This window comes from Ensifer sp. M14 (genome assembly GCF_003355565.1).
GTDB lineage: Bacteria > Pseudomonadota > Alphaproteobacteria > Rhizobiales > Rhizobiaceae > Ensifer.
In genome coordinates, this window is the sequence record NZ_QJNR01000018.1 from 357,240 (window position 1) to 414,498 (window position 57,259).

The window sequence follows — 57,259 nt, forward strand, 5'->3', positions numbered from 1 at the left end:
TCCTGCAACCTGAAGGTTGGGCAAAGCCGATCGGTTACGCCAACGGCGTCGCTGCCAGAGGCCGCACGGTTTTCGTCGGCGGCCAGATCGGCTGGAATGCACAATCCGAGTTCGAAACGGACGATTTCGTGGAGCAGGTGCGCCAGACGCTGAAGAATGTCGTCGCCGTGCTCGCGGCCGGAGGCGCCGGGCCGCAGCATATTACCACGATGACGTGGTATTTCACCGACAAGCAAGAATATGTCGGCAACCTGCGCGGCATCGGCCAGGCCTATCGCGACATCATTGGCAGGCATTTCCCGGCCATGGCGGCGATGCAGGTGGTCTCGCTGGTCGAAGACCGCGCCAAGATCGAGATCCAGGTCACCGCCGTCGTCCCCGATTGAGGTTTGCCGACATGGCCGACATCCCATTTTCAAAGAGCGTTTCCGCTCGCCTTCGAGACGGTGTTTTCGTCGTCGTCATCGACAACCCGCCCGTCAACGCCCTCTCCGCAGATGTGCGCTCCGGCTTGATGGCGGCACTCGATCATGTTGCCTCTCTCGACGCGGCAACGGCCATCGTCCTGACGGGTGCCGGCAGCACCTTCATCGGCGGGGCCGATATCAAGGAGTTTGGCAAACCACCGGTCGAACCGATGCTTCCCGAGGTAATCGAGCGCATCGAGGCGTTTGGCAAGCCGGTCGTGGCTGCGGTAAACGGCGCCGCCCTTGGCGGAGGTTGCGAGGTGGCCCTTGCCTGCCATGGCCGCATCGTCGGCGAGAAGGCATCGTTCGGGCTTCCCGAAGTGAAGCTCGGGATCGTGCCCGGTGCCGGCGGGACACAACGTCTGCCGCGCTTGATCGGCTTGGTCGCAGCCATCGACCTCATCGGCTCAGGTCGTGCCGTCAAGACGGGTGAAGCCGTGGCGCTTGGGCTTGCTGATGGTATCGCTACCGATCCTGTTGGCGCGGCCATCGCGCTCGCGCACGAATTTACCGGAAAGCCTCTGCGCCGCACTGGCGTGATTTGCGTTCCACCCGCGGAAGACCCCGCAGCGGTCAGCGCGGCGGAAGCGAAAGTGCTGGCGAAATCGCGCGGCCAGTCCGCCCCCGCGGAGGCCATTCGTCTCGTCAAGGCAACAGGCGAACTCGACCTCAGACAGGGATTGGCAGAGGAACGCGCCACTTTCCTGCGTTTGCGCGATTCCAGCGAGTCCGCTGCCTTGCGGCACGTCTTCTTCGCCGAGCGCGCCGCGGGAAAGGTCGAGGGGCTCGACAAAGCCTCGTCGCGCAAGATCGAGACCGTCGCCGTCGTCGGCACCGGGCTCATGGGATCCGGCATTGCGGTCTCCGCCTTGACCTCCGGCCACCGCGTGATCGCACTCGAGCAAACCCCGGAAGCAGCCGCCAGCGGCAAGGCACGCATCGCCGAGACCCTGGACAAATCGGTGCGCTCTGGACGGTTGACCGCGGGTGGACGCGACGACTGCCTCGCCCGATTGCAGACGACGGCTGAGGCCGAGGACCTTGTGAAGGCCGACCTTGTCATCGAAGCGGTCTTCGACGACCTCACGGTCAAGACCGACCTGTTTCGCAGGCTTGACGGCATCGTCAGAGCCGACGCCATTCTTGCTACCAATACGAGCTACTTAAATCCCGATGCGATTGCCGCCGCCACAGTCGATCCGTCACGCGTGGTCGGGCTCCATTTCTTCTCGCCGGCCAACGTCATGCGACTTGTCGAAGTCGTCGACTGCGCCAAGACAGCGCCAGAGGTCCTGGCCAGCGCCCTCGCTTTCGTCAAAGGCCTCGGCAAGCTGCCGGTGGTCTGCGGCGTCACCGAAGGCTTCATCGGCAACAGTATCTTCTCGGCCTATCGGCGCGAGGCGGAATTCATGTTGGAGGATGGGGCGCTGCCCCAGGAGATCGATGCCGCGCTCGAAGCCTATGGCTTTCCGATGGGTATCTTCGCCGTCAACGACATGGCCGGGCTGGAGATTGCCTGGGCACGCCGCAAACGCCAGGCGGCGACGCGGGACCCTGCCGCACGTTACGTCGAAATCGCCGACCGGCTTTGCGAGGCGGGTCGCCTCGGCCACAAGAGCGGTCGCGGCTGGTATGCCTATCCCGATGGCAAGCGGACCATTGATCCCGAGGTGACCGCGGTGATCGAGGCGGTCCGGGCAGCCAAGAACATTGCGCCGCGCAGTTTCACCCCCGCGGAGATCATGAGCCGGCTCTTGAAGGCGATGGTCGATGAAGGAACGGCACTGCTTGCCGACGGCGTCGCCGCGCGTCCCGGCGACATCGACGTAGTGATGATCAACGGCTACGGATTCCCGGCGCACCGAGGTGGGCCGATGTTCGCCGCAGAGCAAAACAAGGACCAGCCCCATGCGTGAAGCCTATCTCATCGGCGGCGTACGCACGCCGATCGGTCGCTACGGCGGCGCCCTGTCGAGCGCGCGGGCCGACGATCTCGCCGCCCACGTGATCCGCGAGGCGCTGGCGCGTTTTGCAAGTGTTCCGGCCGACGCGATCGACGAGGTTGTCTTCGGCTGCGCCAACCAGGCGGGAGAGGACAATCGCAACGTCGCCCGCATGGCGGCCTTGCTTGCCGGACTGCCGGATACGGTGGCGGGAACGACGATCAACAGGCTTTGCGGTTCGGGCCTCGATGCCGTCGGCTACGGCGCACGCGCGATCCGGCTGGGTGAGGCGGAGGTTGTTATCGCCGGCGGTGTCGAGAGCATGTCACGCGCGCCGTTCGTCATGCCGAAGGCCGAAAGCCCGTTTCAACGCAGCACCGAGATCCACGACACGACCATCGGCTGGCGCTTCGTCAATCCGCTGATGAAAGAGCGATACGGGATAGACCCCATGCCGGACACGGCTGAAAACGTCGCGACAGAGTTTTCGATCACGCGTGAAGATCAGGACGCCTTTGCGTTGCGCAGCCAGGCGCGCGCAGCGACCGCGCAAAAGAACGGGCGGTTCGCTCGCGAAATCGCTCCCTATCCGATGAGGGGGCGAAGGGGCGACACGACGTACATCGAAAAGGACGAACACCCACGTGAGACCACCCTCGAAAAGCTTGCCAGCCTGCCGACGCCCTTTCGCGCCAATGGCACGGTAACCGCCGGCAATGCGTCCGGCGTCAACGACGGGGCGGCCGCACTCGTGCTCGCCTCCGATCGCGCTGTCGAACGCTACGGTCTTGAGCCCCTCGCCCGGATCGACGGAATGGCAACGGCAGGTGTTGCGCCACGCATCATGGGCATCGGCCCCGTCAATTCCACCCGAAAGCTGCTTGAACGTCTCGGCCTTGGCATCGGCGACATCGATATCGTCGAGCTCAACGAGGCTTTCGCGGCGCAGGCTCTCGCCTGCATGCGGCAATTGGGGCTTGCCGACGACGCGTCCCACGTCAATCCCAATGGCGGCGCCATCGCACTCGGCCATCCGCTGGGCATGTCGGGTGCGCGCCTGGCGCTTACCGCCGCACTGGAGCTTGAGGCCCAAGGTGCGAAGCACGCGGTTGCGGCCATGTGTATCGGCGTCGGACAGGGTATCTCGATGCTTCTGACGCGGCGGTGACGCCGGCCTCGCGGAAGTATTGACCTTCGAAGTCGGGGCCCGATCCGCAGCTACTGGGGACTTTGAGGATGCCTGCAGGAGAATCGGGCAGGAAGCCTAAATCTTGCTTTGCTCTCTCATGGCGTGGCCATCATCTCGCTAACTGCAATGTCCGAGACGTCCTTGCCACTCACATTCTGAAGCAAACCAGGTCCTACGAGCAGGCAAGTTGCGCATTCCAAAACACGCCAGAGATGGTTGCCAACCAATACGGCGGCTTCTTGCCACAAGACACAGCATAGCCCTTTTCAGCCCACCATTTGAGAATTCCTGTTCAAGGCGAGTTTCTGGCGCGGATCGCAACACTCTCAGAAGCCAGCTTCTTTCTGATGGCGCACGGCGAGGATTGGCAAAGTGTCTTCATCAATACGGTAGGGCATGACCCATCCGCTGCCCCCAAAATCAATGAGCCACTCTCGATGTTGATCAGGTAGATCGTCAATGAGGCGCCCTACACTGGGATGTGCACCAAGAGCTTGCACACCCTTGAGAATGGCTTCACCCGCTCGCTTGGCGGCCGATGGACTTTTAGGCAGCAAGAACTCCCGCAGGCGTTCAAGGTCACGAACAGCTGCTGAAGCGAAGACTATTTGTGGCATTCAGGTGCGGCGCTCTCGTCGTCCATTCCCCACGTCGACAGCCATTTTCCGACCTCGTCCGCCGTGGCATGAAGGCCGGTTGCCTGAAACTCCTCCCACGCGTTGACCGTGTCTTGCCGTAAAGCCTTTCGTTTCTCTTCACGCTCCACATATTGCGCAATAGCTTCGCGCATGATCAAGTGAGACGAGCGCCGGCGGCCTTCGGCCAAATTTTGAACGCGACCTTTCAACTCATCATCGAGCTTGAGGGGCGTTGGGGATGTCATGGCAGCTCCATAGTTAAAGGCAATACCTGGCGCTAATATAGATGGCACCATTTCTCTTGCCTATTATTCAGTCCAACCTTCGCACATGACAACCGACAAATTCCCTCGCCTTGAACGGACTTGACCCGCGGATATGCTGCTCGCCCTGGGTTCATTGGGGCGCAGGACGGCTGCCCAGAACCGGAAATGTAGCCCTTCCGACGAGCACAGTTGGGTTATGCCCATACAATGGCGCTCGCCCCGCCGGCCTCGATTGGCTCGGCTTCGACGAGGTCTTGCGCGCCCTTCGATCCTAGTCGAGGACGGCTGCGAGCAGAGCTAAATCAAGGCGCCGACCGAGCGCGGCGTTCTATTTTCTGGATCTTCTATCGTCGCAACATAGGCACTGCGGTGGCTGTGGCCGATGCATGCGGAAGTCACCAGTCGATCGTTTTACTCTGGACCAGCGGATGGTAGAGTTTTCCGGTCTATCTCAGGGAAGCGGGCTGGTAGTGCTTCCCTGATTCATCAGCGAGATCGGTACCTTGTTGCCGATCGCACCATGGGTGCCGAAACTCATTGTAGTCGCTGCGCCAATCCTCCATCGTTTCGCGGGCGTCCGCAAGGGTCAGGAACCAATGCTGGTTCAGGCACTCCGCTCGGAAGCGGACGTTGAAGGCTTCGGTAAAAGCATTGTCCGTGGGTTTACCCGGCCGTGAGAAATCCAGGATCACGCCCTTGGCATAGGCCCACAGGTCGAGATCGCGGGACACAAATTCCGTCCCTTGATCGGCACGGATCGTCTTCGGATAGCCAACCTGGCGGCACACCCGTTCCAGCGTGTGCACGACGTCTTCACCGCGATAGCTGTGACGCGGATCAAGCACCCGCACGTAGCGTGAGAAGGTGTCGATCACCGCAGCGCAAACGCAACGCGTTTGTCGCGAGAACCCGCAGTTTCTTTCCGGTCGCGAGCTGATCGTGCACGAAGTCCATCACCCACACGTCGTTCGGACCGATTGATCGTTGACGGATAGACGGTTCCGATCTTGATCTTGATCTTGCGTCTTGCCTTGCCGGCAGCCGAGCGCACCACCTCAGTACGGCAATGCCGTCCGCCGCCAACGTCCGGATGAGTGCGAACACATTCTGGACAAGCTTTGGGGAACGCGCCGCGGAGGGCTCATCCGTAACGACCAGCTTCGGCCGAAGCACCAGTGCCCGTGCGATCGCGGCGGCTCGCCCGGAAGAGGGTGCGGGTATAGTCGTGCTGCATGTCGCCGGTGCGCAATTGCGCGCGCGTCAGCATTTCGACTGCGCGGGCGTTCTGCATCACCATCAATCGATCGCACATATAGGAGATGACCGCGAGGTCGTGGCTGACAATGACAAAGGTCAGGTTAAGCTCACGACGAAGGCGGTTGAGGAGGTTGAGGATTTCGGCTTGTACCGAAACGTCGAGCGCCGAGGTCGGCTCGTCGAGCAGCAGCACCGTTGGTGATAGCGACAGTGCGCGAGCGATCGCCACGCGCTGGCGTTGGCCGCCGGACAGTTCGTGCGGGAAGCGGAACCGGTGTGCCTCCGTCAGCCCGATCATCTCCAGCAACTCGACTGTGCGGGCATCCACATCCGACATGCGGTTGATCAGCATCGGCTCGGCGATGGCCTGGCCGATCGTGTAGCGGGGATGCAGCGAGGCATAGGGGTCCTGGAACACCATCTGCGCCACACGCACGAGGTCGCGCCGCCTTCCCTTGCGCAGATCTATATCGCCGATGCGGATATCACCGGTCCAATGGCGATTGAGACCCATGACTGTACGCAAGACGGTCGATTTTCCCGAGCCGCTTTCGCCGACGAGACCGAAGCTCTCGCCGCTCTCCACTGAGAGGCTGACGTTCTGCACCGCGACGGCGCTGCCGAAATGGACGCTGAGATTGTCGATGCGGATCATGGGCGGGCCTCTCCCCAGCTTGCGTCGCGCGCAAGGGTTGGCAGTGGTGTCAGCGGCCCGTCGATAGCGGGCAGGCAGGCGAGCAGGCCCCGCGTATAGGGATGTACCGCCTCGTGCATGCGTCGCGCATCCAGCGTCTCGACGATCCGACCGGCATACATGACAAGTACCCGGTCGCAGAAACGCGAGACGAGGTTGAGGTCGTGGCTGATGAAGACAAGGCCCATGCCGCGGCGCCTGACCAGTTCGTCCATGATCTCGAGCACCTGCACCTGCACGGTGACGTCGAGGGCGGAGGTGGGTTCGTCAGCGATCAGCAGTTCCGGCTCGCGCACCACCATCATGGCGATCATCACCCGCTGGCCCATGCCGCCAGAGAGTTCGTGTGGATAGAGGTCGTAGACGCGCTCCGGCGCGCGAATATGCACGGCTTCCAACACGTCGAGTACCATCCGCCGCACCTTTGCTCCCGACAGAGATCGGTCACCAAGCCGGATCGCCTCGGCGATCTGCCTGCCAACGCGCATGACCGGGTTGAGCGAAAATTTCGGGTCTTGGAGGATCATGCCCATGCGATTGCCGCGCAGTTGCCGACGTACCCGCGGAGGGGCCTTAAGCAGGTCGATGCCGGCAAAGGACATGACATCAGCCGAGACGCGCGCATGCTCCGGCAGAACGCCCATCAGGGCGCGGCTGGAGAGACTCTTTCCCGAGCCGCTTTCGCCGACGATGCCGAGCTTTTCCCGGCCGACCTCGAAGGAGACGCCCTTGACCGCCTCGATCATTGTGCCGCCCTCGCCGGCAAAGGCGATGCGCAAGTTTTCCACGGTGACAAGCGTCTCGCTCATGCGCGCCTCCTTAAGTGCGGGTCGAGCAGGTCGCGCATGGCATCGCCCAGAAGGTTGAAGCCGAGGCTAACGATGAAGATCGCGAGACCAGGCATCGTTGCCACCCACCATTGATCGAAGATGAACTTGCGGCCGGTCGAGATCATTGCGCCCCATTCCGGCAGCGGCGGCTGCGCGCCAAGTCCGATGAAGCCGAGGCCAGCGGCCGTCAGGATAATGCCGGCCATGTCGAGCGTCATGCGCACGATAACCGAGGAGAGGCACATCGGCATGATATGGCGGAAGACGATGCGGAACTCTGAGCCGCCGGCCAGCCTGACGGCGTTGACATAGTCACTGTCGCGCACGATCAGCGCTTCGGCCCGCGCCAGCCGCGCATAGGGCGGCCAGGCGGTGAGCGTGATCGCCAGCGCCGCATTGACGATGCCAGGCCCGAGCGCGGCAACAAAAGCAAGCGCCAGTAGCAGTTTCGGAACGGCAAGGAACACGTCGGTGATGCGCATGAACACCGCATCGACCCAACCGCCCGACGTTCCCGCCACCGCGCCGATGATGAGGCCGATCGGCGCAGATGTCGCCACGACCAGCCCCACGATGAGCAGGGTCAGCCGGGCGCCGTAGAGGATGCGGGAGAAGATATCACGACCCAGTTCGTCCGTGCCAAGCCAGTTCTCAAAGCTCGGCGGCGAAAGGCGATGCACGAGATCGGGCAGGTAGGGATCATGGGTCGCGAGAAGCGGCGCGAAGACTGCGCTCGCCAGCAGCACGCCGAGGATGGCAAGGCCAATCATGCCGAGCGGATTACCGGCAAAACGGCGGGCGAATTTGGTGAATTCACTGAGACGCGCGCGCCGGAGCTGGCGGCGGGTCTCGGCATGGGTGAGGTTGACGGCGGTCATGGCGGCCTCCTACCGGCGGCGAAGGTTGGAGCGCGGATCGAGCATCTGGTAGACGACGTCCGAGACCATGTTGAGCAGAATGAACACGGCGCCGACCAGCACCGTGCCGCCGAGCACGGCATTGATGTCGGCCCTAAAGAGCGATGAGGCTATGTAGTTGCCGATGCCCGGCCAAGCGAAGACGGTCTCGACAAGCACGGAGCCTTCCAGCAGGCCGCCATAGGAAAGTGCGATCACCGTGACGAGCGGGATGGCGGCATTGCGCAGCGCATGCAGCATCACCGCGCGATATTCGGTCGCCCCCTTGAGGCGGGCCGTCAGCACATATTCCCGCGACAACTGGTCGAGCATCATCGAGCGCGTCATGCGCGAGATGTAGGCGAGGCTGTAATAGCCAAGCAGCGCTGCCGGCAGCACAATATGGCTCAAGGCATTGCCGAAGACTTCCCACTCGCCTGATAGAAGCGAGTCGATCAACAGCGAACCGGTGACCGGTTTGACGATGCCCTGATAGAAGACGTCGATCTGGCCAGGACCAGACACCCAGTCGAGCCGGGAATAAAAGACGAAGAGACCGACCAGTCCGAGCCAGAAGATCGGCACGGAATAGCCGATGAGGCCGACAAAGCGGATCACGTAGTCGGGCCATTTGTCGTGCCAATAGGCAGCGGCCACGCCCGCCGGCACGCCGATGAGCGTGCCGGCCAGAAGGCCGAGCGTCGCAAGTTCCAACGTCGCGGGAAAGAAGCCGGAAAGGTCCGAGAGCACGGGCCGGTTGGTGACGAAAGACGTGCCAAAATCGCCCCGAACGAGCTTTCCGGCATAGGCGAGGAACTGCTGCCAGAGCGGCTTGTCGAGGCCCATTTCGAGGAAGACGCGCTGGTAGACCTCCTCGCTCGCCTTCTGTCCGACCACCGACAGGACCGGATCAATCGGCACAACGCGGCCGATACAAAAGGTGAGTGCCACCAGGCCAATGAGCGTGATGCCCACGGTGAGGAGAAGCGTGAGGATCCGGCCGGTGACACCGAGAACCCGGTTGATGAGAACTGCCGGCACGAACCACTCCGTTTGCTTGACTGGGATTGACCTCGGACGCGACCGGTGCCGGAGCCCCGTTCGCGGCCGAAACATGGGTTCGGACGGCTACTTGGTTACGTTCCAGTAGCGGTCGTCGGCGAAGGTCTGCCCGAGGACGACCCCCTTGACCGAACTGCGCACGCCGACCTTTCGGACCTGCTGGAACATGTAGAGGAAGGGCGAGGTGTCGGTGTGGGCCTTCTGGAGGGTTTCATACATCGCCCGGCGCTTGTCCGTATCCTGCTCGCGCACGGCCGCCATCGTATCCTGCGACAGGCTTCCAGCGTTCCAGCCAAATCGATCGGCAAGGCCGGTGGAACCGTCCGGCGCGTCCTGCTTGTTCACGGCAAAGGCCTTGGCGTTGGAGTGCGGGTCGGGATAGTCCGGCCCCCACAGGCCGAGCCAGATGTCGAGGTCTGACGAGCGGTAGCGTTCCAGCCACTGCTGACCGTCGACCACTTCAAGGTTCAACTTGACGCCGGCCTGCGCCATGGTCGCCTGGATCGCCTGGCTGAAATCCGTGTAGGGCGGCGTGTTCCAGACAACGGTATCCAGCGTGAACTCACCCGAAATTCCAGCCTCGCCCAACAGCGCTTTCGCCTTCTCGATATCGAGCTTGTACGGATTGTAGTCGATTTCGCCGAGGAAACCCTTCGGCACCAGCGTCTGGTGGACTTCCACCGTGCCGCGCGAGATCGTGTCGGCGATGCCCTGGTAGTCGACCAGATACTTCAGCGCCTGCACGACCTTGGGCTTGGCCAGGTGCTCGTTCCTGACGTTTAGGCCCATGTAGTAGATGGTTCCGGAACGACCGTCGACGAAGCCGACGTCCGGGTTCTCCTCGATTGCGCCGAAATCATCCGGGCCGAGTTTGTTGGCGATGTCGATGTCGCCCTTTTCGAGCAACAGGCGCTGCGCGGCGCTTTCGGGAATGTGCTGGAGGAAGATCCGCTCCAGGCCTCCGGTCTCGCCGGTATAGTTGGGGTTGCGGGTCAACATGATCGACTGCTTGGGCTCCCAGCGCGTGAGCACATACGGGCCGGAACCGGCGGAGTTCTCAGCCTTCAGCCAAGCGTTGCCGAAGTCGCCATTGACCTCGTGCTCCTGCACCAGCTTGGAGTCGACGATGCCGCCGACATAGGAAGACAGACAGTAATAGAGGAACGACGGCGCATAGGTGTCACCGATCTCGATGGCCAGCGTCATGTCGTCAGTCGCCTTGATGCGATCCTTGACGTTCTCAGGCGTGAAGCCGAACTGGGTGAGGATGAAGGCAGAGCGCGACTTCATCTGCACGACGCGGCGCAGCGAATATTCCGCATCCCTCGCCGTCACCGGGTTGCCGGAGGCGAACTTCAGGCCCGGACGCATCTTGAAGGTATGGGTCTTGCCGTCCGGCGACGCCGTCCAGCTTTCGGCGAGCACGCCGATGATCTTGCTGGAATCGTCGGTCGCTGCAGTCAGAAGCGGCTGGTAGATCTGATTTGCCGCAAGCACGCCGCCAACCTCCGAAACCTCGCCCGGATCAAGCGTGATGATATCGTCGATGGCATCGGCCACGACGAGCGTGTTCTTCGGCGTTTCGGCCAGGGCTTGGCCAGTCGCCAGTGCCAGCACGAGCGCAGCCCCGTTGATCAGTTTTTTCACGCGCATTTTTCCTCCTTCAGGCGTGAAGGGTTTCACCTTTCGCCGCCTGCCCCCGCGTTACGTTGTTTGAAATGCCTGTCCGCTTTCCGGCCCGGTCCTGTGACGCAGATACCGCACCGACGAAGCGGCCTCCCCTGGGAGCGACCTCCATCACTCCATCCTGAAACTTTAGTCAGGCTAAAGTTTATAGGGGGCACTTGTCAATCGGTCTCGTGACAATTTCTGGGAGAACTGAAGTGGCTGCTCCGCCCCCCTCACCGCTCCGGTATGATCCGCGTCGTGCCAACCCAAAGTTCCCGCGCCTCGCCGGAACCGACATTGCGTGCACGGTGTGGCAGCGATGCGGGAAAGTGTAGTGTATCTCCTGCCGTGAGCAGATACTCGCGATCGCCGACCTCGTAGTGCATCTCACCCTCGATGACATAGAGGAAGTCTTCGCCCTCGTGGCGTGTCACATCCGAGACGTATCCGGGAGGCATGTGCGTGATACAGCTATTGAGAAGCGCCCCGGGAAAACCGCGCTGCAACAGTTGGTACACCCGCTCTTCCGCCTCGAGACTGTAGTTGTGGCGCTCGCTAGCGTGCGAGACCACGGAGTGGGTACGCTGCGGCGCTTGCGGCAGAAAGGCCTCAACACTGGCCTCCAAACTGGAGGCGAGGTTGCAAAGCGAGATCAAAGAGGGCGTCGAAAGGCCGCGCTCTACTTGACTGACAAAGCCCTCACTGAGGCCGGCCTCGCGCGCAACCTGCCTCATCGTCTTGCCGATCTCCTTGCGTCGCTGTCGAAGCGCACGCCCGAGTGAAACGGCAGGTGGAAAAAGAGGGGATCGCTCAGGGGCCTTCTGCGGCGCCTCCCGATCGTTGAAGCTCATGTTGTCTTTCCGCATTTGCTGGCCTGAGAAAACTTTAGCTTCACTAAAGTGATTCATGCAAGTTAAAATAGAGGCTGGGTTGTTGATTTGCGCTGAAGGCCGACCTGGGATTGGCGCGGAGAAGTGCCTCTCCTTAGGGATGTTTCGGGTGGATTTGCCGCCAACGGAGTGATCCAGCAGCGTCAGCACATGGGTCTTGGTCGGAAGGCCGGACTTCAGCACCATGCCTGCAGCACGGCTTCTTCGTGGTGCTGACGAACAAGCGATGAGGGGCGCGCGCCTCATGATGTGCTCGGGCGAGCTCTGTTCGGCCGCCGGGTGGAAATCGATGGATTCTGGACGATCTACCACGTCTTCAACGGCAAACCTGCCGAGGAGGAACGTAGCGGTCCAGCACCTCTTCGGCTCACCTGCCCGCCCTGACCAGCGACCGCGCGATATCGATGATGTCGTCACGAGCGGCTGTCGGGTCATCCTTGGACCAGGCGACCCCAAGCCCGATCCGGAAATCAACACCCCTGACCCGACTGCGAAAAACAGACGTTCCGATCGATACGTTATGCGATTTTTCGGCACAAACAGTGAAGAAATCGACATTTGAGGCGCGAGCTTAATTATGGAACAAGCCTGCACGGTCGTTCCGTGAACTGGTGAAGGATGGCTGCATCCGGCGGCGCGCCCGCAACGCGACGTCTCTCACGATTTCGGTCTGTGCCGTGGATGGTTCCAGCGGTACGGGTAGACCCGGTGACGCAATCTCAACCTGGCCGACATGGCGGTGCACAAGTCATTGAGTGTGATCGCTTCGAGCGAAGCAATCGAAAGATGTGGAAACCGCCGCCATCACATTGTCCTTCGAAAGTCGGAATGGAATGTTTCGAAGCAAGCGCCCAACGCTCCGATTCGCGAGATCAAGCGAATATCCGAGGTCAATCTGTTGCCCTGCCGTGAAATGAGAGGCGCCAACCTCGCAACACCATCACGTGCCCAGATCAGGCTAGCTACCACATAAGCCACAGGAGGATTTTATATTGGCCACCGCGACGTTTCAGTCGAATGCAACAGGCTTCGCTGGATTCAATCCGCAAATAGCAGCGCTTTCCATTTGCGCACTTTCAGCCATGGCAGCGATATTCTACCTGGCACCTCCCAAAGGCTTGCCCTGGAGTGAACCCGCCGTGGAATTTACGTCCGAGGCCGACCCTTCAAAAGGCACGGTTGCCGCAGCCCCCCCGAAGTTCGAGATTGTATTTAGCGACGGTGACCGCGGGCTGATGGTCTATGGCGGTTATGTCTATGTCGTACGACTCGGTGACAAGCTGCCGGATGGCAGTCGAGCGATCGGGTTCGAAAAGCAGGAAGGAAGTTGGTCCGCAATGACACTGTAGGAGGCGTATCAGGTGCTGGCTCTGTGGATGTTAACGGAACGTTAACGCTCGTATCAGGCGCACCAGTCCTGCCCTCCCCGGCGGCATTGCCTGTCATAGCGAACTGGCGCAACCCTTTCGTTAAGGACTTGTAAACCAGTGTTTTGGGTGGTGCATGATGATGAACGAAACGTTGTACAATGGCTTGCCGGAGATCGAGCATGCCCCTATCCCGCAAGAGAGCGCCCCGATCGGCGAGTATGCCGTCCAGGGCATACCCCTCGTGATTGAGGCCGTCCTCGGCCGGACGCGATTGACTGTGGCACAGCTTTCCAAGCTGCATCGCGACGATCACATCGATCTCGACACCAATTTTGGAGATCCGGTGGACCTCAAGGTCAACGGCACAGTCATTGGCCGGGGCGAGATCGTTTTCGACGAATCCAAGACCGCCATCGGCGTCAAGATCGTAGAGATTTCGCACGGCAGGCGCCGGTAACTGACACCAGAAGCTTTCGGCCCGAAAACCTGCCAAGCCCGAACTGGCGCTTTTGGTTGCGCAAAAGACATTTCTGGCAGGATTGGACGATTACGTTGAACGGGCAAGAGGTGGGGGTGCCAGCCTTCTACAGTGGCAAATTTGGCGAGCGCCGCACTGAGGCGCTGCCTGCCGGACGGCATAAGGATCAGTATCTTCGACGTGCGGCTTAAAAAGCGAAAGAGCGGCGCACGCTGTCCGCACGGCCGCTCGATTGATTGTTCCTGGACCCGAGACGGTCCGATCCTATCGCAACGGCAAGGCCACCGGCCGGATCGGCGCCGCATCCGCGCCGCGGAACTTCAACGAGGCGCCGACAAACGCGAACTCGTAGACGCGATCCTTCGACAGCCCCTCCAGGTTGACGAGCTCGATGATCGGCGTGCCCTGTTGCGCGAGCAAATAGGTGTGCACCGGAACGTAGTTGTTCTCGGTTTCGGCAGGAAACGCCTCGAAGCTGAGATTATCGGCGCCCACCACTATCGCACCACCAACTTCAACCAGGAACCTGGCCGCGTCGATGCTCAAGCCCGGAGGATTGCTCATATAGGCGGCGGCGTTCTCATAGTGCTGCATGCGACCGGTGCGGATCAAAACCACATCACCCTGTTGCAGTTTCACACCTTGGCTGTCGAGCGCCTCCTGCAGATCCTTACGCGTCACCCGGTAATTATCCGGAAGCATCTGCATGCCCTTGGCTGCCGCAACATCTATCATGACACCACGTGCGATGATCGGCGGCAGCTTTTCAGCGCCTGTGACAGTCCAGCCCTGATCGCCCAGATGATCGATTGCGGCATAGCCGTTCCAAATCTTGCCGTTCAAGCCGAAGTGGTTCAGCGCGTCGAGATGTGTTCCCATATGGGCATACATCGATACGGCCGAGCCGGTGTAGCTGACGTGGTCGTTCATTTCCTTGCCGACGTTCATCGGGTCGGAAACCGCGGTGCCATGCGGCGTGTGGGTCATCCACATCTGGTATGGCGGGTCGCCCGCCGCCTCCCAACTTGGCATGCCGATGAAATACTCGACCGCGAGATCGTAGGACCTGCTGCCGTCGATACGCCCCAGGATCGCGGCGCGCGATTGCGGTGTAATCAGGTTGAGACGCCCGATTTCATCCTTCGGGCCCCACGGGCTCTTGCCCACCTCCTGCGCGAAGGCCGAGCCGCCGAGGAGCCCGGCGACGAGGGAGGCAGCCAAGGCGCGGTTGATAATTCTGGTGTTGAACATGATGAACTCCTTCTTCTCGCTTGCTCCGATATCGGGAAGCTGGGCTCATCCTATTGATAGCCATTTCGAGAATAATCAGCGATAAGATGAAAACATATTTCACACTGGAGAAAATATGGATCTGTTGGCCGCCATGCGCTCCTTCCGTCGCGTCGTCGAGTTGCAGAGCTTCAGCAAGGCTGCTGAAGAACAGGGACAATCGAATGCGTCGGTCAGCAAGCAGATCCTTCAGCTGGAGGCGCGTCTGGGCACCGTGCTGATCGTGCGCACGACGCGACGCATGAGCCTCTCGGAAAGCGGGCGCAGCTACTTCACCGAATGTTGCAGGCTGCTCGACGAGCTCGATCACCTGGAACGCACGACATCCGGGGAAACCGGCGAAATCAATGGCCGACTTCGAATAAACGCACCCTTGTCCTTCGGACTGACCGTTCTCGCGCCGATGCTTGCCCGTTTCATGACGCATCATCCGAAACTGAGGGTTGACGTGACGCTTGACGATCACCTGCTTGACGTCGTTTCGGAGGGGTTCGACGTCTCTATTCGCGTGCGCGCAGCGCTCACGGATTCATCGCTGATTGCCAAGCGGCTGGGAGACGTCGAGCAATTCATCTGCGCGGCGCCCGCTTACCTGTCGGCGAGCGGCACTCCGGCAATTGTCGCCGATCTGAAGAACCACCATTGCCTGGCCTACCGCCTCGCCGACCAACCCGGCAGCTGGGTGCTGGAAGGTCCCGATGGCGCCACAAGCATCAATTTGCCCGCACGCTTCGTTGCCGACAACAGCCTGATGCTGTGCGAGATGATCCAGTCCGGCATCGGCATCGGCGTCTTGCCATCCTTTATCGCCAAGCCGCTGCTCGGCAACGGCAAACTCATGCGGGTCTTGCCACAGCACACGCTTGCCCGGCGCAGCATCTTCGCGATCTACCCCACCAACCGCCTGCTTCTGCCCAAGGTGAAGCTCTTCACCGAATTTCTCGCGAGCGAGCTTCGGCAAGCAGGTTTCTAACGGTTTTTGCCCGCCTACCGACACTCGCATATCAAACCACCGGCTAAGCGCAGCCCGTCGCGAGCGAGCCCCGAGATTGCCTGTCGCGCGCCCGACACCTGGCGATCACGCAATTTTGCGTCGCTGCGCCTCGCCTGCGCCGCGCTTCGGTCGATAATGAGCGGAAACCAACCGAAAGATCGGCGATGCATGGGGCGATATCCAGGGTATTGCAAACTGCGCTGCTGCTGGTGCTCATGCCTGCAAGCGCACCGGCGGCCGAGTTGCCACGATCGGGCAACCTGGTGTTCGACCGCGTCATCGCGCTGGTGAACTCCGAGTTTCACGACGAAACCGCGCTGGACCGCTTCAACGAAACTGCGAAGAAAGCGATCGGAGACGTGAGCCTGACGCTGCCCCAACGCAGTTCGATCGCACGCGTGGACGCCGCCATCGACCGATCACTGGCGAGCCTGCAGGCCTCGCACAACGGCCGCTTCAAACCCGACACGATCGCCTATTTCGAGTTAAGCGACATCTTTCGCTTCGCAATCCGCAACGACCTGCCGCGGTTGTTTCCGCCCAAAGGAGACGTCAGCTATCCCGGGATCGGCCTGGTCACGCACATGATAGGCAACAAGCGGTTCGTGAGCGATGTCTATGATGGTTCGCCGGCGGCCAAGGCGGGCGTGGTGATGGGCGATGAGATGCTTTCCGTCGATGGCTTGCCCTATCGTGAGATCGCCTCCTTCCAGGGAAAGGTCGGGCAGTCGGTCGACATCCGCCTGCGCCGCCGGGCTGATGCGGCGCCGACAAGTATCAAGGTCGCTGTCGAACGGCTGCGGCCGCTGCAAACGTTCGAAAAAGCGATAGAGAACAGTATCGCCGTGAGCGAGCGCAACGGGCGAAAGATCGGCTATCTTCGTTTCTGGACATTGTCGACGCGTGACGGGCTGGACATCGTCGCTCACGCGCTTTCCGACGGCCGCCTGAGCGGCGTCGATGGCGTGATCGTGGATCTTCGCGGACGCTGGGGCGGCGGTGCGGCGGACGCAGCTGAACTCTTCGTCGGCGACACGCCAACGTTCCGGTTGATCCCGCGGCATGGGCAGGCAACGCTCGCGAATGTTCGCTGGCGTGGTCCGGTGGTTGCATTGATCGACGACGGAACGCGCAGCGGCCTTGAGCTTTTCGCCTATGCGATGAGGATCAACGGCATTCCTCTTGTGGGCCAGCGCACCGCTGGCGCCTTATTGGCAGGCCGGGCCTATATTCTGCCCGATGACAGCCTGCTCGAAATTGCCGTCTCCGATGCGGTTATAGACGACAACGTCCGACTGGAGGGAAACGGCATAGCTCCGGACATTCCCGTCGACCTTCCGCTTGCCTATGCCGCCGGCCGTGATCCGCAACGGGAAGCCGCAGAGTCAGAGATGCTTCGCCTTCTTTCAGGTGGCAGCTCCGAACGAAGCGTCAGGCCGGGCGAACCGCCACCGACACGGTGATGGCGGCCGTCATACTCGCCATCTGCACGGCCAATCAGGCCGCCGCCTGCGCCCCGACAATTTCCCGACCGAGCCTGACGACCTCTTCGACGAGCAGCTTCAGGTCCCGGCGTTTGGTGCGGTGATTGTTGATCGCGACCCGCAGACAATGTTCGCCGTGCACGGTGGTGTCGGAGAGAACAGCCGTCCCCTCATCCTGCAGGCGCAACATGATCTCGGTATTGAGCGCCTTCAGTTCGTCGCCGTGTTTTCCCTCGCAACGGTATCGGAAGCAGACGATGTTGATGTTGGTCGGCGCCACCAGTTCAAGCGAAGGCTCCGCCTCGATCAAGTCGCTCAGATACCGTCCCTGGGCTATATTCTGGTCGACGAGCCGGCCGAACTTGGCAATGCCGTTCTCCTTCAGCGACATCCAGATCTTCAAGGCCCTGAAGCCGCGTGTCGTCTGCAGGCCATAGTCATAAAGCCAAGGCGCTGCTGCCAGACCGCGTGCGGTTGCGACCAGATACACCGGCGTCACCGCAAAGGTCTCGCGGTGGACCCCGGCATCCTGGACCAGCACGCAGCCAGCCTCGAACGGCGCGTGCAGCCATTTGTGCGGGTCGAGCGCCACCGAATTGGCCTTCTCGATCCCGGCGACGCGAAAGCGGTTATCCGGTGCAATGGCGATCAGAGCGCCGATGCAGCCATCGACGTGCAGCCAGAGGTCCTCCCTTGCTGCGACCGAAGCGAGCGCCTGCAGATCGTCGATGGCGCCGGTGTTGACCGTTCCGGCTGTCGCAATCACACAGGCGGGCTTGAACCCGGCCGCGCGATCCTCGGTGATCGCATGCCTCAGCGCATCCAGATCGAGACGGAGCGCGGCATCGGTTGGAATGCGCCGGAGAGCCTGGTTTCCGAGGCCAAGCGTCTCCATCCCCTTGCGATGGCAACTGTGCATCTGGTCGGAACCGTAATAGCGCAACGGCCGCTCGATTGCCGCGACGCCAAGCTCCCGGACATCGACGCCGGCTTTGGCATTTCGGGCGACGGCAAGGCCAATGATGTTGGCGACCGATCCGCCACTGACCAGGGTGCCGCTCGCCGAGGCTGGAAACCCGACCATCTCCTTGCACCAATCGACGACCTGCTGGTCCATGAGCGCGGCCGCATGATTGCCGCCGCCGAGGTTGGAGCCTTGGACGGCTGCAAGGAAGTCACCGAGTGCGCCGGTGAAATTGCTCGATCCCATGTACCAGGACCAGAAGCGCGGATGGATGTTGCCCATGGGGTAGCCGAGGATGTTCGCGGCCACCTCGCGGTAGACGTCTTCGGTCGGCGTTGGAGCCTGGGGCAGCGCAGTTGCAAACGACGCGCGGACGTCTTCTGGCATTTCCTGCCAGACACGACGGTCGCGAACACCGCTGACATAAGCGATGGCGTCATCGACGATCCGATGCGACAACGCCCGCAGTTCACCCCAATCTTGTGGATCAAGCGTGACTTCTTCGACGGGCTCATGCTCTGTCTGAGATGCACCCATTCGGTCCTCCCACACTGCGGATCTGCATTTCAGGAACCGCGTGGCGTGCCTTAATCCCGTGTTCCTGTGACAATCGTTGCGGTAGCACGCAACTCGACCTTGTTGGCGCGCATGGACTGACGGGCCAGATCAATAACCTCGTTTTTGATCGTCTCACGTGTCGCGGCGTCGGCTTGCGCCAGTCCGGCGACCACGGGCGCTGCAATCTCCGTCATGAAGGTCCAGTACCGTTCCGGCGTCTCGTGCACCATCATCGTCGAGATTTCCTGTTCGTCGACATCCCGCAGACCGGCATCGGCGAAGGCCGCCGACATCATGCCTCCGGCGGCACAGCGAAACAGGCCGGGTGCCCCGGGGACCGGCGCCGGCAGTGTCACGTGCCGCGCAATCGTCGCCATTATTGTTGTCGCCCAGGGGTTCTTTTCTGGCCCGCTCCAAACGGCCGTACATATGCGTGCGCCGGGTTTCGCGACGCGGGCGAACTGTCGAGCCGCCGCGCCGACATCCGGGAAGAACATGAAGCCGAACCGACACAATACCGCATCGAACGATCTATCCGCGAAAGGCAGGGCGCCGGCGTCACATGTCTGCGTCGTGAAATTGCTGATACCGCGATGGCGCGCATTCTCGGCAGCCACCTGGAGCATGCGCTCGGAAAGGTCCGTTACCGTGACGCGACCATTCGGGATCCGGGCAGCAACGGTTAGTCCGGGTTCGCCTGTTCCGGCGGCGACATCAAGGACATTGTCGCCATCCCGAAGCTTGGCCTGGCGGATCATTGCATCACCGAACGGGGCAAGCCAGCCCAGAACCAACGCGTCCCACTTTTTCCAACCGGCCGAGAACCGGTCCCAGATATCTTTCTGCTGCTCACGAATCTGGTCGAGATTGCTGGACATGCACGTTCCTCCCTTGGATGCGCTCTCCTGTCTCGTCGGTCGGAACTATGAACCCTCTGGATCAGGATTCAATCGATTTCATGCCTATTGGGGCGTACGCCGCATTGCGGGTCAGCCCCCCCCCTGTTGAACCGGGTTTCGCAGTTCGAATGCTGTTGTCTGAGCAACAGGGTCCCTGCAAATTACCTCTTTCTGATTTGCATAACGACAATCGGCGCTAGGGAGACCGGGCTCGGCAGGCTATATTTCCCCTATGGAGATCGTGACGGAGAGATTCGCATCGATGCCGAAGCCTAAGAATGACAAGAACAATGGTCGGGTAGAGGCCAACGACGAACAACCCCTCAGCGCCCAGTTGCGGATGATGCATGCAGCCTTCATGGCTTCGCCCCTCCGAAACCGGATCATCTGGCTCGCCCTTGGCATCCTGGCCGTTATCGTTACCACTGCCTTCGGTCAGATCATCCTCAATCGCTGGTACAAGCCATTCTACGACACGCTGGAAAGGCGTGACCTGCAGGCTTTCATGCACCAGCTCGTGATTTTCGCCCAGATCGCCGGCGCACTGCTCGTTCTCAATGTTCTGCAGACCTGGCTTGGCCAACTTGTCCGATTGAAGCTGCGGGAAGGCCTGACACTCGACCTCATCAACGAATGGATGAAGCCCGCGCGTGCGTTCCGGTTGGCCAATGCCGGTGCCATCGGCATCAACCCCGACCAGCGCATCCACGAGGATGCCCGCCACCTCTCCGACCTCTCGGCGGGGCTGACGATTGGGCTGATTCAATCCGGCATCCTGCTCGCCGGCTTCATCGGCGTGCTCTGGTCGCTGTCGGACGGATTCATCTTTCACATCTCGGGCATGGCCATCAACATTCCGGGCTATATGGTCTGGGCAGCCATTCTCTACGCCGGCACGGCATCATGGCTGAGTTGGCTCGTCGGGCGTCCATTGGTAAAGCTTAACGGCGAACACTACGCCCGCGAGGCGTCACTGCGCTTCTCGTTGATGCGCATCAACGAACATATCGAGGCGGTCTCGCTGTCATCGGGCGAGGCGAACGAAAAACGCCGGCTGCAGGCGGATCTGGCTTCGGTTCTCGAGATCAGCCAAAGCCTGCTGCTTGCCGTCACGCGATTGACCTGGGTGACGGCCGGGTATGGCTGGATCACCGTTGTCGCACCGATCGTCATCGCCTCGCCCGTCTATTTTGCCGGCGACCTCAGCTTCGGCGGCCTGATGATGGCCGTGGGCGCCTTCAACCAGGTGCACGCGTCACTGCGCTGGTTTGTAGACAACATCGGCGCCATTGCCGACTGGCGCGCAACGTTGATGCGCGTCGCCGCCTTCCGCTCTGCACTGCTCGTCGTCGACGACCGGCACGAAGGCGACAAGCGTATCGAGTTCGTGACGGCGGACGGTCCTCAGATGATGTTCGATCATATCGAGATCGTCTCGGCCAATGGCTGCATCAAGCTCTCCGAGCCCAATGTCACGATCAACCCTGGCGAACGCGTGCTGGTTACCGGCGCGACGGAGGTTGAAAAAGCGCCGTTCTTTCGAGCCATCGCCGGTCTCTGGCCCTGGGGACATGGCCGCATCTCGCTGCCGATCGATGACGGACTGGTCTTCGTGCCACGCTCGCCCTATTTCGCTCCAGGCACCCTTGAAGAGGTGCTCGCCTACCCCAAGACGCCCGACAGCTTCAGGAACGGTGAACTCGGCGGCGTGCTCTCCAAGGTCGGCCTTGGCCGCCTTGCCGACCGCCTCGATCAAGACCTGCGCAAGAAGCTCAATCTGAGCGAAGTCGAGATGCGCCTGCTGGCGATCGCCCGCCTTGGCCTGCACAAGCCACGCTGGCTGATCATCGACGAGGCATTGGACACGCTGGAGGACGATGCCTATCGCAGGGTCATGACCTTCCTCGATCAGGAGATGGGCAAGGCGGCAATCGTCAACATTGGCCGCAAGGAGCGCGCCAACGGTTTCTTCACCCGCGTGCTGGAGCTTGAAAAAGACGCGGCCGGGGATTCCCTGCGCCTGATCCGGCCGAAGAGCTTGCGTCCGACCAATCCGCAATTGGTCGATTGACAGCCGAGGCGCCTGATGTGCTACATCAAATTATCGTCACAACCATCTGAATAAGAAGAAACAGCGCCTTCTTGGAAGGCGCTGTTTCGTTAGTGGCTGCTGCTGCTCTTAGCGCGAACGCAGTTTCATATGGCGGTTGACGTCCTTGTAAAGCAGATAGCGGAACTTGCCGGGGCCGCCGGCATAGCAGGCCTGCGGGCAAAAGGCGCGAAGCCACATATAGTCGCCGGCTTCGACCTCGACCCAATCCTGATTGAGACGATAGACCGCCTTGCCTTCGAGCACGTAGAGGCCATGCTCCATGACGTGGGTTTCGGCAAAGGGAATGATCGCGCCCGGCTCGAACGTCACGATTGTCATGTGCATGTCGTGGCGAAGATCCGTCGGATCGACGAAGCGCGTCGTCGCCCATTTGCCTTCGGTGCCAGGCATCGCCGAAGGCGTGATATCGGCCTCATTTGTGAAAAAGGCTTCCGGCGCCGGCAGGCCATCGACATACTCATAGGCCTTGCGGACCCAATGGAAGCGAACAGGCGCTTCACTTCTGTTATGAGCCGCCCACTTGCTCGCTGGCGGAATGAAGGCGAAGCCGCCGGGCTGCATCCGATGTTCCTTGCCGTCGAGCGTGACGGTCAGTTCACCCTCGACGACGAACAGCGCACCCTCGGCGCCCTCGTCGAGTTCCGGCCGGTCGCTGCCGCCGCCGGGAGCGATTTCCATGATGTACTGCGAAAATGTTTCAGCAAAACCAGAGAGCGGACGCGACAATATCCACAGGCGGGTCTTGTCCCAGAACGGCAGATAGCTGGTGACGATGTCCATCATCGTCCCCTTTGGAATCACCGCATAGGCTTCGGTGAAGACCGCTCGGTCGGTCAGGAGCTGCGTTTGTGCCGGAGCGCCGCCATGGGGCGCATAGTAGTTACGACCAGTCATTTCCGTCCTTCAGTTCTCAAGCGGGCACCGCCTCCTCACAAGAGCGGCGCGGTTGGGTTCATTGCCAATGGAGTGTCAAAGCAAGGCTGCGCGCAGATCGCGCGGCTGATCCTTCTCTTCATCGAGATCGAGTTCCGCCTCGACGTGATGCAAATGTTCCGCCATCTCGCGGACCGCGGCGTGCACATCCCGAGCGGCAATGCGATCGACAACCGCCATATGCTCGTCCGGACCGCAATTGTGCAGGTGGTTGGAGCGGTACATGGCGGTGATCAAGGATGTGCGCGAGACCAGGTCTCGCAGGATCCCGAACAGGAAGGCGGAACCGGAAAGTTCCGCCAAAAGCAGGTGAAATCCGCCGGAAAGGCGAACGATTGCAGAGAGATCGCCCACCTTGCCCGCAACCCGCTCCTCATCGATATGCGAGCGCATGCGCTCGATGTCCTCGACCGTCGCGCGCTCGCAGAGGCGCTCGACCACGCGCTGCTCGATGGCTCTTCTTGTTACGAACACGTCGCGCGCCTCGTCGACCGACGGTTCGGACACGAAGGCGCCCCTGTTGGGCATGATCGTCACCAGGCCGTCGCGTTCGAGCGCGGTCAACGCCTGGCGTATACGGGCTCGACTGACGGAGAAAATCTCGGCAAGCTGCTCCTCCTTGAGCCGTGTGCCGGGGCGCAGCCGCCGCTCGGCGATCGCAAGCCAGATCTTCTCACAAATGATAGCCGTCGGCGCTCCGGCGGTTTCGTCCGCATTGTACATGAAATCTCCCTTAGCCGTTCGCGTACTCTGGCCGGCCAGCGTTCAAAGTCAATTCCATTCACTGCAGTTTGATATTGACTACAAAATTGTAGACAATATTGTGTACCGTAACTTGATATGCTGTGGCAACCACTTAAACAACGGCCATCGACCGGTTTGACAACCGTCCGCGCCTGACCCCGAGAGCTCACTGATGGACTTCGACTTCACCCAATTGCCCGCCCAGGACCGCTACCGGCTGCTGACGAATTTCATTGGTCCACGCCCGATCGCGCTTGTCTCGACGCTCTCTCCGAACGGCCAGGACAACGCCGCGCCGATGAGCTTCTTCAACGTCTTCTCGCATGATCCGCCGATCGTCATCCTGGGCATCCAGACACGCCCCGATGGTGAGGAGAAGGACACCGTCAGCAACATCCGCCGCACCAACGAGTTCGTCGTCAACATGGTCGACATGGCGATTGCCGATCACATGCTCGTCTGTGGTCTCCCGTTCGAGGCAGATGTCGACGAAGTGGCAATGGCAGGACTGACGGCGGCCGACGGCCTCAAGGTCGGCGCCCGCCGTATTGTCGAATCGCCCTGCTCCATGGAGTGTCGGGTCGAGCGGCTGATCGAATACGACCGCCGGGTCATCGTGCTTGGCGAAGTCGTGCATATGCATGTGCGCAAGGACTGCCTGGACGAGAACGGCCATTATGTCGATCCGTCAAGTTACCAGCCGATCGCGCGTCTTCACGCCAACAACTACATCACCTCCGACCGACAGTTCGAGATGCGGGCACCCGACATCGCGTCCTTTACCGCTCTCAAAGCGAAAACGGCCTGATCCATGCGCATCCTTCTCGTCAACCCGAACTCCACCGCCTCGATGACCGAACAGGCGCACCGCAGCGCCGAGCGGGTTGCAGCCCCCGAGACGCGGGTCGAGTCCGTAAACCCGACCACGAGCCCGGCCAGCATCGAAGGCCATGCGGACGAGGCCATGGCTGTGCCGGCGATGCTCGCCGAGATCCGCACCGGGGAAGCCCGCGGCGTCGATGCCTATGTCATTGCCTGCTTTGACGATCCGGGGCTCGGCGCTGCGCGTGAAATCGCCCGAGGGCCGGTGATCGGCATCTGCCAGGCGGCCATCCAGGTGGCGATGACCATTGCCACGCGCTTTTCCATCGTCACGACACTACCGCGCTCCGTGCCGATCATCGAGGATCTCGTCGATGCCTATGGCGCCGGTCATCGGTGTCGCAAGGTGCGCTCCGTCGATATGCCGGTGCTGGCGCTGGAAGAGGATCTCGCCCACACGGAAGAAATGCTGGTGCGGGAAATCATGCGTGCCAAGCAGGAGGATGGCGCCGAGGCAATCATCCTCGGCTGCGCCGGCATGTCGGAGCTGTGCGACCGCCTGAAGCTTAGAACCGGCATGCCGGTGATCGACGGTGTAACCGCTGCCGTCAAGCTCGCTGAAGCACTGGTTGGCGCGGGCTACTCCACCTCCAAGGTCGGCGCCTACGATTACCCACGGATCAAGTCGGCCGCAACTATCCGTCCGGTGGATGCGGTAGCGTAACAAACGGCAGCAAACATCTGAAAAGAAAAAGCTCCGGAGGTTTTGCCTCCGGAGCTTTTTTCGTCCTCGGATGACGCCTGGATTATGCTGCCTGCGTCGACTTGGTCATAGCTGCTACAGCTTCCTCGACGCGATGGCATGCTGCGCGCGAGCCATCGGCAAAGCTCCGCATGGCCGGGCGCTCGCTCTTGCAGCGGGCGTCAGCCAATGGACAACGCGGGTGGAAGGTGCAGCCCGACGGCGGGTTGAGCGGGCTCGGCACTTCGCTTGCCGTGATGCTGCGCTGGCGCTTCGGCTCGGCGATATCAGGGATCGTTTCCAGCAACAGCCGCGTATAGGGGTGGCGTGGATTGGCAAACAGCGTTTCCGTGTCCGCCTCCTCGACGATACGGCCGAGATACATCACCGCGATCCGGTCCGACATGTGGCGGACGACGCTCATGTCGTGGCTGATGAAGAGATAGGTGAGCCCCATCTCGTCCTGCAGTTTGCGCATCAGGTTGAGGATCTGCGCCTGCACCGAGACGTCGAGCGCCGAGGTCGGCTCGTCGCAGACGAGGAACTCCGGCTCGCCGGCAAGAGCGCGGGCAATCGAGATGCGCTGGCGTTGGCCGCCGGAAAACTCGTGCGGAAACTTCGAGCCATCCGAAGGCGCAAGGCCGACGATGCGCAGCAGTTCGCCGACGCGCTCCATCACCTCGGCGTCTGAATTGCGCAGTTTCAGCTCGCGAAGCGGCTCGGCGATGATGTTCTTTACCCTCCAGCGCGGATTGAGGCTGGCGAAGGGATCCTGGAAGATCATCTGGGCTGAGAGCGGCTCGCCCGAGCGACCCGGAGCAAAACGAACCTCACCCTCCGAAGCGCGGTAGAGGCCGGTGACGAGACGCGCCACCGTCGACTTGCCGCAGCCGGATTCTCCGACGAGGCTGAGGCAGCCGCCCATCGGCACGGTGAAGCTGATGTCGTCCACCGCCCGCACGAACTGGCGGGGTTTGCGTTCCAGAACCCGGTTCAGCCAGGGGGCCGACACATCGAAATTGCACGTCAGATCATTGACGGTCAGGGCATCACTCATAGAACTCCTCCTGCATTGAGCCAGCAAGCACTGACGCCGTGGCCGACCGGGGTCGGCTCCGGACGATCTTCACGGCAACGCCGCCCCGCTTCGGGACAACGCGGATTGAAGGCGCATCCGCGCGGGATAGCGTTGAGACGCGGCATCGAGCCGTCGATCTGGTTCAGCCGCTCGACGCGCCGACCGAGCGCCGGGATCGAGCCCATCAGCCCGCGCGTATAGGGATGGCGCGCATTGCGCAGCACTTCTTCGACCGGGCCGATCTCGACCAGGCGGCCGGCATACATAACCGCGACCCGATCGGCGGTCTCGGCAATCACGCCCATGTCGTGGGTCACGAGCATGACGGAGGTGCCGTGGTCGTCGCAGAGACGACGCAGGAGCGAGGTGATCTGCGCCTGGATCGAGACGTCGAGCGCCGTCGTCGGTTCATCGGCGATGATCAGCTTCGGCTCTGCCGCAAGCGCCAGGGCGATCACCACGCGCTGGCGCATGCCACCCGAAAACTGGTGCGGATAGTGATCGAAGCGCGCCTCCGGCGCCGGAATCCCGACTTCCTTGAGCAGGTGGATGGCACGGTCCTTGGCACCCTGCTTCGACAGCTTCAGGTGCAGACGGATCGTCTCCACCAGCTGTGCACCGACGGTAAAGAGCGGGTTCAGCGATGTCAGCGGATCCTGGAAGATCGCGCCGATCTGGCGGCCACGCACGCTCTGCATGTCCTTGTCGGAAAGCTGGTCGATGCGCCGGCCCGAGAGCCACACTTCGCCTCCGGAAATCCGTCCCGGCGGTTCGAGCAGGCCCTGGACTGCAAGGCCGGTCATCGACTTGCCCGCACCGGATTCACCCACCACGCCCAGGATCTCGCCTGGGCGAATGCTGAGCGAGACGTCGGAGAGTGCGGCCACGGTGCCGTGCCGGCCGGGGAACTCGACGCAAAGTCCCCGTACGTCAAGGACCGGCGATGTTACGGATTCACTCATGCCGCAGATCCTCCAAGGGATAGCTGGGTGGGAAGATTTCGCCGATGGGCGGGTGCGCCCAGCTGCGTTCCGGGTACTTCGCAATCAATCCGTCAAACTGTTTTTGCGCCTGCAGGCGGGCCGCATCCATGTCGATGCCGGCGACCTTGCCTTCATGCATCGAGAGACGACCATCGACGAACACAGTTTTGGTAACCCGCCCCGAACCGCCAACCACCAGTGTGGTGATCGGATCGATCGCCGGCGCCATATGGTGGTCCATCAGGTCGAAGACGGCGATATCGGCGCGGGCCCCCGCTTCGAGCCGCCCGAGATCGCTGCGTCCCAAAGCCTTGGCACCGCCCAGGGTGGCAGCATCGAAGAGATCGGCGCAGCTGACGGCTGCCGTATCGCCCTCGACCACACGGCAGGTGATGAGGCCGATGAGCAGGTTCATCAACATGTCGGGCGGCGTCGTGTCGGTGCCCATGGCGATATTGATGCCGCGCTCCTTGACCGAACGGAAGGAGTTGAGCGTGCTGCCGCCGCGTGCCGACACCATCGGGCAGTGCACGATGCTGACGCCGTTGTCGGCGTAAAGCGTGAGATCGTTGGCCGTTGCCTGGGTGGCATGGGGTGCGATCAGCCGCGAACTTAGGAAACCGAGGCTCGCCATCCACTCCGGCGCCGTCTTGCCATGAAGACGACGGACGGTCTCGACCTCCATCGTACCTTGCGCAGCGTGAAGCCTGATCGAGCAATCGAGATCGCGCGCAGCGTCCGCGGTTCTCCTCAGCAGCGTTTCCGTGCAGGTTTCGACCCTGTCCGGAGCTAGAAGCCCACGCACCAGACCACCGTGACGGCCGTCATGGTCGCGGATGAAACCGATGGCGTCGTCGAGCCCTTGCAGGCCCCTCGCCTCGTCGAACGCGGCTTCGAGTTGTCCCGGCGCTTCGAGCACCATGCCGCCGGAGCGGTAGGCTGGGCTCAGATAGACGCGAAGCCCGAGGTCGCCGGCGGCATCCGAGGCGGCAGCGAACTCTTCCACCGTCTCGCCCCACTCGCGGTAAAACAGCGACGCGATCGGTGCTGCCGTGGTGATGCCGTTCAGCAGCAACTGCGCGAAGGAGAAGCGTTTCTGGAACGCCAGCTCCTCTTGGCTGTACATTTCGTAGGGACCGCGCTCGACATAGGAGCGTGGCCATACGCGGCCCTTGGCCCAGCCGGGCTGATGGTCGACCGCAAGGATCGTCGTATCTAGGTCGGACAGGGCATCGAGATCGATCAGGCCGGGGCTGATCATCGCCGCGCCGAAATCGATCCGGCGGGCAACTTCACCATCGAAGCGCGGCCCAACGTAAAGCAGGCTGCCGCCTTCGATCACCACTTCGCCGTTCGGGATCAGGCGATGGCTGCCGTCACGATGGCCGAGCACCCATTGCGCCGTCAAAAGCGTGCGCCCGTCGGCGCGGGCGCCGAGTTTCAAATCCTTGAGATCGATCATGGGATGGCGACCTCCGCGACGCCGTTGCGGGCAATGACGCGGCCGCGCTTGACGACGAGCGGACGCGGCGCGACTTCGACGACGGCATGTGCGAGCGTCTCGCCGACAAGCAGGGTGAAGTCGGCGTTGCAGTCGACCTCGAGACCGTAGCCGACGAGGTCCATGACTTCGGCGCCACCAGTCGAGCAGACATAAAGCGCATGCTCCAGATCGACGTCACGGCGCAGACCGTTCTTCATGCCGAGGATGCGCGCGCGGTCCATCATGTCGGGCTGGCCCCAAGGTCCCCAGGTATCGCGAATGCCGTCGCAGCCGGCGGCCACCTTCACGCCCGCCTCCTTGAGGCGCATGATCGACGGGACAGTCGAGGACGGCGAGCCCGTCGTGACGATGCGCACGTCGAGCTCGGCGATCTGTTCGATCAGGCCGGCGACACGCAGATAGTCCGGAGCGCCGAGTGCGAAGGCGTGGCTGATCGCCACCTTGCCCTGCATCCCGAGCGCGCGAATGCGCTCGAACATCATTTCCATACTGAAGGCGCCGAGTTCACCGGCTTCGTGCAGATGAATGTCGATCGGCTTGCCGTGTTTCTCGGCAAGGCCGAAGACGGCGTCGAGATGCCCCTTCGGGTCGCGGTCGATGCCACAAGGATCAATGCCGCCAAGGACTTCCGCGCCGTTGCTCAGAGCCTGGTCGAGAAGTTCAACGGTACCCGCACGCGTCACCAGGCCGGATTGCGGAAAGGCAACGATCTCGATGTCGATGATGCCGTCAAGCGCCTCGCGCGTTTCGATGATGCCTTCCATCAGCGCCAAGCCATGGGTGGTGTCGATGTCGACATGGCTGCGAATATGGCTGGCACCGTTGGCGGCCAAGAGGATCGCCTGGCGCATGGACTGACGATGCGGATCGATACCGATCTCAAGCCGCTTCTCGCGCTCGAAATCGATGCGTTCGCGCAGTGTCGCAACCTTGGCGTTTTCGTGCCAGGGCATGCCCCAGACCGACTTGTCGAGATGTGTGTGAGCCTCGACCAAGCCGGGGATGGCGATATGGCCACGGCCATCCTCGACCGCCACGCCATCGGCCTCAAGGTTCTGGCCGATCGTTTCGATCTTGCCGTTGCGGATCAGGATATCCGTCAAAGCCCCGCCGTTCGGACGGACGTTACGGATCAGAAGATTGGACATCATTCACCTCAGTTTCGGATTGAGAGCGTCGCGCAGCCAGTCACCCAGAAGGTTGACCGAGACGACGAGAAGGCAAAGCTGCAAGACCGGGAAGAGCACGACCCACCAGACGCCCGAGAACAGGAACTGGTTGCCGAGCCGGATCAGCGTTCCAAGGCTCGGCTGGCTCGGCGGCATGCCGATGCCGAGGAAGGAGAGCGTCGCTTCCGTGAGGATCGCCATGCCGAAGTTCAGCGTGGCAGCGACCATGATCGGCGTCAGCGTGTTCGGCAGGATATGGTTGAGCATGATTCGCCGCGCCGGCGTCTTCAGGAGGCGAGCCGCCTGGACATATTCCTTGCCACGCTCGACGATCGTCTGGGCGCGCACGGTGCGGGCATATTGCACCCAGGCACTGAGCGTGATCGCCAGCACGAGCACAGCTGCCGAGCCGACGTCGCGCAGCTCCGGCGGCAGCATCTGGCGGGCAACGGCACTGACGAGAATGGCGATCAGGATCGTCGGGATCGAGAGCAGGACGTCGCCGATCCGCATCAGGACATTGTCGACGATGCCGCCGAAATAGCCGGCGACGAGACCGAGGCTGAGACCAACGGTCAGCGACAGGATCACCGAGCAGACGCCGATCAGGATCGATATGCGCGAGCCGTAGAGAATGGCCGACAGCATGTCGCGGCCCTGGGTGTCGGTACCGAGGATAAATGGCCATTGGCCATCAGCCTGCCAGATCGGCGGCAGTTCCGAGTTCCAGAGGTCGAGCTGCGCCGGATCGAACGGGTTCTGCGGCGAGAGCAACGGCGCCGCTAGAGCCGCCAAAATGAGGATGGTGAGGATCAGCGCGCCGGCGATTGCCGACGGGCTGCGGGTGAACGACCACCAGAGATCGCTCTGGCGCCAGCGCGCGAGCCGGCCGATCTTGGCTGTCGAGAGTGTTTCCTGGGCCTGGTCAGTCATGGGGCGACCTCAGCGAGTGGCATCGCGAAGACGGGGATCGATGACCGCATAGGCGATATCGACGAGCGTGTTCAGCGTGACGAAGATGAAGGAGACGATGCACAGGTAGCCTGCCATCACCGGGATATCGAGGAAGGTCACCGCCTGGATGAACAGCATGCCCATGCCCGGCCATTGGAACACGGTTTCGGTGATCAGCGCGAAGGCGATCAGCGATCCGACATTCATCGCCGTCATGGTGACAACCGGCATCAGACAGTTGCGAAGCGCGTGGCGGAAATTGATGCGCCAGCGCGGCACGCCGCGGGCGCGGGCGAATTTCACGAAGTCCGAGCGCAGCACTTCCATCATCTCGGCGCGAACGAGCCGCATGACGAGTGTGATCTGATAGAGCGCGAGCGCAAAGGATGGCAGAAGCAGCGAAGCGCGCCCGGATGCGGTCAACAGACCCGTACTCCACCAGCCGAGCTGGACGACGTCGCCACGACCAAAAGCTGGTACGATGCCGAGCGAAACGGCAAAGACGAGGATCAGCAGGATGCCGACGACGAAACTCGGCAGGGATACGCCGATGATGCTGACGAATTGCAGGCCTTCCGAGTACCAGCGCCCGCGATGGATCGCGGTGAGAACACCGAGCGGTATGCCGATCAAAAGCGACAGGGCCGTGGCCACCAGAGCCAGTTCGATGGTTGCCGGGAAGCGCTCGGCGATCAGCGTCATCACGTCCTGGCCGTTCCGGTAGCTGATACCGAAATCGCCCTGGGCCGCATTGACGACGAAGCGAACGTACTGGGTGACGAAGGGATCGTTGAGCCCGAGCTTTTCGCGCAGTTCGAGACGATCGGCCTGCGACATCTGTTCGTTGGCCATCAACTCCACCGGGTCACCGGCGAAACGAAAGATCATGAAGGCCATCAGTGCGACGGCAAGCATGACCATCACGGCATTGGCCAGCCGCTTGATCAGAAAGACAATCATTGGGTTTCCCGCTCAGTAGTGAGAAACCCCGACAGAGCAAGCTCTGCCGGGGCAATGTGGGCTCAATCGCCGATACGGGTCAGCCAGTGGCGCGGCTTGTTGTCGGCGCGGATGGTGACGTCGGTCACTTCCTTGGACATCGCCCAAGCCATCGGCTGCTGATGCAAGGGGATCATGATGACCTGGTCCTTGGCAAACTTCAGCGCTTCGGTCTCGATCGCCAGTCGCTTGTCGCGATCCATTTCGACGGCGGCCTTCTTCACCATTGCGTCGAGTTCGGGATAGGACCAGCCGCCATAGTTGGCGACGCCAGCCGCACCTTCGCGGGTCGAGAGCACCTGGATCAGGATCGAATAAGCATCGAGCGTCGGCTCGTTGGCCCAACCGATCATGAACGCGTCGGACTTGCCGCCAGCGCGCTTTGGCGCCTGAACGGCGCGCGGACCGATGTCGAGCGTCGGCTTCAGACCAACGCGCGACAGCATCGACACGAGCGCGCTGCAGACGTCTTCCTCGTTGACGCTTTCGTCGTTCATGCAGACGAGCGTGAACTCGGTGCCGGCGACACCGGCTTCTTCCAGCAGCTTCTTAGACAGTTCCGGATCATAGGCTGTCGGCACATCCAACTCGGCGCTGTAGCCGGGGATCTCCGGCGCCACCATGGTGCCGGCCACATGCGACTTGCCGCGCATGACGCGCTTGAAGATCAGCTGACGGTCGATCGCATGATCGATCGCCTGGCGAACCTTGATGTCGTTGAAGAAGTTTTCGCGACCGTCGTCGAGCTTTTCCTTGCGATTGAAGACGAGGTGGATCGTGCGCAGGTCGGAGCGCTCGACAACCTTGATGTTCGGATCGCTCTTCAGCCGGTCGAGGTCCTGTACGGGCGCGCCGTCGGTCAGGTCGATCTCGCCCGAGAGCAGTGCGGCGACGCGGGTCGCAGCCGACGTGATCGGGGTGAATTCGATGCGGTCGAGATTGTGCTTCGGCGTATCCCACCAGCCGTTGTTCTTGACCAGGACGGTCTTGCTGTCAGGCACACGCGACTCGACGATGAACGGGCCGGTGCCGTTCGTGTGGTAGGTGGTGTAACCCTCGACTTTGCCGCCGACATCGGTCGGCAATTCGGACTTGTTCTCGATCAGCCAATCCTTGTCGAACATGAAGATGTTGGTCATGTCGTTGAGGAAAAGCGGGCTCGGCGAGTTCACTTCGATATCGACGGTGTAGTCGTCCACCTTCGTTGTGGAGACGTAGGCCGGAATGTTGCCGCGCAGAGGGGAGGTCGGGTGGCTGACACGAGCCATCGAGGCGACGACGTCGTCGGCGGTGAACTCGGCGCCGTTCTGGAATTTTACGCCCTTGCGCAGGTGGAAGCGCCAGACCTTCTCGGAGACCAGCTCCCACTTGGTGGCAAGTGCCGGCTCGACGACAAACTCGGGCGTGTAGCGGGTCAGGCCCTCATAGACGTGATTGAGGAAGGCGAGGTTCGAGGTGCTGCCGTAGGAATACGGGTCGAGCGAGAAGATATCCCGCGGGCTGCCCCAGCGCAGCGTTTCGGCCTGTGCCGTGGAGGCGAGAAAGGCGAATGCCAACCCCGCAAGGAGATGCTTTCTCAGTTTCATGTGGTTCCCTCTGTTTTTCCCATTCGTCGCCGTGCCGATCCGGTCGGTCCGCGATCCTTCGATCGCTGGAGGCTGACGACACTAGATTTGAAGTTGTTGGCGCTAATGTCAACTATTTTGTCGACAATTATGTTGGCAAGAATTGGCGAACTCGTATTCTTCGGGGAAAACCATGCGAATTCAGCAGCTTTCAACCGCCGGCTAATTGCAATCGTGACGTGAAAAACTGGCAAAGACCGATTTCTCCGAGATGAATTGCTGGCGGAAGACAGCTCATGCGTTGGCTTCGGCGCGATCTCGACGTATCGCCCGCAAGCGAGAAGCGGCAGCGCCCATCCGTATGTCTGCCTCCCGAACACCAAAACAGCCCGTCCGTCATGGTCGCATGACCTGACGGAGCGGGCTGTTGTTTGTCCAAATGCGATGATCGAGGACGAATCGAGCGCTGGCTCAGCTTTCGCGGAAAGCTCGACTAACCTGATCCATCAACGGCTTGATGAAATAGGACGCAACGCTCCGCTCGCCGGTGGTAATGAACGCCTCGACCGGCATGCCCGGCATCAGCGAGACATTGCCAAGCCGCTGGATTTCTTGCGATGGGATCGCGATGCGCGCGACGTAGAAACTCGCACCCGTCCGCTGGTCGACAGATACGTCGGCTGACACGCGTTCGACGGCGCCGATAATTTCCGGCGTCGTCTTCTGGCTGAAGGCAGAGAAACGCAGGATTGCTTTCTGTCCGGAATAGATCTGGTCGATATCCTGCGGCGCGACTTTGGCCTCCACCACGAGCTTGTCGATATCAGGCACAATCATCATGATCGGCTCGCCCGGCGCGACCACGCCGCCGACCGTATGGACGGTGAGTTGGTGGACGATGCCGTTCTGCGGCGCGACGATATCGACGCGCTTCAGCTGGTCTTCGGCCGCCACCTTGCGCTCGACATACTCGCCGATCCGGGCATCCATTTCGCGCAGGTCCGTTCCGACCTCTTCGGCCCACTGCTCGTCGACCTGGATGATCTGCAGCGATGTCTCTGCGATCTTCTCGTGCACGCCCGCCACCCCCGCGAGCAGCCGCCCCATCTCACCGTCGATATCGGTTGCCTGGCGCTCGAGCGTGCTGAGCCGGCTTTTTTCCATCAACCCCTTGTCGTGCAGGAACGTGTAGCGACCAAGCTCCTCGTTGATGAGGACCCGCTCACGGCTGCTGGCAGTGCGCTCGGCCTCCATGCCGCGGATCTCGTCGTTCAGCTGCTGCACACGGCGCTCGAGCTGGCGCTTCTTGCTCTCGCGCACGTCCCTGCGGCTTTCATAAAGTCGTTGTTCGGCATGCATCATCGCCGCCACGTCCGGATCTCCGACGCGCGCCAGCAATGTCTGCGGGAAGACAACACGCTCCGTGCGGTCGCGCTCGCTCTCCAGCCGCGCCTTGCGGGCGGCGAACTGGTCGAGGCTCTTGAGGATGATCGCGAGATTTGCCCTGGTCATCGTCGCGTCGATGCGCATGACGATATCCCCGGCCTTCACATGATCGCCGTCGCGCACCATCAGCTCGCTGACGACGCCGCCGACCGGGTGCTGAACCTTCTTCAAGCTACTCTCGACCACGACCGAGCCTTGAGCGATCACCGCCCCGACGATCTCGGTGCCGATCGCCCAACCGCCGAAGAGCCCGACCAAGATGGCAAATCCGAGAGCACCCACCATCAGATGTGTGCGGATCGAACGTCTGAGTGTCTGCCAATCGTCCATGTTCATGCCTTTGCTGCTTCTGCTGATTGCACCACCTTGAGCGCACCCGGATTGGCGGGTGTCTGCCTTAGAACCTTAGAGAGAACCTCGTCCTTCGGACCGAAGGCCTGCTGGCGGCCCGCGGCCAACATCAGCACCTTGTCGACGGCCAGCAGGGCGCTCGGGCGGTGGGCAATGACGATGACGATGCCGCCGCGTTCGCGGATCCCGAGGATCGCCGAGGTCAACGCCTCCTCGCCTTCGGAATCGAGGTTCGAGTTCGGCTCGTCGAGAATGACGACGAAGGGGTTTCCATAAAGCGCTCGCGCCAGTGCGATGCGCTGCTTCTGGCCGGCGGAAAGCGGCCGGCCATTTTCGCCGACTTCGGTGGAATAACCTTCCGGCAGGCTGACGATCAGATCGTGTACCCGCGCAGCACGGGCGGCGGCGATGATGTCATCGGGGTCGGCATCGGGATCGAAGGAGGCGATGTTCTCGGCAACGGTGCCGTCGAGCAGCTCGATCGATTGCGGCATGTAGCCGATATGGCGGGCAAGGGCTGCCGCCGGCCATTGGTCGGGCGTCGCGCCATCGAGCCGGATCGAACCGCGCGCCGGGCGCCAGATGCCAACGAGCAAACGCGCGAGCGAGCTTTTGCCGGATCCACTTGCACCAATGACGCCGAGGCCGGTGCCCGCTTCCAGTGTGAAAGTGACATCCTGCAGCACGGCTTCTGTCGTCTCGGGCGGAAGTGCGTTGATACGGTCGACGGACAGCACGCGGCTTGGAGCCGGCAGATCCATCCGGTCGATCGCATCGGGCAGGAGCGCCAGTGTTTTCTGCAGGCGCCGGCGGCTTTGGCGTGCGCCGATGAAGCCTTTCCAGTTGGCGATCGCCAGATCCACGGGCGCCAACGCGCGGGCAGAGAGGATCGAGCCGGCGATGATGATGCCGGGTGTCGCCTGCTCGTTGATCACGAGCCAGGCGCCGACCGCAAGAATGCCGGATTGCAGCATCATGCGCAGCACCTTGCTCATCACGCCGAACCCCGAAGAGACATCGCTGGCGCGGCGTTGCTCCCGCGTGAAGGCTCGGTTCTCGTCCTGCCAACGGCGCTTCAGATGCGGGCTCATGCCCATGACCGAGATCACATCGGCGTTGCGCCGGCCGCTCTCGGCCATGCGGTTTCGCTTGGAGGAATGGCGTGCAGCCTCCTCGACCGGCCGCTGCGAGACGAGTTCCGTTAGCAAGGTGATGGCCGCCAGGATGAGCGCGCCGGCCAATGCGGTCACGCCCAGCCAGAAATGAAAGGCGAAGCAGATGGCGATGTAGAAGGGAAGCCAGGGGAGATCGAAGAGTGCCGTCGGCCCACTGCCTGAGAGAAAAGCCCTGATGGTATCGAGGTCGCGCAGTGGCTGGGCATGACGGCCGCTGATCGGGACCTGCAGCTGCAGACCGACGATCGCATCGTAAATCCTTGGCGACAGCGCCTGGTCGAGCCGGTCGGCAATGCGCACGAGCAGCCGGCCCCGAAGCGCGTCGAACAGGCCCTGAAAGGCGTAGAGAACCACGACGATGGCGAGAAGGGCAACAAGGGTCGGCAGGCTCCTGCTCGGCAGCACCCGATCATACACTTCCATCATGAAGAGCGATCCGGTGAGGTATAGCACGTTGACGACGGCGCTCATCAGGCCGATGCCGATGAAGGCGCTGGCACAGCCCTGGAACACGCCCTTGAACTGGCTGGAATTTCGGTTGGAAGAACTGTCGCGCATGGTCCCTGATCCGTTGAGATCGCGGCGGTAGCAGGCAGGCACCACAAGGGGATGACATGCTTGAAGTGGCTGAAGCCTACGCCGCGAGAAAGAGGGGCGCACCGAATAGTGCGCCCCCTCGCTATGGTTAGGCGAAGCGGAAATCGTCGATGACGAAGTTTTCCGTTTTCACACCGTTGAAGGTGATGGACGACCCGTCATCGAACGCGATCTGCGCACCGGCATCACCGTCGGTGAAGGCGCCGGAGGACAGGAGCGCCTGGTAGTCGGCGAACACATCCTTCGAAAGCACGACGACGTCCTGCCCTTCAGCCCCGGCCTGGAAGTCCAGGACGACGTCGCGACCGTCGCCGGCGGCAAATACGAAGGTGTCGGCACCCGCACCGCCGGTCAGCACGTCATTTCCCGTGCCGCCGTTCAGCGTGTCGTTACCCGCACCGCCGTTGAGCTGGTCATTGCCAGAGCCGCCGCTGAGCACGTCGTTGCCGCCGCCGCCCATAAGCACGTCGTTGCCGGCACCACCCTCGACCACGTCGTTGCCGTCGCCGGCGACCACTCGGTCATTGCCTGCCCCCGCATCGACCAAGTCGTTGCCATCGCCTGCCAGAACCGTGTCGTTTCCGTTGCCCGCCTCGATCATGTCCTTGGCGTCGGTGGCGACGAGCGTGTCATTGCCGTCGGTGCCTTCGACGACGTTGTACTCGGTGTAGCCGTCGATCTTGATCGTAGCCGTACCGGTCGATTCCCCACCCTGGGCGTCACGCACCGTGTAGGTGACGGTAACCGTGGCGGCCTCACCGTCTTCCAGCGCCTGGAAGGCGGAGGACGGATCGGCGACGAGCTTGCCGTCGACGATCGAGAAGGCCGCAGCCGCCTGAGCATTCGTCAGCGCCAGACCGGCAACCGCCGTGACCGCGAAACCGACGAGCGTCAGCCGGTCGCCTTCGATATCGCTATCGTTGGCAACAAGGTCGAAGCTGGCGGTCTCGTTCTCGGCAACAGTTCCCGTGTCGGCGACGGTCACAGGCGCATCGTTGACCGGCTTGATCGTGACGCTGACGGTGCTTTCGCTACTTCCGCCCTTGCCGTCGGACACGACAACCGTGAAGCTATCCGATCCGTTGACATTGGCGTTTGGCGTGTATGTCCACACGCCGGTCGTGCCGTCGAGTGTAACGCTGCCACTGGCAGGGCCCGCACCGGTCTTGACGGCGTAGGCAAGCGTATCGCCATCGATATCGGTTGCCGCGATCGTGCCGCTGACCGATGTATCCTCGTTCGTCTCGACGGTCAGTGACGATGCAATTGGCGCATCATTGACCGGCTTGACGGTGAAGGTGGCGCCGGCTTCGCTCGAGCCGCCGCGACCATCGGAGATCTGGTAGCGGAAGGAGGCTTCGCCATTGAAGTTGGCAGCAGGCGTGAAGCGAATGCCACCCTCCTCGACGGTGGCAGTGCCCCCGACGACCGAGGTGACGCCCGTCACCTTCAACTGATCGAGATCGGCATCGCTGTCGTTGGCGAGCAGGCTCGCAAACGGGATGACGAAGGATGGTGCGTCCTCGTCGATCGTGGCGAGCGTGTCGCCTACAGCAATCGGGCCCCGATTGACGAGACCATTGGCGATCGCCGCGCGGTTCATCACCGTGCCGTCGGCAAAGGTGACGAGCTCGACGCCGCCGCCTGCCAGCTGGCCCTTCAGGGTCAGCTTTTCGCCATTAGCAAATGCAACCTCGACGGCTTCGCCGTACTTGTGCAGGACGGCTTCACCACGAGCGATGTCGTGCAGCACGAGAACGTCGCTGTCGCCCGATGCGGTCGCGGTTTCGACGATTTCATCGGAGCCTTCGCCACGTCCGTAGACGTAGGTATCGGAACCGTCGCCGCCGATCAGCACGTCGTTGCCGGCACCGCCTTCGATTACGTCGTCGCCGAGACCGCCGGCAATGATGTCGGCACCCTCGCCGCCCATCAGGACGTCGTTGCCCTTGCCGCCGGCAAGCGCGTCACGCCCAGCGCCACCCAACAGCGTATCGTCGCCGTCGCCACCATCGAGGCGATCGTCGCCGCCGTTGCCGATGAGGGTGTCGTTGCCGCCAAGGCCATAGATCGTCTCGCCGGCTTCGCCACCGACCAGCATGTCACGGGCATTTGTGCCGTTGATCACCTGGCCGCCTTCGAGGCCCGATTTCAGATCCACGACCGTCAGATCATCGAAGGAGAGCCCGGCATTGCCCCAGGAATAGAGGCCGAAGGTACCCGCATCGAGACCACGGTCGCCGACTGGATAGGCAAAGAGTGCCTCATCGTTGAGGAAGGCGGTGATCTTGCCGCCGACGACTTCGACGCGCAGTTTCATCGCCTGACCCGGCTCATACTTGCCCGGAACCTGAGCCAGAATTTCCTCCACCCCGTTCTTCATGCGCACGAGATTGAAGATGCTGCCGGCGCCATTGCCGGGGCTGCGGTCGAGGATGCCATCGGCATCGAGCTCGAGCTTGTAGTAGTTCTTGTTGTCCTTGTAGCGGAACAGGAAACCGAGGCCGTCCTTGTCAGGTGTCTGGATCGTTGCCTCGACTGCATAGTCGGTCCAGGCAAGGGCAGCCGGGTCCTTGAACAAGGCGTAGGTGCCGAGACGAAGGACGTTGACGCCGTCGCCAAGCGGGCTCCATCCGCGCTTCCACAGATCCGCGGCGGTTGCCCCGCTCCAAGTCAGCTCGCGGCTCGCAAGCCCCGTCGTCTGTACCAGCTTGCCGTCGGTAAGCAGCCATTCGGATGCCTTGCCATCCGGTCCGATGCCGCCAAGTTCGCCCTCGTCGACGATATTGAAGCGGGAGAGCGACTGCGGCGACGAGAAGTCTTCGGCAACCAGGATCTTGGTGCGGTCAACGACGGTGATATCGACACGGTCGGTCGAAACCGAGCCGTCCACCGCCGTCACCTTGAGCAGCAGCTTGTTGACGCCGGTGTCGAGATTGACGTTGGCGGTCTTGCCATTGGCAATGACGTTGTCGGCAAGGTCGGTCCAGACGTAGTCGACCAATTGCTTCGGGCCGAACGAGCCGGAGGCATCGAGCTTGACGGAAGCCTTGCCGTCGCCGTCGATGTCGTAGGTCCGCTGGTCGATGCCGGCCTTTGCGGTCGTGTCCGCCCTTGTGACGACGATGTCGTCGAAGACCGAAGCACGCTGGCCGCTCGAATAGAGGCCGACGGTGCCGCCGGTAAGCGGAGCATTGGCGTCCGTTACCGGTCCGGCAAAGACATTTTTGTCGCCGAGGAAGATGTTGATGGCACCGCCGGTGACGGCAACCGTCAGCGGGATTTCCATGTTGTAGGGCGAACCTTCATTCACCGATGCAAGGATGGTCTCTATGCCATTGGCAACCTTGACCAATTGCCGGCGATTGGTTTCGCCATCGAGCGTGAAGCGATAGTGGTTGTTGGCATCCTTGTAGTAGAAGAGAACGCCGATCGTGTCGTTGTCGAGCTGCGTCAGCGATGCCTCGAAGACGTAATCCGTCCAGGTAGACGCGCCTTCGCCGACAAAGACCAGCTTGTTGCGGGCGGCATCGCTCTGGTCGAAGAGTGCTGCCTCCGGTGCCGCAAGCCCGGTTGCTCCGGTCGGCCGCGAGAAGACCGTTCCCTTGAGCAGGAAGTTGCCGGTGTTGCCATTGGCGGCACCGATATCGGTCGCCCAACCATTGGCGTTGCCGTCGTTGAAGGTCTCGACCAGCAGGGTGCGGTCACCGCGGACAATCACGTCGACGGTGTCGCTGGTCTTGACGCCGTTGAAATCGGTGGTGGTCAGCGTCAGCTTGTGCTTGCCAAGCTCGAGTTCGGCTCTGGCGTCCTTACCTTCGGCCACCACGTCGCCGTTTTCATTGGTCCATACCCAGCTCTTGATGCTTGCCGGCAACAGCGACTTGGCGCCGGAAAGGGCGACATTGGCGGATGAGGCGCCGGCAGAAGCGTCGGCGATGATGTCGTCGCCGGCTTCGGCCATGGCGCGGGCCTTGCCGCCGCTGACGTCGATATTCTCGAACACTTCCTGGTGGCCGCGATAGTAGCCGGTCAGTCCGTCGCGATCGAGTTCCGGCTTGGTGCGGAAGCCGTCGAGGTAGTCGTCAAAGCCGGTGAAGTAGGTTTCGGTGGAAATGCGGTTGTTGTCGGGGTCGATGGTGATCAGGCGGATGGCGCCGTTGCCGCCATTGTTGCCCTTGGCTTCGTTGCCGTTACCGGTGATTTCGCGTGATACACCGTTCTGGTAGTTGACCAGGAACTGGAAGACCGGCTCGCCATACTGGTTGTAGGTGATGTCGGTTTCAGCACCATCGCCGAAGATATGACCGGAAAAGGTCATGACGATGTTCGGGTAGCGGGCGAGCAGCTCGCGCGAAACATATTCGCCGTCATTGGCGCCGCGCTGGTCGGTGCGCATGCCGTAGTCGTAACCGGCACCCTCGTCGTAGAGCGGAAGGGCCAGATTGTCCTGGCGACCGGCATAGCTCGTCAGCGAGTGGGTAGCGAGCATGACGCGATAATCGGGGTGCGCCTCGATGACGTCGCCTGCCCAACGGATGACGTCGTCGCGTGGACCGAACTCGAGCGAGATCGACAACCACTTGGTGCCATCGGGCGCCGTGAACGTGCTGTAGGTGTTGCGGGCGCTCATCAACTCCTGATCGTAGGCGCCGCCGAAGGTGCCCGGATTGGTCGCTGTCTGCTTGTCGGGCGAGAAACGCTGATCAAGATGGATCGACGAGTGGTCGGCCGCATTGCCGCCGTTCGCCTGGTCATGATTGCCCGGAAGTAGCGCGTAGGGGATCTTGCCATCGAGCTTGCGAAGGGCGGCTTCTGCAATGTCCCACTGGCCGGCAAGGTTGTTCTGGGTGATGTCGCCGACATGGGTCATGAAGACGATGTTGTGGCTCTGGCGATTGTCGACCAGCCACTGCGTCATGTCGCCGAAGAAGTGCTTGATGCCATCGTTGGAGGTGTAGTCCTGGGTATCCGGGAATACGGCGATCGTATAGGCGTTCGCACCGGCGACGCGGACGCGGAAGTCGTCGGTGACAACGTGGCCGGCAGTGTCGGTTGCCGTCACGCGGATGTCGGAGTGGCCGAGTGCAGCGAAATCCAGCACCAGCTTGTTGCCGTTGCTGAGGGCGGCATTCAGCACCTCGCCCTTGCTGTTCTGCACGGTGAAGGTCAGGTTTTCGCCGGAGAAATGCTGCGACAGGTCGATCGTCACATTGTCAGCATCCGGCGTGACCATCATGTCCTTGATGGCCAAGGTCTTGACGACGGAGCCGGGGTTGGGGTTCGTCGTGTCCTGGCCGACGGCCGGAATACCGGCCGTTGCCGGCGTCGTCGTCGACACGGTGGTGCCTTGGCCGCTCAGGGAACCCTGGCCGAATGCAGGCGTGGTCGAGCCCTCGCCGAAACGGAATTCAGTGCCGTTTGAGGACAGCGCATCGCCCTTCAGCGCATCCGGAACAATGCCTTCCGGCTTGGCATTGCCGAGCGCCGAGAGTTCCGAACCGGTCAGAACCTTTTCGATGAACAGGAAGTTGCTGAGGTAGCCGCTAGAGGTTTCACCATCTTCGTCGGCGAAGATCAGGAAGCCCTTGGCCTTGTCGATGGTGAAGCGGGCGGCAAGCGAACCCGTCATCTTCTGCTCGGCGACGAAGTCACCGTTGATGTATTTCTTCATCGAGACGCCGCCGCTGGCGTCCTTGTCGATCGTCAGACCGATGCGGTTCCAGGCATCCAGCTTTGCAGAGCCGCGATAGTCGCTGTTGATGCCGAGACCGAAGCTCTCTCCGCCGACCTTGCCGAAGATGTCACCATCAGACGTGTTGGTGATGTCCGTCTGCAGGAACGGGATCCAGCCGCTGGAGCCCGCCGACGGAAAATAGACGTCATAGACGAGGCTGTAGGACGAAACATTGCCGGTGCCGCCGGGCGACACGAGAATGCCCTGTTGGGCCTGCACACGCGGAATATTCAAAAGCCAATCGGAGGAAGATTGGATTGGCGTCGCTATCGAACTGGGGGAGGAAATCATGTCGGCTTTCTCTCTAAAGATGAACGGGATCGGCTCTTGGCCGTGCGTCACCGTTAGCCGCCGCGCTTACCGCGCAGATGACAGTTGCTTAACAAAACGTAAAACGGCCATAGCGTTTTCCGATGGCTGCCATCGGTTTCACCCCCTATCGGAGGCATCCGGCCGATGTCACGACTGCGGGTGTCATGTGCCTGTGAGATTTTCCGACAATGATGCCGGTATCAATCCAACAGGCCATGCCCGCAGGCAACAGAACCGGAAGCAATGTCGATCACACAATTGAAAGCGTTTCACATCGTCGCCCTGTCCGGCGGCTTCTCCCAGGCCGCTCGCGACATGGCGATCAGCCAGTCGACCCTGTCGCAGCACGTCCGCGAACTGGAAGCGGATTGCGGCCAGAACCTGCTTGATCGAAAGGCACGCGGCGTCAGCCTCAGCGCCCATGGCGAGCGCCTCTTCGAGATCACCTCGCGGCTGTTCCAGGCGGAAAAGGAGGCCAATGCCTTCCTGCGGGGAGAAGCCGGTGTGAATGGCGGGCATCTGCGCGTTGCGGCCGACGGCCCCATCCTGGCGCTACCGATCCTCTCGCGGTTGAAGATCGACCGGCCCAAACTGACCTTTTCCCTTGCCGTCGACAACTCCGCCCGCGTGATCGACCAGATCATCGACTATCGCGCCGACGTGGCGATCACGGCGCAGATCCCCGATGATCCGCGCCTGCACGGCGTGCACTTCCTGAGCATGCGGCTGGGCCTGTGCGTGCCGTCATCCCACCCGTTGGCAGCGCGCGACGGGGTCACGATGAAGGAGCTCGAAGGTCTCTCCTTCGTCATGCGCGAGCGCGGCTCGCGCACCCGCGAAATCTTCGAGAAGAACATTGCCGACCACGGCATCTCGATCCATCAGCTCGTCGAGATCTCCTCGCGCGAAGGCGTGCGCGAGGCCATCGCCAATGGTGTTGGCTTCGGGGTGGTCGCCGACCTCGAATTCGGCCACGACGCCAGGCTTTCCTTCGTGCCGATCGATGACGCCAAAGAGGTCATCGACGAATACGCGATCTGCCTCACCGAGCGCCGCCATCTGCCGCTGATCCGCGGTTTTATCGACGAAGCAAGCCGACTGCTTCCCGACGCTGGCGAGACGTTCCATCTGCCGGAGCATCGCGGGAAAGATATCGTTAAAACAATTGCATCGACATCATTGCTGACGCAATAGATTAACAGACACCTAACGTAACATCAGCCTCAGAGCTTCGCAGCCGCGCCAAAGCCTGTGAGGAAGGAGGTCAGATTGGCGGACAGCGCATCACAGAGGTAGCCGCCTTCCTGGACGATGGCCGTCGGCAGACCCAGGCCGGCGATCGCCGCACCCATCTTGGCAAAGCCAGGCGTCGACACGGAGAGGCCGCCGAAGGGATCGCCTTCAAAGGCGTCGAGGCCGAGTGCCACGACAAGCGCGTCCGGGGCATAGGCACGGATGCGGCGGAAGGCGACGTCGAGAGCTGCCAGGAATTCGGCGTCGCCGGACTTGCGCTCAAGCGGCAGATTGAGATTGTAGCCGAGACCCGGCCCCTCGCCGCGCTCGTCGGCGTGCCCCCAGAAGAAGGGATAGAACCGCACCGGGTCGGCATGGATCGACACCGTCAGCACGTCGGAGCGTTGGTAGAAGATGCCTTGCGTACCGTTGCCGTGATGCAGGTCGATGTCGAGGATAACGACGCGGTCAGCGTTCGACAGGAAGCGCTGCGCTGCGACGGCGGAATTGTTGAGGAAGCAGAAGCCGCCGGCGACGTCGGCAAAGGCGTGATGTCCGGGCGGGCGGCAGAGCGCATAGGCGGCGCGATCGCCTGACATCACCGCATCCGCGGCATCGACAGCGCTCCAGGCGCTCCAGCGCACGCTCTCCCAGGTTTCTCCCGAAATCGGACATGCTGTGTCCGCCATGTGATAGCCAGCCTGCCCCACGGCAGAAGCCGGATATCGGCCATCTCTGGCCAGCGGATGGATGTTCGGAATGACCTCCTCCGAGGCATCAGTGATGCGCTGCCAGCGCGCGTAGATATGCCCGAGGAAGTCGAGATATTCGGGCGTGTGCACCGCGGCAATCGGGCCGAGCCCGTGATCGCGCGGGCGAAGGATGGTGCACCCGGCATCCCGGGCGCCGGTGAGCAACCGCTCGACCCGCTCCGGCTGCTCCGGGTTCGGCTGCGGCGCGCCGCTCGAAAGGAAAGCCTTCGGATTGTGTCGCTTCTGTTCCTGTGCGTAGAAGGCTTTCATGCTGTCTCCCGTTCCTGCATCGTCCAATTTTCAGTCCCCGGCAAGAGCCACGAAGGCCTCGCCATAGGCGGCATGCGCGCGATCCTTCGTCTGCCAGGTGATACCGAGCCGTTCGTAAAGGCGCTGCGCGGCCATATTCTCCACGTCGACCTCCAGCCGCAGATAGTCCCCGCCCCGCGCCTTCGACCAGGAAGCAACCTCCCGCAGAAGGCGCTCGCCGATACCGAGGCCACGGAAGCGGTCGTCGACATAGAGGTCCTGCACGAACACACCCGGCCTCCCGCGCCAGGTCGAGAAGATCGGAAAGAACAGGCAAAGGCCGGCAAACCCTCCATCGACCTCGGCAATCAGACTGCCGAAAGCAGCGTCGGGACCGAAGCCGAAGCGGCGGTAATCCTCTGCCGTGCAAGTCACCTTGCCCGCCATATCGAGCCCACGGCCCATGGCCTGGATCGCGCCATGTATTGTATCCGCGTCGCCGTTCTCCCCGGTGCGAATGTGGATATCTGCGGTCAAGCTCTTGGTTGTCGTCACGGTCGTCCCCTTCGATACTGACGGCTGCAGACCGCAGGCAACCCCGCCCGGGCCCAGGCGTCAGAACGCCACTTGATCTCCGCCTTTGAGGCCGAGAAGATCACGCGCTTCCTTAGGGGTGGCAACCTCCAGCGACAAGGCGTCAAGAACCGTACGGATACGGTGGACCTGTTCGGCATTGCTGGTCGCCAGCTGCCCGCGGCCATTGTAGAGACTGTCTTCCAGCCCCACCCGCACATTGCCGCCCATCGCCGCCGCCATGGTGATCATCGGCATCTGGTGGCGGCCGGCGGCCAGCACCGAGAACGAGTAGTCGTCGCCGAAGAGCTTGTCAGCAATGCGCTTCATATGCGTCAGGTTCTCCGGATCGGCGCCGATGCCCCCCAGGATGCCGAAGACAAACTGGATGAACAGATGGCCGGAAACCAGCCCACGGTCGCGGAAATGTGCCAGCGAATAGAGATGGCCGACATCATAGCATTCGAATTCGAACCTTGTGCCGCATCCCTGTCCGAGACGCGTGAGGATGAACTCCATGTCGGCAAAGGTGTTCTTGAAGATCGAGCCGCGCGTCGCCTCCAACAGTTCCGGCTCCCAAGCGTGTTTCCATTCAGCCGGTTTGTCCAGCGCCGGAAACAGGGCGAAGTTCATCGAACCCATGTTGAGCGAGCACATCTCCGGCTCGGCCTGCAAGGATGCCGCCAGGCGATCTTCAAGCGTCATCAGGGACGAACCGCCGGTCGAGATGTTCACGACGGCATCGGTCGACTGCTTGATGCGCGGCAGGAACTGCATGAACAGCGAAGGGTCAGCGGAAGGCCGGCCGTCAACGGGGTTACGTGCATGCAGGTGCAGGATCGAGGCGCCGGCCTCGGCTGCCGCAATCGCCTCCGAGGCGATCTGGTCCGGCGTGATCGGCAGATGGGGCGACATGGTCGGCGTATGCACCGAACCCGTCACCGCGCAGGTGATGATGACCTTCCTGTGCGACGTCTTGGTTTTCGTCATGATGGCGATCTCAACGGTTGACGGGAAGATTGAGTTCGGCGGCGAGCTGTTCGAGCACATCGCCGAGGATGGCAATGATCTCGCCGATCTGCTCCCGGGTGATGATCATCGGCGGGCAGACCAGGAAATGATCGCCCTCGACACCGCCGCGCGTACGCCTGGAATAGATAATCAATCCGCGCTCATAGGCGAGATCGACGACCCGCTGGTGCGCATTCAATTCCTTCGGCAGCGGCTTCATCGTCTCGCGGTCCGAGACGAACTCGGCGGCGAGCAGCAACCCCTTGCCCCTGACGTCGCCGATGAACGGGAAGCGCTCGGAAAGAGCTACCAGTTCGGCCTTGAGCGCGTCTCCCATGGCGGCGGCATTATCGATCAGACCGAGCCGATCGATTTCATCCAATACGGCCAGTCCGGCAGCACAGGCGAGAGGATTGCCGGCATAGGTGAAGCCGTGCTGGAAACCACCGGCGTCGAGCACGGGCTGAACTAGCCTCGACGGAGCCGCCATCGCACCGAGCGGGCAATAGCCCGAGGCAAAGCCCTTCGACAGCGCGATCAGGTCGGGCTTGCAGTCCCAATGATCGCCGCCGAGGAATTTCCCGGTGCGGCCGGCGCCGCTCATGACCTCGTCATGGATCAGGAGGATGCCGTATTTGTCGCAGATTTCGCGGATGCGTCTGTAGTAGCTGTCAGGCGCGACCAGCGCACCGGTCGAGGCACCGCCGATCGGCTCCATGATGAAGGCAAGCACGCTTTCCGGGCCTTCGGACTGTATCCTGTCTTCCAGCATGTCGGCATACTTGATGCCGCGCTGCTCCATCGTCAGGTTATCGCGATCGAGATAGGCTGTTGGCGCCGGTACTTTCGGCATTTCCCGCATCATCGGCGAGAACGGATCGGAGAGAGCCGCATAACCGGTGACCGCCAGCGCGCCGAGCGTGCCGCCATGATAGGACGGAAAGCGCGAGATCACCTTCCAGCGATCCTTCTGGCCGGTTGCGACCGCCCATTGGCGAGCGAGCTTCAGGCAGGATTCGACCGCCTCCGACCCACCGGAAACGAAGAAGATCTTGTCCATACCCTCGGGCAGTTTTTCGGCGGCACGGCGGGCCAATTCTTCCGCCGGCTCGTTTTCGAAGTGCAGGCGATAGGCGAAGGTCACGCGGTCCATCTGCCGTTTCATCGCCTCGAGCACGTTGCGATTGCCATGGCCGATATTGACCACCATCGCGCCGCTGGAGCCGTCGATCACCCGACGGCCATCCTGGTCCCAGAGATAGATGCCCTCGGCCCGGTCGACCAGCGGCCGACGCAGACGCGACTGGTAGAACAGGTGTGAAGCGGGCCGTTCGTTTGAGGCTGTCGTCTTGAGCATGTCCGGTCTCTGTCAGCGTTTGAGGTAACGGTTGAGAACATTGGCGGTAACGCGTTCGACCATCGCGTCGCCGCGTTTGAGGGCTGCCACCCATTCGCAGCTGCCGGCGTGGAACACCTCACCCTTGCCGCGCGGGAAATTGACGATCATGCCGCAGCCGCGCTTGACGCGATCGACTGCCGCCTCCCCCGCATCGCCGATCAGCGTTTCCGCCACGAACTTGGCGTCGGCGTCGGAAAGGAACTGATCGTCGGCGGGAATGTCGGCGCTTTCTTCCATCAGGGACGACATGCCGAGCGCCAGGATTTCCAAGCCGTCCGGCGCGCCGCTGTCCTTCGTCGGTTCCGGCAGGCCGCCGCGGATGATGTAGTCGAGGCCGTCGACCTCGTAACCGAAGGCATGGCCTTCAGCGCCGAGGATGTCGCCATAGTAGATACCGGTTCCGGCAAAAGCCCAATGCTCCGGACGATAGACCGGAAAGCCACGAGCGCCGCGCGGGGCGCAACCGCCCCAGCCGACATAAAGCCCGCGCGTGGCAATGAGCCCGAAGGTTGAAGAGCCAGGACGGCCGATTTCCTTCGCCTCCCATGAGCCGGTCATGCGTGTCGGATCGGCAGAGTGACAGGCCGGATCCTCGGCGCGCGCTCGGTACTTGTAGCACACTTGCCGCCTGCCACCGTCCTCCAGACGCGTCTGCCACATGAAATTGCCGGCAAAGCGGGCTGCATGGCCGCCCCGTTCGACGTAGGTGTCGACCGCGTCGCGCATCTCCCAGGTCCAGTATTCGTCGTGACCGACGAAGACGACGCAATCGTAGCCGTCGAGGATTTCCGGGTTGAAGTGCAGCTCGTGCTGGCTGGCGAGGTCGACGGCATAGCCCTCACGCTCAGCCCAGCGGAAGAAATGGCTGTCGTAGCTCGCCCAACCGGAAGAGGCATATTTCTTGGAATAGCCGTTGGCATAGGCCCACTCCATGTGGGGATAGCGCGGCGCTACCGCCATCGGCGAATAGATTTCCAACGGCACCCGCGGCGCATCGATTGGCAACTGGACAAAGCCACGGCAGAACGGCCGCTCGATGCTGACAGTCGTCGCATACTGGTCGCGGTTGGGACCGGTGATGCCCTGATAGTGGTTCGATCCACCCCAGGTGTTGTAAGATGTCCAGGATCCGGTCGCCGCCACCTGCAGCACGCGGCCCGGCTTGCGTCCAGCCTCGGGGCGAACGATGAAAAGATGTTGGCAGCGAATGGGCGCCCCATCGCGGCCCTCAGCCGTCAGGGTGATACGGTAGGCGCCAGAGGGCCAGTTCGCATCCGTCTGGAATTCAATCGTCGTCTCCCAGCCGCAGCCGACCACGGAGCATTGATCAGGCGTATCCTGCCAGCGGGCAGCAATGCCCTGCCGTGTCATAACAGGTGTTTCGACGGCGCCGTCCCGCACGATCTCCAGGTTGAACAAGGCCGCGGTCGAACTCACCTGAAGCCGGACGGTTGCGCCCGGCGGGTAGGCGTAGGCGTCGGTGTAGCACCAGATCTCGCCGCGCTCGCCATCCATCCCCGGGTATTCGTAGTAGTGGCCGAGCACTGCTTCGCGGCGTTGCTCCGGCGTCAGCCCGAAATCGGGAAACTGGTTGCTGATCGTCTTCATGGCATCCATCATGCCGCAAGATACTTCTTCAGGAAGGTTCGCGTGCGCTCCTGTTTCGGCTCGCGGAAAATTTCGCTTGGCGCCCCCTGTTCGACAACGACACCGCCATCCATGAACAGCACACGGTCGGCGACCTCGCCGGCAAAGCGCATCTCATGGGTCACGATCAGCATCGTCATATGCTCGGCGGCAAGCTGCTTCATCACAGCGTTGACCTCGTCGACGAGTTCCGGGTCGAGCGCGGAGGTCGCCTCATCGAAGAGCATCACCTTCGGCTGCATTGCCAGTGCTCGCGCAATGGCGACGCGTTGCTTCTGGCCGCCGGAAAGCCGCGAGGGATAGGCATCGACCTTCTCCGCCAGCCCAACCTTCGACAGAAGCTCGACCGCCAGTTCGCGCGCGGCCGCCTTCGCCATGCCCTTCAGGATAACGGGCCCCATCGTGACGTTTTCGATCACCGTCAGGTGCGGGAACAGATTGAAGTGCTGGAACACCATGCCCATCTGCTGGCGCACCGCATTGATATGGCGCTCGAACGCCTGACCGCGCAGATCCTGGTTGACCTTGATGCCATCGAGCCAGATCTCGCCGCCGTTCAAGGTTTCCAGATGATTGATCGAGCGCAGCAGCGTGCTCTTGCCGGAACCGCTGGGTCCGATGATGGCAACGATCTGGCCGCGGTCGACCGACAGGTCGATGCCCTTGAGGACTTGAAGCTCGCCATAGGCCTTGCGGGCCCCTTTGACTTCGACCATGGGTCGCTGGGCGGTCATCGTGATACCTCCACGTTCTGTTCGACCCGGCGCAGACCCGCTTCGAGCACGAGGTTTAGGATGTAGTAGAGAGCGGCGGCAACGATGTAGAACTCGAAGGGCCGATAGGTCTCGCTGATCGCCAGCTGTGCCGAATGGACGAGCTCGGCGATCCCGATGATCGAGACCAGGGACGACTCCTTCAGCAGTGCGATCAGGTTGTTGCCGATGGCAGGCACGGTGTTGCGTATGGCCTGCGGTACGACGACGTAGCGCAACGTCTGAAATTTGCCGAAGCCGATACTGCGCGCGCCTTCGCTCTGGCCGGCATCGACTGCGACGATACCCGCACGCAAGACGTCGGCGTTGTACACGGCGAAATGCAGCCCAAGCCCGACGATGCCGGCGACCAAAGCGGGGATCTTGAAGTCAAGTTGGCCCAGACCGTAGTAGATCAGAAAGAGCTGAAGCAGCAGCGGCGTGCCCATGAACAGCCACATGAACGCCCGAACCGGCCACGTGACGATTTTAGGCGCGTAAAGCACTGTGACGGCGAAGACAATACCGAAGACGAAACTGATCGCCCCCGCCGAGACTGTGAGGATGGCAGTCCACCACACGCCAGTCCAAAGAATGTCCGCATACGGAGGTATGACGCTGAAATCGAGACCTTGCAAGGTTTCCTCCTCCTCACACGATCGCGTAGCGGCGGTCGAGCAGATCGACGATCCGCGCCACGACATAGATGATGATCATGTAGAGCACGGCGGCGACGCCGAAGATCTCGAATGGCTTGTACGTCGACCCAATGAACCGCTGCGCGGTATAGGTGAGCTCGACAACCGAAATCGTCGAGACCAGCGCCGAGCCCTTGACGAGTGCCACCGTATTGACCCCGAGTGGGCGGATCATCATGCGGGCGGCTTGCGGAAGAATGACTTTGCGCATTGTCTGCATCCGGCTGAACCCGATGGAGCGGGCGGCCTCTGCCTGGCCGCGATCAACCGACAGGATTGCTCCGCGGATGGCTTCGGCCATGTAGGCGCCGATGTTCAGCCCAAGCCCGATCACGCCGGCGGCGAACGGTTCGAGGTTGATGCCGATCTGCGGCCCGCCGAAGTAGAGAACGAACAACTGAATAAGGCAGGGCGTACCGCGAAACAGACTGACATATGCGGAACCGAAGGCGCGCAAAGGCAGCGAACGCGACATCTTTGCCGCCGCCACGAGAAAGGCGACAACAAGTCCGAGGGCCAGCGAAAGCGCCGAAATCTCGATCGTGACCCACGCTGCCTCCACAAAAAACGGGAAGACGCGCTGTATCAGCGAAAAATCCATTCGGGAAACTCCAGGAAAAGATCAGAAATTCCCGACCACCTGGACGGCGGCCGGAAATGCCTCTTGGTTGATCAGCGGATGTCGCTGCCGATCCATTCCATCGCGATCTTTTCATAGGTGCCATCGGCCATGATGTCGTCGAGCGCCTTTTGCATCGCGGCCTGCAGCTCCGGATTGTTTTGCCGGATCGCGATACCGGCAAAAAGCTCGCCGCCCGAGATCTCCGTGGTCTCAAGCTGGCGGATCTTTTCGCCGCTCTTGATTGCGACCTTCACCGGAATGTTGTCGTTGATGATCGCATCGACGCGCCCGCTGTTAAGCTCGAGCAGCAACTCCGGCAGCCCCTTGTAGGTGCGAATTTCCCAACCGCCCCGCTCCCGCGCCCATTTCTCATGCGTTTCGCCGAGCGTCACGCCAACCGTCTTTTCCGTCAGCTCGTCCAGGCTCTTGATCGGAGAGTCCTCCTTCACGAACACGGCGCGGCCGGTGCGATAATAGGGACCGACGAAATCGATCACCTTGTCGCGCTCCGGCGTGATCGTCATGGAGCCGACGACAGCATCGTACTTGTTGGCAAGCAGGCCGGCGATGATCCCGTCCCAGGCGGTCGTCACGATCTTGACCTTTACGCCCAAACGCTCGCCAAGCGCCTGACCGATCGAGGGGTCGAAACCGACCACTTCGTTCTTGTCGTTGACGAAGTTGAACGGAGGATACTGCCCGGTCATCGCGATCCGAAGTTCACCTGCGGCCTTGATGTCCTCCAGTTCGTCGGCGCTTGCCGGGGCGGCTGAAAAAGTGGCTGCGACAGCCATCGTTGCGGCCAGAAGGCCGGAGAATACGGTTCTCATGAGATGTTCCTTGTTCCTCTGATGGAATGCGCCTTCTTGTGCGCTTGGCACGGACAGTTCGGGTCCGACGAAGGTCATGATTGCTTTTGCATCAACATTGCGCAAATAGATAATGGGAATAGAAGGCATAGATTTCAGGAATGGTAACACCTCGATCCGAACGGCTCGTCTGGGAGCTCGACTGGAACCTGCTGCGCACCTTCGTGGTGATCGCGGAGGTCAAGAGCATCACGCGTGCAGCCGAGCGGCTGAACCTCAAACAACCGAGCGTCAGCAATGCTTTGAAGCGGCTGGAGGACCGCGTCGGGCGGCGGCTGGTGGAGCGGGATGCGACGCGCTTCGACCTGACGGAAGTCGGCCAGCTTCTCTATGAGCAGGCCGTCGAAGTGTTCGGGACCATATCCCAACTGCCGCAACTGGTGCGTGGCGTCAGCGACGACGTGACCGGGCACGTGACGATCGCCGTCGCCAGCCATGTCGTATCGCCGATCTTCGACCGGGCGCTGATGGAGTTTCATCGCGACTATCCGCGCGCGACGCTGAATATCTCGGTCGCCGCAAGCGGCGAAGTCACCCGCCAGGTGCGGGAGAAGCGGGCATCCTTCGGCCTCTGCCTCGTCAGCGTGCGCGACCCGGCACTGGACTATCTGCTGGTCTTCCGCGAGTTCTTCGGCTTCTTCTGCGGGCCCCATCACAGGCTGTTCGGCAAGCAAGGATTAAAACTCGCCGACCTCAAGGGCGAGACCTCGGTGTCGTTCCACACGGACCATATCGCCGATGCATTGCGGCCGGTGGCGCTTCTGCGCAGCGAGGCCAAACTCAATGCCAACGTCGTTGGTGTCTCCTCGAGCCTGGAAGAGGTGCGCCGCATGATCATGGCAGGCCTCGGCGTCGGGCCGTTACCGCTGCACGTGGCGCGTCGCGACGTGGCGGACGGGGCGCTCTGGCGGCTGCCCCCTTACGAGGCGCCGCCTGCAATCGACATCTTTCTGCTGACAAACCCCGACAAGGCGTTGAACCGCGCAGAAAAGGCGCTGCTTGCCGGGCTGCAGACGCTCATCGCCGAGACCCCGGCCGAAGAACGGATCTATGCGGACTGAGGACGCGCGGATGGCGACCGATCACGCTTGAAGCAATGTCTCTGCGCGGGCGCGGGCCGCCGGCTCCAGCGCCATGGCGGTGCGCGCTGAAAGATCGAAGCGAACCGTCACGGTTCGGTTGACGGCATGAACGACGTCGTCGAGGGTCCCCGACATGACCTGCTCGAAGGCCACCGAGGAACGGCCGAGCTTGACGACCCGCGAGCGGATGGTGATCAGCGTGCCGGCTTTGGTTTCGTGTTTGTACTCCGTTTCCGACCGGACATCGGCCCAGCCCCAGGCCTTCTCGCCTTCAGCCGCGAGCCCCGCGATATGGCCGAGCAGCTGGAAGCTGGCATCATCGAACATTGCCGCATAGTGGCGCACGTTCATGTGTCCCATCGTGTCGCACATCCAAGGATGCGCAACGCCGACATAGGTGGTCAAAGGCTGGCTCGACATTGCTGAACCTCGCTGAAGGATGCCTGGACAAAACGGCTGAGAGATAGCGGATGACGAAGCCGCCTGTCCATGCCGTGGTAACGACGACCACTCCCGCGATCAGTGCTGATAGCGATCGAAATATCAGTGGGTAAGCGCCGGCCGCACGAACACGCAGGCTAGGCGCTTGCCTTCGATCTCCCTAGGCTGCCCCGAAAATGCGCAAGGAGGCATGATCGTGAAAGTCTATCTGGCCGGGCCTGAAGTGTTCCTCAGCAACGCCGTGCAGATCCAGGCGCGAAAGGCAGAACTTGCCCGTGCCGCCGGTTTCACACCGCTGGTGCCGGGCGACCTGGAAATCCCGCCGGCCGACACCAAGCATGCCCGCGGCGTCGCCATCTACGGTGTCGACGAAGGCATGATGCTGGCCAGCGACATGATCATCGCCAATCTGACGCCGTTTCGCGGCATCAGCGCCGATGTCGGCACGGTCTTCGAACTCGGTTTCATGTGCGGCCGTGGCCGCCATGTCTATGCCTACACCAACACCTCGCGCAGCTACTACGACCGCATTCTCAACGGCCATTACGGCGGAAACGCCGCCGCGCGTCCGGACGGTCGCATGGCCGGTCCGGACGGGGTGAGTATCGAGGATTTCGACATGTCCGACAATTTGATGCTCGACGGCGGTATCCTTGCGCGCGGCGGAACCTTCGTGAAGCGCGAAGTGGCGGAAGCGGACCGCCTGACAGACCTTGAGGCCTTCAAGGAATGCCTGGCGATTGCCGCCAAGCAACACCTCACCTGAGCGATCGAGCCCGTTTAGTCGACCGGGCTTAGTCGACTGGGCAGGGCCAATTGGCCGGAACGGATAGCCCGGCAGGCAGCTTGGTGGCGGTGTCGCCGCATGTCAGGTTGACCTGTTCCTGCTCAAGCCCGGTCGCGGCCGACAGGTCAACACCTTCGATCCGCGTCAGGAACATGAAGGCATCGGTGAAATCGAGCGGACCTTCAAAGGTAGAACCGCTGAATGTGGCGCGCGACAGATTGGCCATCGGGAAACGCGTGCCCGTGATCACCGCCTTGTCGAAATTGGCGCGCCCGAGCTCAGCCTTCTCGAAATCGGCGCCCGTCAACTTGGCGCCTGTGAAATTGGTTCGCTGCAGCTCGGAGCTGTTGAAAGACGCGCCTTCGGCCGAGATGCCGGCAAAACTGCTGCGATAGGCTTCGACCTTGGCAAAGTTCGCCTTGTCAGCCCTGGCGCCGGCGAGCGATGAGCGCACGAGCGTCGCCTTCTCCAGATTGGCCGCCGTGAGATTGGCGCCCCTGAGATCGGTAAGCGTGAAGTCGGTGTTGGCCAGGTTGCCGCCTTCGAGATCGATGCCGCCGAGCATCAGTTGTTTCTTGTTGCAATCACTCCAGTCGGCACCCGGCGCCGACGGTCCCTTGCAATTGGCTGCATTGGCGAAATCAGAAAATGTGAGCACCACAAGCAATGCGGACAGACCGATGGCCGAGTTTTTGCCGCAGGCGCGAATGGCGCGCTGGATGCCGACGGTGTCGCTGAGGCCACCCTCCCCAGTTGCGACGGACGAACGAATGGGCTTTTGATTGGGGATATGCATGGCGCTGCTCCACGGCCCTTAAGGTGGACCGGTTCTGTTGCTTTTCTCGCGTGCGCGCTTTGTCGCCGAGCACAGTCGCCGGAAGAGCACATCGCAGCTTAAGCGTATGACATTGTTGCTCTTCGCGCAAATGACACCCGCGCGACATGGCAATCAGGATTTGCCAGCCTGCAAAGACGCGCGGGCTCTCGTCCGCTGCGACGTCGCCTCCCCCCGCCGCGCCCGTCATCAATGCTGAGGGCCGATCTATATCGCCGCCGTACTCAACCACGTGAGCGCTGCAACGGCCGAAAGGGCGATCCACCCGGGGTGTAGTCCCCTTGATCCGATGAGAGCGAGCAAGGCACCGGCTGCGTTTGCAAAGACAGCGGCAGCCACGACAAGCCCGAGCGGCGAGGAAAGATGTGGTTTGAAGGCGAGTTGGATGAGCATTCCGGCAAAGGCCCAGCCAAACACTGTCGCCAGGTGCCACGTTGCCCACAATATCCCAACATGCCGTTCAGTCAGTAGCGCACAACCGCGCCTTGGGACCAGCCGGCCGCTGCGCAGATGTCGAAAGATCAACACTTCTCAGAGAACGGAGTGGACCAGCCCGGTAACGAGAGCAAGCAGACCCGCAGCGGCAAGCTTGATTTGCAAGAATGCCTCCATGAATTTGTAGCGTTCGCTGGCACGCCCGTTCAGAGGATCGAGAGTATGAACCTTGTCCTTCGCCAACAATGATCGCCACATTTCTCGACTGCGCATTGCAGAGTCAGTCGATGGCCGACAATGCCATGCCATGCCATGCCACACGTTACGTAACGCGAGCTTGCCTTGCCGATACAAAACATGCAATATCCATACAATTCGTCCCATGAGGTGACATCATGACTTTGGATGCATCGGAAACGACCTGGCTGCCGGCAATCCGCAAAGCCAACGGCCCGCTCTATATCGCCATTGCCGACGCCATTGCCGTCGATATTGCCGAGGGCCGCCTGTCCGAAGGTGCACGGTTGCCACCGCAGCGCGCGCTTGCCGGCGCGCTGGGCATCGACTTCACCACGGTGAGCCGCGCCTACAATGAAGCGCGACATCGCGGACTGGTGGAAGGTCGCGTCGGTCAGGGCACCTACGTCAAGGCGCGACGGATGAAAGGACTGCAGCCGGCAGCCGATGGCCTGGTCGACATGAGCATGAACCTGCCACCGCTGTTCGACGACCCCGTCCTGACGATGCGGCTGTGGAGCGACATCGCCAGCCTGCAAAGTGAACACGGGCTCGATCTCTTGATGCGATATCAGG

The 57,259-nt window shown here is 61.8% G+C and carries 49 protein-coding genes and 2 pseudogenes (2 of these 51 only partly in view); 14 read left to right on the top strand and 37 right to left on the bottom strand.

The window, feature by feature from the left end:
• The 3 genes in view from BLJAPNOD_RS34190 to pcaF are tightly spaced (at most 11 nt apart) and all read left to right on the top strand, a layout consistent with a single transcriptional unit that may run on beyond the window.
• Positions 1–386 carry the 3' portion of a RidA family protein gene (locus tag BLJAPNOD_RS34190; RefSeq protein WP_077498865.1) on the top strand. Its footprint begins 10 nt before the window's first position, so only the last 386 of its 396 coding nucleotides appear in the window; the start codon falls outside the window, past its left edge; its stop codon occupies positions 384–386.
• Between the two features lie 11 nt (positions 387–397).
• Positions 398–2,383: a 3-hydroxyacyl-CoA dehydrogenase NAD-binding domain-containing protein gene (locus BLJAPNOD_RS34195; RefSeq protein ID WP_115423066.1), complete on the top strand. Its 1,986-nt coding sequence runs from the start codon at positions 398–400 to the stop codon at positions 2,381–2,383.
• Positions 2,376–3,578, top strand: a complete 1,203-nt coding sequence (gene pcaF, locus BLJAPNOD_RS34200) for a 3-oxoadipyl-CoA thiolase (protein WP_077498869.1) — start codon at positions 2,376–2,378, stop codon at positions 3,576–3,578. Before BLJAPNOD_RS34195 ends, pcaF begins: the two co-directional genes overlap by 8 nt.
• Before the next feature lie 347 nt (positions 3,579–3,925).
• Here the strand turns inward: pcaF and BLJAPNOD_RS34210 are convergent, their stop codons facing one another.
• From BLJAPNOD_RS34210 to BLJAPNOD_RS36320, 10 genes and pseudogenes are all read right to left on the bottom strand, one after another.
• Positions 3,926–4,216 (bottom strand): type II toxin-antitoxin system RelE/ParE family toxin, encoded by a 291-nt coding sequence (locus BLJAPNOD_RS34210; RefSeq protein WP_077498873.1) that lies wholly within the window; start codon positions 4,214–4,216, stop codon positions 3,926–3,928.
• Positions 4,204–4,482, bottom strand: coding sequence for a CopG family ribbon-helix-helix protein (locus BLJAPNOD_RS34215; RefSeq protein ID WP_115423193.1), 279 nt, complete (start codon positions 4,480–4,482; stop codon positions 4,204–4,206). Before BLJAPNOD_RS34215 ends, BLJAPNOD_RS34210 begins: the two co-directional genes overlap by 13 nt.
• 472 nt (positions 4,483–4,954) lie before the next feature.
• A pseudogene (locus BLJAPNOD_RS34220) lies at positions 4,955–5,547 on the bottom strand (integrase core domain-containing protein); the annotation flags it as partial.
• A 97-nt stretch (positions 5,548–5,644) separates the two neighbouring features.
• The gene (locus BLJAPNOD_RS34225) at positions 5,645–6,415 is read right to left on the bottom strand and encodes an ABC transporter ATP-binding protein (RefSeq protein ID WP_077498877.1); all 771 of its coding nucleotides are present in this window, start codon (positions 6,413–6,415) and stop codon (positions 5,645–5,647) included.
• On the bottom strand, positions 6,412–7,263 hold the full coding sequence (locus tag BLJAPNOD_RS34230; RefSeq protein ID WP_077498879.1) for an ABC transporter ATP-binding protein: 852 nt from the start codon (positions 7,261–7,263) through the stop codon (positions 6,412–6,414). The genes BLJAPNOD_RS34225 and BLJAPNOD_RS34230 overlap by 4 nt, the downstream gene beginning before the upstream one ends.
• Positions 7,260–8,162, bottom strand: coding sequence for a nickel transporter permease (gene nikC / locus BLJAPNOD_RS34235; RefSeq protein ID WP_077498881.1), 903 nt, complete (start codon positions 8,160–8,162; stop codon positions 7,260–7,262). Before nikC ends, BLJAPNOD_RS34230 begins: the two co-directional genes overlap by 4 nt.
• 9 nt (positions 8,163–8,171) lie before the next feature.
• A complete protein-coding gene (locus BLJAPNOD_RS34240; protein WP_244611203.1) occupies positions 8,172–9,221 on the bottom strand; it encodes an ABC transporter permease in 1,050 nt (349 codons plus the stop codon).
• Between the two features lie 87 nt (positions 9,222–9,308).
• The gene (locus tag BLJAPNOD_RS34245) at positions 9,309–10,895 is read right to left on the bottom strand and encodes an ABC transporter substrate-binding protein (protein ID WP_115423067.1); all 1,587 of its coding nucleotides are present in this window, start codon (positions 10,893–10,895) and stop codon (positions 9,309–9,311) included.
• 248 nt (positions 10,896–11,143) lie between these two features.
• Positions 11,144–11,986, bottom strand: coding sequence for a cupin domain-containing protein (locus tag BLJAPNOD_RS34250; RefSeq protein WP_158556218.1), 843 nt, complete (start codon positions 11,984–11,986; stop codon positions 11,144–11,146).
• 181 nt (positions 11,987–12,167) lie between these two features.
• Positions 12,168–12,284, bottom strand: a pseudogene (locus BLJAPNOD_RS36320) (LysR family transcriptional regulator); the annotation flags it as partial.
• A gap of 508 nt (positions 12,285–12,792) precedes the next feature.
• Here BLJAPNOD_RS36320 and BLJAPNOD_RS34260 point away from each other — a divergent pair.
• Both BLJAPNOD_RS34260 and BLJAPNOD_RS34265 read left to right on the top strand, forming a co-directional pair.
• A complete protein-coding gene (locus BLJAPNOD_RS34260; RefSeq protein ID WP_077498889.1) occupies positions 12,793–13,149 on the top strand; it encodes a hypothetical protein in 357 nt (118 codons plus the stop codon).
• A 160-nt stretch (positions 13,150–13,309) separates the two neighbouring features.
• The gene (locus BLJAPNOD_RS34265) at positions 13,310–13,627 is read left to right on the top strand and encodes a FliM/FliN family flagellar motor switch protein (protein ID WP_158556219.1); all 318 of its coding nucleotides are present in this window, start codon (positions 13,310–13,312) and stop codon (positions 13,625–13,627) included.
• A 285-nt stretch (positions 13,628–13,912) separates the two neighbouring features.
• Here the strand turns inward: BLJAPNOD_RS34265 and BLJAPNOD_RS34270 are convergent, their stop codons facing one another.
• On the bottom strand, positions 13,913–14,899 hold the full coding sequence (locus BLJAPNOD_RS34270) for a cyclase family protein (RefSeq protein ID WP_077498893.1): 987 nt from the start codon (positions 14,897–14,899) through the stop codon (positions 13,913–13,915).
• Between the two features lie 115 nt (positions 14,900–15,014).
• On the opposite strand from BLJAPNOD_RS34270, the gene BLJAPNOD_RS34275 reads away from it, so the two are divergent.
• Both BLJAPNOD_RS34275 and BLJAPNOD_RS34280 read left to right on the top strand, forming a co-directional pair.
• Positions 15,015–15,911 (top strand): LysR family transcriptional regulator, encoded by an 897-nt coding sequence (locus BLJAPNOD_RS34275; RefSeq protein ID WP_077498895.1) that lies wholly within the window; start codon positions 15,015–15,017, stop codon positions 15,909–15,911.
• A 185-nt stretch (positions 15,912–16,096) separates the two neighbouring features.
• On the top strand, positions 16,097–17,395 hold the full coding sequence (locus tag BLJAPNOD_RS34280; RefSeq protein WP_115423069.1) for a S41 family peptidase: 1,299 nt from the start codon (positions 16,097–16,099) through the stop codon (positions 17,393–17,395).
• 34 nt (positions 17,396–17,429) lie between these two features.
• Here BLJAPNOD_RS34280 and BLJAPNOD_RS34285 read toward each other — a convergent pair whose 3' ends face one another.
• Positions 17,430–18,917, bottom strand: a complete 1,488-nt coding sequence (locus BLJAPNOD_RS34285) for a pyridoxal-dependent decarboxylase (protein ID WP_115423070.1) — start codon at positions 18,915–18,917, stop codon at positions 17,430–17,432.
• Positions 18,918–18,967: 50 nt separating this feature from the next.
• Complete coding sequence (locus BLJAPNOD_RS34290) at positions 18,968–19,816, bottom strand: methyltransferase domain-containing protein (protein WP_077498901.1); 849 nt, start codon at positions 19,814–19,816, stop codon at positions 18,968–18,970.
• Positions 19,817–20,099: 283 nt separating this feature from the next.
• Between BLJAPNOD_RS34290 and BLJAPNOD_RS34295 the strand changes: the two genes are divergently transcribed.
• A complete protein-coding gene (locus BLJAPNOD_RS34295; RefSeq protein ID WP_244611204.1) occupies positions 20,100–21,908 on the top strand; it encodes an ABC transporter ATP-binding protein/permease in 1,809 nt (602 codons plus the stop codon).
• 108 nt (positions 21,909–22,016) lie between these two features.
• Here the strand turns inward: BLJAPNOD_RS34295 and BLJAPNOD_RS34300 are convergent, their stop codons facing one another.
• Both BLJAPNOD_RS34300 and BLJAPNOD_RS34305 read right to left on the bottom strand, forming a co-directional pair.
• The gene (locus BLJAPNOD_RS34300; protein ID WP_115423071.1) at positions 22,017–22,844 is read right to left on the bottom strand and encodes a bifunctional allantoicase/(S)-ureidoglycine aminohydrolase; all 828 of its coding nucleotides are present in this window, start codon (positions 22,842–22,844) and stop codon (positions 22,017–22,019) included.
• Between the two features lie 75 nt (positions 22,845–22,919).
• Positions 22,920–23,606: a GntR family transcriptional regulator gene (locus tag BLJAPNOD_RS34305; protein WP_115423072.1), complete on the bottom strand. Its 687-nt coding sequence runs from the start codon at positions 23,604–23,606 to the stop codon at positions 22,920–22,922.
• Between the two features lie 193 nt (positions 23,607–23,799).
• On the opposite strand from BLJAPNOD_RS34305, the gene BLJAPNOD_RS34310 reads away from it, so the two are divergent.
• Together BLJAPNOD_RS34310 and BLJAPNOD_RS34315 are read left to right on the top strand one after the other, a co-directional pair.
• Complete coding sequence (locus BLJAPNOD_RS34310; RefSeq protein ID WP_115423073.1) at positions 23,800–24,435, top strand: flavin reductase family protein; 636 nt, start codon at positions 23,800–23,802, stop codon at positions 24,433–24,435.
• A 3-nt stretch (positions 24,436–24,438) separates the two neighbouring features.
• On the top strand, positions 24,439–25,173 hold the full coding sequence (locus BLJAPNOD_RS34315) for an aspartate/glutamate racemase family protein (RefSeq protein WP_115423075.1): 735 nt from the start codon (positions 24,439–24,441) through the stop codon (positions 25,171–25,173).
• An 82-nt stretch (positions 25,174–25,255) separates the two neighbouring features.
• Here the strand turns inward: BLJAPNOD_RS34315 and BLJAPNOD_RS34320 are convergent, their stop codons facing one another.
• The 10 genes from BLJAPNOD_RS34320 to BLJAPNOD_RS34365 all read right to left on the bottom strand — a co-directional run bounded on the left by BLJAPNOD_RS34320 (position 25,256) and on the right by BLJAPNOD_RS34365 (position 42,968).
• On the bottom strand, positions 25,256–26,248 hold the full coding sequence (locus BLJAPNOD_RS34320) for an ABC transporter ATP-binding protein (RefSeq protein ID WP_077498913.1): 993 nt from the start codon (positions 26,246–26,248) through the stop codon (positions 25,256–25,258).
• Positions 26,245–27,231: an ABC transporter ATP-binding protein gene (locus BLJAPNOD_RS34325; protein WP_077498914.1), complete on the bottom strand. Its 987-nt coding sequence runs from the start codon at positions 27,229–27,231 to the stop codon at positions 26,245–26,247. The genes BLJAPNOD_RS34320 and BLJAPNOD_RS34325 overlap by 4 nt, the downstream gene beginning before the upstream one ends.
• Positions 27,224–28,714 carry an amidohydrolase family protein gene (locus BLJAPNOD_RS34330; protein WP_115423076.1) on the bottom strand — a complete coding sequence of 497 codons (1,491 nt, stop codon included), beginning with the start codon at positions 28,712–28,714 and terminating at the stop codon, positions 27,224–27,226. Before BLJAPNOD_RS34330 ends, BLJAPNOD_RS34325 begins: the two co-directional genes overlap by 8 nt.
• Complete coding sequence (locus BLJAPNOD_RS34335) at positions 28,711–29,904, bottom strand: amidohydrolase family protein (RefSeq protein ID WP_115423195.1); 1,194 nt, start codon at positions 29,902–29,904, stop codon at positions 28,711–28,713. The genes BLJAPNOD_RS34330 and BLJAPNOD_RS34335 overlap by 4 nt, the downstream gene beginning before the upstream one ends.
• Positions 29,905–29,907: 3 nt before the next feature.
• Complete coding sequence (locus BLJAPNOD_RS34340; protein ID WP_115423078.1) at positions 29,908–30,858, bottom strand: ABC transporter permease; 951 nt, start codon at positions 30,856–30,858, stop codon at positions 29,908–29,910.
• Positions 30,859–30,867: 9 nt separating this feature from the next.
• The gene (locus tag BLJAPNOD_RS34345; protein WP_077498920.1) at positions 30,868–31,839 is read right to left on the bottom strand and encodes an ABC transporter permease; all 972 of its coding nucleotides are present in this window, start codon (positions 31,837–31,839) and stop codon (positions 30,868–30,870) included.
• A 62-nt stretch (positions 31,840–31,901) separates the two neighbouring features.
• On the bottom strand, positions 31,902–33,464 hold the full coding sequence (locus BLJAPNOD_RS34350; protein WP_077498922.1) for an ABC transporter substrate-binding protein: 1,563 nt from the start codon (positions 33,462–33,464) through the stop codon (positions 31,902–31,904).
• 450 nt (positions 33,465–33,914) lie between these two features.
• Entirely contained in the window at positions 33,915–35,219 is a 1,305-nt protein-coding gene (locus BLJAPNOD_RS34355; RefSeq protein ID WP_115423196.1) for an HlyD family type I secretion periplasmic adaptor subunit, read from the bottom strand.
• A 2-nt stretch (positions 35,220–35,221) separates the two neighbouring features.
• On the bottom strand, positions 35,222–36,973 hold the full coding sequence (locus tag BLJAPNOD_RS34360; protein ID WP_115423080.1) for a type I secretion system permease/ATPase: 1,752 nt from the start codon (positions 36,971–36,973) through the stop codon (positions 35,222–35,224).
• A 127-nt stretch (positions 36,974–37,100) separates the two neighbouring features.
• Positions 37,101–42,968: an Ig-like domain-containing protein gene (locus tag BLJAPNOD_RS34365; protein ID WP_244611205.1), complete on the bottom strand. Its 5,868-nt coding sequence runs from the start codon at positions 42,966–42,968 to the stop codon at positions 37,101–37,103.
• Positions 42,969–43,304: 336 nt separating this feature from the next.
• Here BLJAPNOD_RS34365 and BLJAPNOD_RS34370 point away from each other — a divergent pair, with 336 nt between their 5' ends.
• Entirely contained in the window at positions 43,305–44,255 is a 951-nt protein-coding gene (locus BLJAPNOD_RS34370; protein WP_077498930.1) for a LysR substrate-binding domain-containing protein, read from the top strand.
• 29 nt (positions 44,256–44,284) lie between these two features.
• Here the strand turns inward: BLJAPNOD_RS34370 and BLJAPNOD_RS34375 are convergent, their stop codons facing one another.
• From BLJAPNOD_RS34375 to BLJAPNOD_RS34415, 9 genes are all read right to left on the bottom strand, one after another.
• Entirely contained in the window at positions 44,285–45,316 is a 1,032-nt protein-coding gene (locus BLJAPNOD_RS34375) for a histone deacetylase family protein (RefSeq protein ID WP_077498932.1), read from the bottom strand.
• 30 nt (positions 45,317–45,346) lie between these two features.
• Positions 45,347–45,850: a GNAT family N-acetyltransferase gene (locus BLJAPNOD_RS34380; protein ID WP_244611206.1), complete on the bottom strand. Its 504-nt coding sequence runs from the start codon at positions 45,848–45,850 to the stop codon at positions 45,347–45,349.
• A gap of 60 nt (positions 45,851–45,910) precedes the next feature.
• Positions 45,911–46,858 carry a 3-keto-5-aminohexanoate cleavage protein gene (locus BLJAPNOD_RS34385; RefSeq protein WP_077498934.1) on the bottom strand — a complete coding sequence of 316 codons (948 nt, stop codon included), beginning with the start codon at positions 46,856–46,858 and terminating at the stop codon, positions 45,911–45,913.
• Positions 46,859–46,868: 10 nt separating this feature from the next.
• Positions 46,869–48,236, bottom strand: a complete 1,368-nt coding sequence (locus tag BLJAPNOD_RS34390) for an aspartate aminotransferase family protein (RefSeq protein WP_077498936.1) — start codon at positions 48,234–48,236, stop codon at positions 46,869–46,871.
• A gap of 12 nt (positions 48,237–48,248) precedes the next feature.
• Positions 48,249–49,886, bottom strand: a complete 1,638-nt coding sequence (locus BLJAPNOD_RS34395; RefSeq protein ID WP_077499077.1) for a N,N-dimethylformamidase beta subunit family domain-containing protein — start codon at positions 49,884–49,886, stop codon at positions 48,249–48,251.
• Positions 49,887–49,894: 8 nt separating this feature from the next.
• Entirely contained in the window at positions 49,895–50,659 is a 765-nt protein-coding gene (gene ehuA, locus BLJAPNOD_RS34400; RefSeq protein ID WP_077498938.1) for an ectoine/hydroxyectoine ABC transporter ATP-binding protein EhuA, read from the bottom strand.
• Positions 50,656–51,315, bottom strand: coding sequence for an amino acid ABC transporter permease (locus BLJAPNOD_RS34405; protein WP_077498940.1), 660 nt, complete (start codon positions 51,313–51,315; stop codon positions 50,656–50,658). The genes ehuA and BLJAPNOD_RS34405 overlap by 4 nt, the downstream gene beginning before the upstream one ends.
• 13 nt (positions 51,316–51,328) lie before the next feature.
• Complete coding sequence (locus BLJAPNOD_RS34410) at positions 51,329–51,976, bottom strand: amino acid ABC transporter permease (protein ID WP_077498942.1); 648 nt, start codon at positions 51,974–51,976, stop codon at positions 51,329–51,331.
• Positions 51,977–52,047: 71 nt separating this feature from the next.
• Positions 52,048–52,827, bottom strand: a complete 780-nt coding sequence (locus BLJAPNOD_RS34415) for an ABC transporter substrate-binding protein (RefSeq protein WP_077499079.1) — start codon at positions 52,825–52,827, stop codon at positions 52,048–52,050.
• Between the two features lie 140 nt (positions 52,828–52,967).
• Between BLJAPNOD_RS34415 and BLJAPNOD_RS34420 the strand changes: the two genes are divergently transcribed.
• A complete protein-coding gene (locus BLJAPNOD_RS34420) occupies positions 52,968–53,927 on the top strand; it encodes a LysR family transcriptional regulator (RefSeq protein WP_077498944.1) in 960 nt (319 codons plus the stop codon).
• A 21-nt stretch (positions 53,928–53,948) separates the two neighbouring features.
• Here the strand turns inward: BLJAPNOD_RS34420 and BLJAPNOD_RS34425 are convergent, their stop codons facing one another.
• Positions 53,949–54,368 carry an acyl-CoA thioesterase gene (locus tag BLJAPNOD_RS34425; protein ID WP_077498946.1) on the bottom strand — a complete coding sequence of 140 codons (420 nt, stop codon included), beginning with the start codon at positions 54,366–54,368 and terminating at the stop codon, positions 53,949–53,951.
• A 211-nt stretch (positions 54,369–54,579) separates the two neighbouring features.
• Between BLJAPNOD_RS34425 and BLJAPNOD_RS34430 the strand changes: the two genes are divergently transcribed.
• Positions 54,580–55,155: a nucleoside 2-deoxyribosyltransferase gene (locus BLJAPNOD_RS34430; protein WP_077498948.1), complete on the top strand. Its 576-nt coding sequence runs from the start codon at positions 54,580–54,582 to the stop codon at positions 55,153–55,155.
• Between the two features lie 28 nt (positions 55,156–55,183).
• Here BLJAPNOD_RS34430 and BLJAPNOD_RS34435 read toward each other — a convergent pair whose 3' ends face one another.
• Together BLJAPNOD_RS34435 and BLJAPNOD_RS35525 are read right to left on the bottom strand one after the other, a co-directional pair.
• A complete protein-coding gene (locus BLJAPNOD_RS34435; protein WP_077498950.1) occupies positions 55,184–55,972 on the bottom strand; it encodes a pentapeptide repeat-containing protein in 789 nt (262 codons plus the stop codon).
• Positions 55,973–56,542: 570 nt separating this feature from the next.
• Entirely contained in the window at positions 56,543–56,689 is a 147-nt protein-coding gene (locus tag BLJAPNOD_RS35525) for a hypothetical protein (RefSeq protein WP_158556220.1), read from the bottom strand.
• Between the two features lie 152 nt (positions 56,690–56,841).
• Between BLJAPNOD_RS35525 and BLJAPNOD_RS34440 the strand changes: the two genes are divergently transcribed.
• A protein-coding gene (locus BLJAPNOD_RS34440; protein WP_115423081.1) for a PLP-dependent aminotransferase family protein crosses the window boundary here: on the top strand, positions 56,842–57,259 show its start. 980 nt of this gene lie beyond the right edge of the window; the window shows 418 of its 1,398 coding nt (coding positions 1–418); its start codon is at positions 56,842–56,844; the stop codon falls past the right edge of the window.

What these genes read in the sequence shown, in the direction of transcription:
- BLJAPNOD_RS34330 (WP_115423076.1), bottom strand. Translation starts at nt 28,714, where the DNA reads ATGATCGATCTCAAGGATTTGAAACTCGGCGCCCGCGCCGACGGGCGC.
- BLJAPNOD_RS34300 (WP_115423071.1), bottom strand. Translation starts at nt 22,844, where the DNA reads ATGACTGGTCGTAACTACTATGCGCCCCATGGCGGCGCTCCGGCACAA.
- BLJAPNOD_RS34375 (WP_077498932.1), bottom strand. Translation starts at nt 45,316, where the DNA reads ATGAAAGCCTTCTACGCACAGGAACAGAAGCGACACAATCCGAAGGCT.
- BLJAPNOD_RS34310 (WP_115423073.1), top strand. Translation starts at nt 23,800, where the DNA reads ATGGACTTCGACTTCACCCAATTGCCCGCCCAGGACCGCTACCGGCTG.
- BLJAPNOD_RS34305 (WP_115423072.1), bottom strand. Translation starts at nt 23,606, where the DNA reads ATGTACAATGCGGACGAAACCGCCGGAGCGCCGACGGCTATCATTTGT.
- BLJAPNOD_RS34415 (WP_077499079.1), bottom strand. Translation starts at nt 52,827, where the DNA reads ATGAGAACCGTATTCTCCGGCCTTCTGGCCGCAACGATGGCTGTCGCA.
- BLJAPNOD_RS34230 (WP_077498879.1), bottom strand. Translation starts at nt 7,263, where the DNA reads ATGAGCGAGACGCTTGTCACCGTGGAAAACTTGCGCATCGCCTTTGCC.
- BLJAPNOD_RS34290 (WP_077498901.1), bottom strand. Translation starts at nt 19,816, where the DNA reads ATGTCCAGCAATCTCGACCAGATTCGTGAGCAGCAGAAAGATATCTGG.
- BLJAPNOD_RS34295 (WP_244611204.1), top strand. Translation starts at nt 20,100, where the DNA reads ATGCCGAAGCCTAAGAATGACAAGAACAATGGTCGGGTAGAGGCCAAC.
- BLJAPNOD_RS34360 (WP_115423080.1), bottom strand. Translation starts at nt 36,973, where the DNA reads ATGCGCGACAGTTCTTCCAACCGAAATTCCAGCCAGTTCAAGGGCGTG.
- BLJAPNOD_RS34435 (WP_077498950.1), bottom strand. Translation starts at nt 55,972, where the DNA reads ATGCATATCCCCAATCAAAAGCCCATTCGTTCGTCCGTCGCAACTGGG.
- nikC (WP_077498881.1), bottom strand. Translation starts at nt 8,162, where the DNA reads ATGACCGCCGTCAACCTCACCCATGCCGAGACCCGCCGCCAGCTCCGG.
- BLJAPNOD_RS34420 (WP_077498944.1), top strand. Translation starts at nt 52,968, where the DNA reads ATGGTAACACCTCGATCCGAACGGCTCGTCTGGGAGCTCGACTGGAAC.
- BLJAPNOD_RS34195 (WP_115423066.1), top strand. Translation starts at nt 398, where the DNA reads ATGGCCGACATCCCATTTTCAAAGAGCGTTTCCGCTCGCCTTCGAGAC.
- BLJAPNOD_RS34355 (WP_115423196.1), bottom strand. Translation starts at nt 35,219, where the DNA reads ATGGACGATTGGCAGACACTCAGACGTTCGATCCGCACACATCTGATG.
- BLJAPNOD_RS34250 (WP_158556218.1), bottom strand. Translation starts at nt 11,986, where the DNA reads ATGGTGCTGAAGTCCGGCCTTCCGACCAAGACCCATGTGCTGACGCTG.
- BLJAPNOD_RS34225 (WP_077498877.1), bottom strand. Translation starts at nt 6,415, where the DNA reads ATGATCCGCATCGACAATCTCAGCGTCCATTTCGGCAGCGCCGTCGCG.
- BLJAPNOD_RS34245 (WP_115423067.1), bottom strand. Translation starts at nt 10,895, where the DNA reads ATGCGCGTGAAAAAACTGATCAACGGGGCTGCGCTCGTGCTGGCACTG.
- BLJAPNOD_RS34340 (WP_115423078.1), bottom strand. Translation starts at nt 30,858, where the DNA reads ATGACTGACCAGGCCCAGGAAACACTCTCGACAGCCAAGATCGGCCGG.
- BLJAPNOD_RS34275 (WP_077498895.1), top strand. Translation starts at nt 15,015, where the DNA reads ATGGATCTGTTGGCCGCCATGCGCTCCTTCCGTCGCGTCGTCGAGTTG.
- BLJAPNOD_RS34335 (WP_115423195.1), bottom strand. Translation starts at nt 29,904, where the DNA reads ATGTCCAATCTTCTGATCCGTAACGTCCGTCCGAACGGCGGGGCTTTG.
- BLJAPNOD_RS34410 (WP_077498942.1), bottom strand. Translation starts at nt 51,976, where the DNA reads ATGGATTTTTCGCTGATACAGCGCGTCTTCCCGTTTTTTGTGGAGGCA.
- BLJAPNOD_RS34210 (WP_077498873.1), bottom strand. Translation starts at nt 4,216, where the DNA reads ATGCCACAAATAGTCTTCGCTTCAGCAGCTGTTCGTGACCTTGAACGC.
- BLJAPNOD_RS34425 (WP_077498946.1), bottom strand. Translation starts at nt 54,368, where the DNA reads ATGTCGAGCCAGCCTTTGACCACCTATGTCGGCGTTGCGCATCCTTGG.
- BLJAPNOD_RS34370 (WP_077498930.1), top strand. Translation starts at nt 43,305, where the DNA reads ATGTCGATCACACAATTGAAAGCGTTTCACATCGTCGCCCTGTCCGGC.
- BLJAPNOD_RS34320 (WP_077498913.1), bottom strand. Translation starts at nt 26,248, where the DNA reads ATGAGTGATGCCCTGACCGTCAATGATCTGACGTGCAATTTCGATGTG.
- BLJAPNOD_RS34325 (WP_077498914.1), bottom strand. Translation starts at nt 27,231, where the DNA reads ATGAGTGAATCCGTAACATCGCCGGTCCTTGACGTACGGGGACTTTGC.
- BLJAPNOD_RS34395 (WP_077499077.1), bottom strand. Translation starts at nt 49,886, where the DNA reads ATGAAGACGATCAGCAACCAGTTTCCCGATTTCGGGCTGACGCCGGAG.
- ehuA (WP_077498938.1), bottom strand. Translation starts at nt 50,659, where the DNA reads ATGACCGCCCAGCGACCCATGGTCGAAGTCAAAGGGGCCCGCAAGGCC.
- BLJAPNOD_RS34385 (WP_077498934.1), bottom strand. Translation starts at nt 46,858, where the DNA reads ATGACGAAAACCAAGACGTCGCACAGGAAGGTCATCATCACCTGCGCG.
- BLJAPNOD_RS34215 (WP_115423193.1), bottom strand. Translation starts at nt 4,482, where the DNA reads ATGACATCCCCAACGCCCCTCAAGCTCGATGATGAGTTGAAAGGTCGC.
- BLJAPNOD_RS34390 (WP_077498936.1), bottom strand. Translation starts at nt 48,236, where the DNA reads ATGCTCAAGACGACAGCCTCAAACGAACGGCCCGCTTCACACCTGTTC.
- BLJAPNOD_RS34315 (WP_115423075.1), top strand. Translation starts at nt 24,439, where the DNA reads ATGCGCATCCTTCTCGTCAACCCGAACTCCACCGCCTCGATGACCGAA.
- pcaF (WP_077498869.1), top strand. Translation starts at nt 2,376, where the DNA reads ATGCGTGAAGCCTATCTCATCGGCGGCGTACGCACGCCGATCGGTCGC.
- BLJAPNOD_RS34350 (WP_077498922.1), bottom strand. Translation starts at nt 33,464, where the DNA reads ATGAAACTGAGAAAGCATCTCCTTGCGGGGTTGGCATTCGCCTTTCTC.
- BLJAPNOD_RS34270 (WP_077498893.1), bottom strand. Translation starts at nt 14,899, where the DNA reads ATGTTCAACACCAGAATTATCAACCGCGCCTTGGCTGCCTCCCTCGTC.
- BLJAPNOD_RS34345 (WP_077498920.1), bottom strand. Translation starts at nt 31,839, where the DNA reads ATGATTGTCTTTCTGATCAAGCGGCTGGCCAATGCCGTGATGGTCATG.
- BLJAPNOD_RS34430 (WP_077498948.1), top strand. Translation starts at nt 54,580, where the DNA reads ATGATCGTGAAAGTCTATCTGGCCGGGCCTGAAGTGTTCCTCAGCAAC.
- BLJAPNOD_RS34285 (WP_115423070.1), bottom strand. Translation starts at nt 18,917, where the DNA reads ATGGGTGCATCTCAGACAGAGCATGAGCCCGTCGAAGAAGTCACGCTT.
- BLJAPNOD_RS34265 (WP_158556219.1), top strand. Translation starts at nt 13,310, where the DNA reads ATGAACGAAACGTTGTACAATGGCTTGCCGGAGATCGAGCATGCCCCT.
- BLJAPNOD_RS34280 (WP_115423069.1), top strand. Translation starts at nt 16,097, where the DNA reads ATGCATGGGGCGATATCCAGGGTATTGCAAACTGCGCTGCTGCTGGTG.